This is a genomic window from Tardiphaga sp. P4_G1 (genome assembly GCF_056401215.1).
Map to the genome: position 1 here is coordinate 283706 of NZ_JBFUJU010000005.1, position 57671 is coordinate 341376.

Consider the following 57671-nt stretch of genomic DNA (forward strand, 5'->3'; position numbering starts at 1 on the left):
AAGGTCATCGGTCTCGTCTTCTCGGCGCTCGCACTCGCGACCTTCGCACGCATGGCCGCGGTCGCCGGCGGATTGCAGAAGCTGCCGGACTATGCGCCGTTGCTGCACTGGGCGCCCGTCGCATGCTGGGCTGTGGCCGGTGCTGGACTACTGGCGCTTGCTGCGGTTCGGCTGCAGCGGCGGAGCGCATCGATACCAGTCATCTGATGCTTTCCGCACGTCGGAATTCGATTTAATCGATCGATTAAATTTCGCTGGCCAAGGCATTCGGCCGCTATTACGCTTTCCTCAATAAAAACCAGAACGAGGAAACGACAATGACCCGAATGGGCATATTGGCTGCCATTGCTGTTGCTTGCCTGAACGGTTCGGCGCTCGCCGAACCCATCACCAAGCCTCTCACCATCGCCGTACTGAACGACAAGAGTTCGGTGTTCTCCGACGCCGGCGGCACCGGCAGCGTGGTCGCGGCGCAGCTTGCGATCGACGATGTCGGCGGCAAGGTGCGCGGCCAGCCGGTGAAACTGCTCGGCCCGGATCATCAGAACAAGACCGATATCGGCGTGTCGCTGGCGCGCGATCTCTACGATCAGCAGGGCGTCGATGCGATCTTCGACATCGGCAATTCGGCGATCTCGCTGGCCGTGCAGAACATGGCGCGCGAGCGCGGCAAGGTGCTGGTGCATGTCGGCTCGGCCACGGCCGACGTATTCGGCAAGCAATGCGCGCCGACCGCTGCGATGTGGCTCTATGACACCTATTCGCTGGCGCAGGGCATCGCCAAGGCCGTGGTCAAGCAGGGCGGCGACACCTGGTATTTCATCACGGCGGACTATGCGTTCGGCATCGCCATGCAGGCGGAAGTCTCGAAAGTGGTGGAAGCTGCCGGCGGCAAGGTGCTCGGCGCGGTGAAGCACCCGGTCGGCACGATGGATTTCTCGTCCTTCCTGCTGCAGGCGCAATCCTCCGGCGCCAAGGTGATCGCGCTCGCCAATGCGTCCGGCGACACCGTCACCAATATCAAGCAGGCGCGCGAATTCCAGATCGGCGAGGGCAAGCAGAAGCTCGCCGTGCTGATCTTCTATCTCACCTCGGTGAAGGCGCTAGGCTCGGAGGCCACGCAAGGCGTGCAGTATCTCGAAGGCTATTACTGGGACAATGACGACAAGAGCCGCGAATTCGGCAAGCGCTTCATGGCCAAGCACGGCAAGATGCCGACCCATGCGCAGGCTGGCGTCTATAGCGCGGTGAAGCATTATCTGCGCGCTGCGGAAGCCGCCAACGAGAACGACGGTCTGAAGGTGATGCGTCAGATGAAGGCGATGCCGGTGGATGATTTCTTCGCGCCCGGCGCCCGCGTACGCGAGGACGGCCGGCTGATGAACGACATGCTGCTGGCGGAAGTGAAGAAGCCGTCGGAGGTCAAAGGCGAGTGGGACCTGCTCACCATCAAGGGCAAGGTGAAGGCCGAAGACATCATGCGGCCGATCGCGGATGGCGGCTGCATGCTGCTGGATCCGCCGGTGAAGCAGTAACGCGCTAACCTCTCCCCGCATTTGCGGGGAGAGGTCGACGCGCCTTTCGATGCGCAGCATCGAGGGGCGCGGCGGGTGAGGGGCATCCACTGCAGTCGCTGCGAACTATTCCTCTCGGATCGCACATCTTCGACCCGACAGGTTGAGCATGTGTCCTCTTTCTTGCCTCGCCCCTCACCCGACCGTCTTCGCTACGCTACGCCGGTCGACCTCTCCCCGCGCAGAGCGGGGAGAGGTTAAGAAGGCTTCTTCGGATGAATGAACGCCCACGGACTGACTTCCGAATCGCGCGGGACGTCGATCGCGATCAGATACGGCCCGCCATCGGCCAGTGCCTTTTCCAGCGCCGGCTTGAACTCCGCCGGTGACGTCACCCTGATAGCACCGATGCCGAAGGATTCCGCGAGCTTGACGAAATCCGGATTGACCAGATCGGCGGCGACGACGCGGCCGTCGAACACCTGCAACTGGTCGCGCCGCACATTGCCATAGGCATTGTTGTTGAACACCAGCGTCACCACGCCGATCTTGAATTGCACAGCCGTCGCCAGTTCCTGCACCGCGAACATGAAGCCGCCGTCGCCGGTGATCGCCACCACCGGCCGGTCGGGATGCGCGACCTTGGCGCCGAGCGCTGTGGGAAAACCCGAGCCGAGCGTGCCCTGATAGCCCGAGGTGATGAAGGTGCGCGGCTGGTAGACCGGAAAGCCGAACCATGAGGTGAAGCCGACCTGCGACAGCTCGTCGGTGACGATGGCGTTGTCCGGCAGCACATCGCGCAGGATGTCGAGATAGGCCATCTGCGGCTGGATCGCCTTGATATCTTTCTGCGCTTTCGCCGAGGCTGCGCGGATGATCTCGCGGCGGCCTGAGGTCTTCGTGTATCCGGCCTTGCTTACGGCGGCGACCAGCGCGCGCGTTCCTTCTGTCGCATCGGCAACGATCGGCGCATCGACCGTGAGCCGTCTGAATTCGACGGGATCGATATCGATACGAATAGACTTCAGCCCCTCCGGCCGGAACGGCCAGCGGAACGTGGTCGGCAATTCCATCCGCGAGCCGATGCCGATCATCAGATCGGTCTGCGGCCACAGATTATAGGCGGCGGCCATGGTGAGGCCGAGCTCATGGGCATTGCTGACAATGCCGCGGCCGGAGCGGAACGCGACCACGGGCGCGTCGATCATCTCGGCGAGTGCGAGGATGTCGTCGCCTGCGTCCATCGCGCCCGCGCCGACGAAGATCATCGGCGATTTGCTCCCCTTGATCAGAGCGGCTGCGGCCTTGATGCGATCAGGATCGGGCTGCGGCGCGGCGAACGGTTCAAACGTCGTCGCTGCAGCGGTTTCCGCGCGCTGCGTGAACACATCCCATGGCATTTCCAGCGCCACGGGACCGCGGCGGCCGGACATCATCTCCTGAAATCCGCGCGCCACTTTTGTCGGCGCGTCCGCAGGATAGTCGATGCGCTCTGCCCACTTGACGAAGCTTCTGAGCGTCGCGAGCTGGTCGGGCATCTCATGCAGATGACCGCGGCCCTTGCCGAGATAATCCGTTGGCACCTGACCGGTGAGGCACATCACCGGCTCATTGCAGCCGAAGGCGGTCAGCATCGCCGCGCTGGCATTGAGAATGCCCGGGCCGGGCACCACGCTGAACACGCCGGGCTTGCCGGAGGCGCGGGCATAGCCGAACGCCATGTAGCCGCAGGCCTGTTCGTGGCGTGCGCCGATGACGTTCAGCTTCGCCTGATGAAAGGCGTCGAACAGGCCATAGACCTGCGCGCCCGGCAGGCCGAAGATCGTGTCGATGCCGTGCGCCTTGAGCCCGCTGACGATGGCTTCGCCACCGGTGAGAACAGTCATGCGTATTCCAATCCGTTAGTGTTCGTCGACGACGCCATTGCGCAGCGTCCCGATGCCATCCGCTTTGATCTCGATCACATCGCCAGGGACAAGATAGCGTGGCGGATCGAAGCGCGCACCGGCGCCGGTCGGCGTGCCGGTGACGATCACGTCGCCGGGCACGAGTGTCGTGAAGGTCGAGATATAGCTTAGGAGATAGCGGAAGCCGAACATCAGCCGCGAGGTGCGATCATCCTGCCGCAGCTCGCCGTTGACATGCGTGGTGAGGCGGATGTCAGCGATCTGGCTTTCGTCGGTATAGGGCACGATCCATGGCCCGAGACTGCCGGTGGAGTCGAAATTCTTGCCTTGGGTGACGTTGAACTTGGCGTGCCGCACCCAGTCGCGGATGGTGCCTTCGTTGCAGAGCGTCAGCGCAGCGATGTGGTCCAGCGCATCGCCCTCGGCGATGTGGCGCCCGGCCTTGCCGATCACCAGCACCACTTCGCCTTCATAGTCTAGCTGCCTGGATACGCGCGGCCGCACCAGTGGCGCCTCATGCCCGACGAAGGAGCGTGGCGTGCGCATGAACATCGAGGGATATTTCGGCGCGTCCTGACCGTCCTTGTATTCGGCGTTGCGGTCCGGATAGTTGACGCCGATGCAGATGATCTTTTCCGGGGCGGGGATCGGCGGCTGCCAGGTGATGCTCTCCAATGCAAAATCGGCAGGCTGGTTGGCAGCGGCATCTGCGAGCCGGTGCAAGGCCCCATGGGTGATGGCCTCGCGCAGCGTCGGATAATCCCCGCCGTAGCGCGCGGACAGATCGACGATCCCATCGTCGGCGACGGCGCCGTATTTCAGGGCTCCGTTGACGGTGAAGGTGGCGAGGCGGGAGTGGGTCATCGCGCGTGTTCCTCACACTCTATTGTCATCAATCCGCAATCGTCACATCCGCCACGAAAGCCGGCTCACGCACGGCCTGCCCGTTGAACGGCGAGCCTTGTTCAAACCACGAGCGCGGGGCAGGCGCGCCCCAAAGAGTCTGCCGGCGTGGGTCCTTCAGCGACCAGCGCAGCGGCTCGTGGTCGGTGTCCATGGTCTGGTAGTCTGACGTGTAGAGCTCGAGGCGATGGCCGTCGGGATCCCTGACATAGAGGAAGAACGCATTGGAGATGCCGTGGCGGCCGGGGCCACGTTCGAGGTTCTTCAGATAGCCCGATGACGCCATCACGTCGCAGAGATGCAGGATGTTCATCGCGGTCGGCACCCAATAGGCGAAGTGGTGCAGCCGCGGCCCCTTGCCATTGGTGATGGCGAAGTCGTGCACATTGCCCTTGCGATGCATCCAGGCAGCGGCGATGCGGCCGCCTTCGCCGTCCTCCTCGCCATATTCGGTCAGCCGGAAGCCGAGCCGCGCATAGAAGTCGACGGTGTCCTGCACCTCGGCGGCGAAGACGTTGAAGTGATCGAGCCGCTGTGGATGGCAACCCTTGTAAAGATCGAAGCGGCGCAGCAGATGCGGGCGCTTCTCCATCGTCGCATAGAGTTCGATCTGGAAGCCGAACGGATCGGTGACATGCATCGTGCGGCCCTGAAACGGGCGCTCGACGAAGGAATAGGTGACGCCGTTGGCGGCGAACCAGGAGGCGGCCTTGTCGAGATCGTTCTCGCTGGCGACGCGGAAGCCGAGCCGGTGACAGGCGGCCGTAGCCGCCTTGCGCAGCACCAGCGAGTGATGCTGGTGCTCCTCGACGGCGCGCAGATAGACGGTGTCGCTGTCGGCATCCTCGACATGCAGGCCGACCGCATTCTCATAGAAGGCGCGGCTGGCCTTGAGATCCGTGACATCCAGCACGACGTGGCTGGAGCGCAGGATGTTGAAGGGCGGATCGAACACGTGGGTCGGCACGGGCATGGGCGTTTCCTGGGCGTTTCCTGTTGTCTTTTATCTCGGCGGCCAAGCCGCCGTTGTTTCTGCCGTCATTGCGAGGAGCCCTTGCGACGAAGCAATCCAGTCTTTCTTTGTCTGGCTCTGGATTGCCGCGTCGCTTCGCTCCTCGCAATGACGGCTGATGGTCGGGTGCGCTAAACTCCCAATCTCTGTATCTTATGCGTCCCGCGCGCCAGCGAGACATGTTTTGTCTCCATATAGAACTCGAACGAATAGTCGCCGCCGTCGCGGCCGATGCCGGAGGCTTTCATGCCGCCGAATGGCGTCGGCAGGTGGCGGACATTTTCCGAATTAAGCCAGATCATGCCGGCCTCCAGCGCGTCGGCCACGCGCAGCGCGCGGCCCACGTCATTGGTCCAGACATAGCCGGTGAGGCCGTATTGCACGGCGTTGGCGATCTCAATGGCTTCGGCTTCGTTGCTGAACGGGATCACCGTGAGGAACGGGCCGAACACTTCCTCTTGTGCCACACGCATGTCCTTGTGCGCGCCGGTCACCAGCGTCGGCTGCACATAATGCCCGCCGCCAGGGCCGTCATATGGTTTGCCGCCGACGGCGATGGTCGCGCCGTCCTGTCGTGCGATGTCGAAATAGCTGCACACCTTGGCGTGATGCCGCTCATGGATCAGCGGACCGACTTCGGTCCGGGGATCGAGCGGATGCCCGACCTTCAACGCTGTCACGCGGGCGGTAAGCTTCTCGATGAATGTATCAGCAATGCTCGCCTGCACCAGCAATCGACTGGACGATGTACACCGCTCGCCATTCAGCGAATAGATCATGAACACCACGGCATCGAGCGCGCGGTCGAGGTCCGCATCGTCGAACACGATCACGGGATTCTTGCCGCCGAGTTCGAAATGCACGCGCTTCAGCGTCGGCGCGCCCTGCGCCATGATCGCGGAGCCGGTGGCGCTCTCGCCGACGAATGCGATGGCCTTGATGGCCGGGTGTTCGGTCAGCGCCTTGCCGGACTCTTCGCCGAAGCCATGCACGGTGTTCAGCACACCGTCGGGCAGGCCGGCCTGCTTGGCGAGCTTCGCCAGCAGATTCGCCGTGACCGGCGACCATTCGGCCGGCTTGTGCACCACCGTGCAGCCGGCGGCCAGCGCTGGCGCGATCTTCCAGGTGGACAGCATGAACGGTGTGTTCCACGGCGTGATCACGCCGACCGGGCCGATCGGTACGCGGGTCGAGACATTCCAGTGCTCATCGGCCGGCATGTTCAGGCCGTCGCGCGCCTCCAGGCACTTGTCGGCATAGAAGCGGAAGTTCTCGGCGCCGCGGATCGCGGCCTTGGCCATGAAGCGATGCGCCTGGCCGGTATCGATACATTCCAGCACCGCAATATCGTCGGCATTGTCCTCGATGGCATCGGCGACGCGGTGCAGCAGCTTCTTGCGCGTGGTCGGCGCCATGTCGCGCCAGTCCTTGAAAGCGCGCTGGGCGGCCTTGGCGGCACTGTCGATATCCGCTGCCGTGCCGCGCGCGACCTGTGCCAGCACGCTTCCATCGATCGGCGACGTCGTTTCGAACACCTCACCCGACGAGGACGGCACGATCTGGCCGTCGATGATATTGCCGATGCCGTCGGCCGTGAGCTTTTTCAGCAGCGGCGCGGCACGTTCCTGATTGGCAGCAAAGACGGCGGCGGGATCGGCAGGGGTCTTAGCCATTGTTGGCCTCGGCTTTCAGTAGGTCGTGAATGGGATTGCGCTTCCAGCTCGTGGCGCTGTCGTTGATCTGTATGTCGAAGGACAGCGCAAATCGGTCGCCGGCGAAAACATTGTCGAGATGGGTCGAGACCACATCGAAGATATGCGCACCAGCCGTCTGGCGAGCCTCGAGCGAGCGGCCTTCGCCGATCCGCAGCAGGATATCGAGAAAGCTGAGGCCGGCGCGGCCGTCGGCGATAGCATAATGCTCGCAGCGGATCGCGCGCACGCGGATGCCGCCGAGCGGAAAGATGCCGGTCTGCACCGCAGCATTGCGGACTACTTCGCAGAGCGCGCTGATATCCACGGCGCCGTCGAGATTGGCCGAATATTCGATGGTGAAATGCGGCATGGTGCGTGATCCCTGTTCAGCCGAAGTAGCAGCTCACGGTGCCCCATGGGCCATAGTCCGCCTGGATCGTGTCGCCTTTGCGGGTCTCGATGGGGCGAATGAACGAGCCGGCGAGAACGACCTGACCGGGTTCCAGCGCGAGCCCATGCGGCGCGATCTTGTTGGCCAGCCAGGCGACGCTGGTGGCGGGATGATTCAGCACACCAGCGGCCAGGCCGGTTTCTTCGAGCTGGCCGTTGCGATGGCACATGGCGCCGACCCAGCGCAGGTCAGTCTCCAGCGGACGCATCGGCCGGCCGCCGAGCACGATCCCGGCATTCGCCGCATTGTCGGCGATGGTGTCGAAGATCTTTCGCGTGGCTTTGGTTGCGGCATCGACGCGCTCGACGCGCGTGTCGAGGATCTCCAGCGCCGGGACCACGAAGTCGGTGGCATTGAGCACATCGAACATCGTGCAATCAGGCCCTTCGAGCCGTGTCTTCATCACGAAAGCCAGTTCGGCCTCGACGCGGGTGGCGATGAAGCGATCGGTGGGAACGATGCCGCCATCGGCGAAGAACATGTCGTCGAGCAGCACGCCGGAATCCGGCTCGTCGATATTCAGCGCGCTCTGCATCGCCTTGGAGGTGAGGCCGATCTTGTGGCCGCGCACGACGCGGCCTTCGCCGGTCTTGATTGCGATCCAGGCCTTCTGGATCGCATAGGAATCGTCGATGGTGATGCCGGGATGGTCCAGCGACAATTGCCGGATCTGCGTCCGCGTCTTCTCGGCGTGATGCAGGCGCTGCGCCGCGCTTGATATGTCTGAAGAGGTGAGTGCCATCGCGTCGTCATCCCGCGCAGAAAAGCCGCGCGGAAAAGTGATTAACATGTTAAGTTGTTGCGATCAAACCCCGGCCGTGACAATTCGATTGTGCGTTGCACACTGGGATGCGCCAGAATCATCTTATAGAGGCGATCATGACGACAGCATCAAAGCCACGGACCGCCGCCAAGTCCGCCGCGAAAATCCCGATGCGCGACTTCTCGCAGTCGCTGCCGATGTCGCTGCTGCGAACGCGGGAATCGGTGATGCGACATTTTCGCCCATCGCTGCGGGCGCATGATCTCACCGAACAGCAATGGCGCATCCTGCGCGCGCTCGCGGCGTCGGGCGAGATCGAGGTGACGGAACTCGCGCGGGTCGCCTTCCTGCTGGGGCCGAGCCTGTCGCGCATCCTGCGTGATCTCGAAGGGCGCAAGCTGATCGAGCGGCGCTTGCTGAAGGCCGATTTGCGCCGCAGCATTGTTTCGATCACGTCAAAGGGATTGAAATTGATCGAGGCCGTCGCGCCCACATCGGAGGCAATCTATGCCGAGATGACGAAGCGCTTCGGCGCGCGCAAATTGTCGGACCTGCAGGCTTTGTTGCATGAGCTGGAAGCTGCGCTGCTGGCCATGCCTGCTGCCGATGGGGCGGAGGACGATGACGCTGGTGAATAACTGACCTGCATATTTTTGCGGCAAGGCCGTCGCACGTCACGCGAGCGTTAATTCGTCGTACGAATTTCGCTGGGCTGTAGACAGGAGAAGAATTTTTCGCTCAACTCCCGCCATCAAAAGAAGGCTGGCGCTCAAGTCCGGCCTCTTAGGGAGAGAACGATGACGCTCACGAGACGTGGATTCACGGCAGGATTGGCCGCTGGTCTGACCGCCCCCTACATCATTGGCAGCGCGCGCGCCCAGGGCGGCGGAACGATCAAGATCGGCATGTGCGCGCCGATCACGGGACCGGCTGCGGAAGCGGGCAAATATGCGACCGGCGGCGCCAAGCTTGCGGTCGAGGCCATCAACAAGGCGGGCGGCATTCTCGGCAAACAGATCGAACTGATCATCGAGGACGATCAGACCACCAATCCCGGCATCGTGCTGGCCTTCTCCAAGCTTGCTGCCAATCCCGACATCGTCGGTTTCCTCGGTTCGATCCGCTCGACTCAGGTGCATGCGATGGCGCCCGACGTGCTCAAACTCGGCAAGCCTGTGATGTTCGGCGGTACCGATCCGAACCTCACCAAGCTCGGCAATCCCTGGCTGTTCCGTTTCCGTCCGAATGACAGCTATTCCGGCCGCGTCATCGCCGAATATGGCGTCAAGAATCTCGACAAGAAGAAGTGGGCCGTGCTGCATTCGACCGATGCGTTCGGCACCGCGGGCGGCAAGGCACTGACCGAAGCGCTCGGGCCGCTGGGTGCAACCGTCGCGCTCGATCAGGGCTATGCCAATCAGAGCCAGGATTTCACGCCTGTCGTATTGGCGATCAAACAGTCCGGCGCCGATATTCTCGGTTCCTATTTCACCTTCGAAAACGATCTCGGCATTTTTGCTCGCCAGCTCCGTCAACTCGGCGTCAACATTCCGTGGGTGGGCTCGCCCTCGATCGTCAATGTCACGGCATTGAAGCTCGCCGGCCCCGCGCTCTACGGCACCTATGGCGTCGCCGATTACGCGGAAGATTCCTCCGAGGCGTCGAAGGCCTTCGGCAAGGCCTATCGCGATGCCTACAAGGTTGCACCGGATAACCAGAGCTCCTGGCCATATGATGCGATCAACGTGCTGGCAACAGCGATCAAGAATGCCGGCTCGACCGATCCGCAGAAGATCCGCGAGGCGATCCTCACGGTCAAGAAATATCCGGGAGCCGAAGGCGAATACAACTTCGACAAGAACGGCGACGGTCTGCACGGCTACAACATCGTGAAGAACGAAAAGGGCAACATCGTCTTCGACAAGCACATCGAATTCGATAATTGACGGTGAGGGCCGTCTTCCGACGGCCTAAATCGTCATCCCGGGGCACGCGCGTCTTCCGCGTGAACCTCAGCCACTCCAATTGGAGTGGCGGGGAATCCCGAAATGTTCAGCGCCTGTTGCCGCGCTCACCATGTGGAGATTCCGGGTCTGCGCCGAAGCGGGCGCATCCCGGAATGACGAGTTCTTGGCAAAATCACCTCCCACCGAGCACGCCTGATGGATCTGGTACTGCAGTTACTGTTTACGGGAATCGGTATCGGAGCCGTCTATGCGCTGGTGGCGCTGGGCTTCGTGCTGATCTTCCGCGCCACCAATGTCGTCAATTTCGCGCAGGGTGAGTTCTCGATGGTCGCCGCCTATCTCATGGTGGTCTGCGCCGTCGATCTGGAACTGCCTTACTGGCTGTCCTTCATCATTGCGCTCGCCGGCATGGCGATCATCGGCGTCATCTTCAATCTCGGCGTCTATTATCCGCTGCGCCACCGCACCTATCTGCCTGTGATCATCGCTACCATCGGCGCCTCGATCCTGATGGCCAATGGCGTGCTGGCGCTGTACGGCCCGCAGCCGCAGGTGCTGCCGGGCTGGTTCGATACGCCGGGCATCCAGCTCGGTCCGGTCTATCTCGACAGCCAGTATCTGCTGATCATCGTGGTCACCATCGCGCTGGTGATCTTCAATTACTGGTTCTTCGAACACACGATGATCGGCAAGAAGCTGCAGGCCACGTCGCAGGACAAGGAGATGGCGTCGCTGCTCGGTATTTCCGTCTCGACCATGATCATGGTCACCTTCATCTATTCGGCCGTGCTCGGCGGTCTTGCCGGGCTTCTGGTTGCGCCGATCCTGTTCGTGTCGATCCAGATGGGCTCGACCATCGCGCTGAAGGCGTTTGCGGCGACCATTATCGGCGGCTTCGGCGATGTCACCGGCGCCATCATCGGCGGTCTCGCGCTCGGCATCATCGAGACGTTCGGCGCTGCCTATATCTCCGTACCCTACAAGGACGGCTTCGCCTTCCTCGTGCTGGTGCTGTTCCTGGTGTTCCGTCCGCAGGGCATCTTCGGCGAACGTGTCGCGGAGAAAGCATGAGCACCTCCAGCGACAACATCCCGGCAGTGGTCATCACACGCCCGAAACCGCTGCTGCTGCGTCACGCGCCGTATTTCATCGGCGCGGCTATCGTGGTCTTCCTCGCCGCGTCGATGCAGTTCGACGGCTACATCCTCAATATCCTGATGCAGGCCACCACTTTCGCCATCGCCGTGTTCGGCCTGTCGGTGGTGCTCGGCCTGTGCGGGCAGATCAATCTTGCGCAGGCGGCGTTCTTCGGCTTCGGCGCCTATGCGGTCGGTATCGGCACCACGGACTATCAGCTCAGCTACTGGCTCTGTCTGGTGGCGGGTTGCGTGATGGCGCTGGTCGCCGGCGCGGTGCTCGGCCTGTCGACGCTGCGGCTCGGCGGCCACTACCTCGCGATGGTGACGATCTCGTTCCAGCAGATCGTCACTTTGGTGATGATCAATGCGATCTGGCTCACCAAGGGACCGGACGGCGTGTCGAAGATCGGCCGCCCGTCGCTGTTCCTGTCGTCGCAATCCTATCTCGCTTTCTGCGTCGCGATGCTCGCTTTGGTCGGTTACATCGTCTGGCATCTGCCGGAGACGCGGCTCGGCCGCGCCATGCGCGCGGTGCGCGACAACGAACTCGCAGCCGGCGTCAACGGCATCGATGTGTTCCGCACCAAGGTCTATGCCTTCGCCATATCGGCTGTGCTCGGCGGTCTCGGTGGCGGTCTGTTCGCCGGCGGCTTCGCCTATATCTCGCCGGATCAGTTCTCCTTCGCCGAATCCATCGTGTTCCTGACCATGTCGCTGCTCGGCGGCGTGGCATCGCCGATCGGCTCGGCCATCGGCACGGGCCTGCTGATCCTCATTCCGGAATGGCTGCGCTTCCTCAAGAGCGTGCCGGGCCTCTATCTGGCGATCTACGGCTTGTCGGTGATCCTGATCATCCGCTTCATGCCCGACGGCATCTGGGGCTTCGTCACCGCGGCCTATGATCGCATGCGAAGCAGCAAGAAGGTGGCTGTGACCAGCGCGCCGCTGCAGCTCAGGCCAGCGGCGACCGGCGGTGACATGGTGCTCGAAGTCACCGGCCTGTCGAAACACTTCGGCGGTTTGAAAGCCGTCGATCAGGTCGACATATCCGTGCGCCGCGGCGGCGTGCATGCGCTGATCGGCCCCAACGGCTCCGGCAAGACCACGACGCTCAATGTGCTGTCGGGTCTCTACAATGCGACCTCGGGCAAGGTGGTGCTGGACGGCACCGACGTCACCACGATGCCGCCGCATCTGCGCGCAGCGGCGGGGCTCGGCCGCACCTTCCAGAACATCCGCCTGTTCCGCTCGATGACCGCGCTGGAAAACGTCATCATCGGCGCCGAGCGGCCGGGCAATACGCTCACCGGCAAGGGCGATGAAGCCGCGCTGACCGAGCGGGCGCTGGCGGCACTCACTTTCGTTGGCCTCGGCCCGCGCGCCATGGAGTTGATCTCCAGCTTCTCCTACGGCCATCAGCGCCTCATCGAGATCGCGCGCGCACTGGCGGCGAACCCGACGCTGCTGTTGCTCGACGAGCCCGCCGCCGGTCTGAACTCGACCGAGAAGCTCGAACTGCATGAACTGCTCAAGCGCATCGCCGCGCAGGGGCTGACCATCCTGATCATCGATCACGACATGACGCTGGTGTCGGAAGCAGCGCAGCACATCACCGTGCTGAATTTCGGACGGCGCATTGCCGATGGCGAGTCGATGGCGGTGCTCCGCCATCCCGACGTCGTCTCGGCCTATCTCGGAACAGACTGATGCCGCTGCTTGAAATCAACGATCTCAATGTCCGTTACGGCGAAATCGTCGCGCTCCGCGGTGTGTCGTTCAATGTCGAGGAAGGGCAGGTGGTGACGCTGCTCGGTGCCAACGGCGCCGGCAAGTCGACCACGCTGCGTGCGATCTCCGGTCTCGCCAAGCCGGCCTCGGGCGACATCCTGTTCGACGGCAAGTCGATCGCAGGTTTGGGCCCGGAAGCCATCGTGCGGATGGGCATCTCCCATGTGCCGGAGGGCAGGCGGGTATTTCCCGGCCTGACGGTGAAAGAGAACATCATGCTTGGCGGCTCCAATCGCAAAGCGAGCAAGGCCGAATTGTCTGGTGAAGCCGACGCGATGTTCGACCTGTTTCCCGACATACGGAAGTTCTCTGGTGCGCTCGGCTGGACGCTGTCCGGTGGTCAGTTGCAGATGGTGGCGGTCGCCCGAGGCTTGATGGCCAAGCCGCGGTTGCTACTGCTGGACGAGCCCTCGCTCGGCCTCGCGCCGGTGATCGTGCAGGCGGTGTTCCGGATCATCACGGAAATTCGCCTGTCCACCACGGTCTTGCTTGTGGAGCAAAATGCGCGCATGGGACTATCCGTCGCCGATCAGGGCTACGTGCTGGAAACCGGCCGTATCGTGCTCGGCGGCAAGCCGGAGGATCTCTGGGCCAACGAGGCCATCGCGGCCGCCTATCTCGGCGGTCATGGTAAACCTGCAGCAGGTCTTGCGGCCCATTGAGGGCTTGCACTGACGGCCTCGCTGCCCATCAACAAGGACGAATGTCCCGCCATGGTTACAGTTCAAGTCAACAAGCTCATCGATTTCGTTGCCGACGTGTTCGCCCATGCCGACTCTTCTCCGGAAGAAGCCCGGCGCATCGCGACCTATCTCACGACAGCGAACCTCACCGGCCATGACAGCCACGGCGTCATCCGCGTTCCGGTCTATATCCGCTGGCGCAATAACGGGATGATCACCCCGAACCAGACCATCGAAATCCCCGTCGATACGCCGTCGCTCGCCGTCGTCGATGGCCGCTTCGGCTATGGCCAGACGGTCGGCCCGCAGGCGGTCAAGCTCGGCATCGAGAAGTGCAAGGCGGCCGGTCTCTCCGCCATCGCCACCAAGAATTCCGGTCACATCGGCCGCATCGGCGACTGGGCCGAGATGGCGGCAGCCGAAGGCCTCGTCTCGATCCATTTCGTTACCGCGGCAGGCTCCGTGCTGGTCGCGCCCTATGGCGGCGTCGAGCGCCGTCTGTCCACCGCGCCGTATTGCGTTGGCATTCCGCGTCCCGGACAGATGCCGGTGGTGCTCGACTTCGCGACCTCGGTGGTCGCCGAAGGCAAGGTGCTGGTCGCCTCGCGCGGCGGCAAGAAGCTGCCGAAGGGCGCGCTGATTGCGCCCGATGGCACGCTGAGCGAAGACCCGGCGCTGCTCTACGGCCCGCATGAGATGCAAGGTCCGCGCGATCATTCCAAGGGCACCGGCGCCATCCGTGCCTTCGGCGATCACAAGGGCTCGGGCCTCGCATTGATCTGCGAATTGCTCGGCGGCGCGCTCACCGGCAACGGTGCCACCAAGTATGATCGGCCATTCGCCAATGGCATGTTCTCGATCTATATCGATCCGAAAGTGATCGACCCCGCGAACTTCTTCGATGGCGAAGTCGCGCGCTATGTCGACTTCTTCAAGAGCGCCAAGCCGGCCGCCGGCGTCGATGCGGTCCTGATCCCCGGCGACAACGAAGCGAAGACTCGCGCCGAGCGCACCGCCAATGGCGTGCCATTGCCGGATGAGACCTGGGCTGCCATCGTGCAGACCGCCCGCGACGTCGGCGTGAGCGAAGACGCCGTGAAGAAGGCGACGTCGTAGTCATGCGTCACGCAACACTCACCGTCGTCATGCCCGGGCAGCGCGAAGCGAGGACTTCGCTTGATGTCCCGGGCATCCACGTCTTTACTATCAATCACTGAAAAGGCGTGGATGGCTGGGACAAGCCCGGCCATGACGTCTCATGAAGAGCGGAGGAAATATCGGTGGCAAACAAGGTCAAGGAAATCTGGAAGGCGGGCAAGGTTGCCGTCAACGGCTGGCTCGCGATTCCGTCGGGCTTCTCTGCCGAAGTGATGGCGCAGTGCGGTTTCGACAGCGTCACCGTCGATATCCAGCATGGCGTGCAGGACTACATGTCGATGGTGGAGTGCTTCCAGGCAATGGGTGCGCATCCGGTGACGCCGATGGTGCGCGTGCCATGGAACGAGCCCGGCATCATCGGCAAGGTGCTGGACGGCGGCGCCTATGGCGTGATCTGTCCGATGGTCAACACCAAGGAAGAAGCCGAGAATTTCGTGCAGTATTGCAAGTATCCGCCGCGTGGTACCCGTAGCAACGGCCCGATCCGCTCGGGCATGTATGGCGGCGCCGGCGACTACCAGAAGACCGCCAATGCCGACATCATCTGCCTGCCGATGCTGGAAACCAAGACTGCGGTCGACAACATGGAAGCGATCCTCGATGTCGAAGGCATCGCCGGCGTCTATGTCGGCCCAAGCGATCTCGGCTTCTCCTATGGCCTCGTGCCGAAGCTCGACCGCGAGGAGCCGGAGATCCTCAAGATCTACGACAAGCTGATCAAGGAATGCGACAAGCGCGGCCTCAACCCGGGCATCCACTGCTCGGGCCCCGTGGGTGCTGCGAAAAACATCGGCATGGGCTTCAAGCTGGTGACACTGCTCAACGACAGCGGCATTCTCGCCACCGGCGCGAAGAGCTGGGTCAACGACACCCGCAAGGGCTCGGGCGGCAAGGCGTAAGCCACAGGCTCTCTTCCCTCTCCCCTTGTGGGAGAGGGTGGATCGCCGCGAAGCGGCGAGACGGGTGAGGGGTAGCCACAAGCTTCGAGCCCGGCCGGACCCCTCATCCGTCACGGCCTTCGGCCGTGCCACCTTCTCCCACAAGGGGAGAAGGAAGGATCACTCCACCACCGGCACCGTGTCTATCTTGATCTCGCTCTGCCGGCCGTCGATCACATCCGCAAAACGCATCAGCTCCTGCATCAGCAACTGCTGCCCTTCGAGTCCGAGCGGTGCCAACAACTCCCGCTGCACGTCGAACACCCGCGGAATCGCTTCGTTGATCACGGCTTCGCCCGCCGAGGTGAGCTGCACGCGCAGCGTCCTGCGATCGTTCGGCTCCGGCAACCGTGCTAGATAATTCTGCGCCTCAAGCTTGTTGAGCCGGCTGGTCAGGCCTGCGCCACTGAGTAGCAGTGATTGGGCGATCTGCTTCGGCGACAGGCTGTAGGGCGCGCCAGCGCGGCGCAGCGCCGTCAGCACGTCATAGGTGCCGCGCGTCAGTTCGAAGGGCGCGAGCGCCTCGTCGATGAGGGCCGTACATTGCATCTGAATCCGGCCGATCAGACCGTAGATGTGCACCGGGCTGGGGTCGATATCCGGCCGCTCCGTCTGCCACTGCGCAAAAATGGCATCGACCTGTTCGCGCATCGCCGCGCGCGCGCGCGTCGGGCGACGCGAGGGTGGTTTCGATCCGGATGTCTCGTCAGTCATGGCGTCACGGCGTCCAGTCGATCACACGTCGTTCGATAAACTCGATGCCGTGAAACAGCGCAATACTTAGCACGGTGAGCAGCGCGATGGCGGCGAAAGCGAGCGGCGTCTGCGACTGCGCGGTGGAGGTCAGGATCAGATAGCCGAGCCCGTCCTGCGCGGCGACGAATTCGCTGATCACAGCGCCGATCACGGCGAAGGTCACCGCCACCTTGCAGCCGGTGAAGAAGTGCGGCAGCGCCACGGGAACGCGCAGCCGGCGGAACACCATATGCGGCGAGGCGCCGAGCGAGCGCATCAGGTCGAGCATGGTCTTTGGCGCAGCCTCGAAACCGGCGACCATGTTGACGAGGATCGGGAAGAAGCAGACCAGCACCACGACCAGGATCTTCGGCCATTCCGAGAGGCCGAACCACAGGATGATCAGCGGCGCCACGGCGACCTTCGGCACCGACTGCAGGCCGAGCAGGATCGGATAGATGATCCGGCGCGCCAGTGGATTGAGGCTGATCAGGATCGCCAGCGGCAGCGACAGCGCGATCGCCAGCACGAAGCCGAGCACCGTTTCACGGAGCGTTACTAGCGTATTGGAGGCAAGCTCCGGCGCCCACTTCACGGCTGAATGATAGATCTCCAAAGGCGCCGGCAGGATCCAGGTCGGAATCTTCAGGGCGTCGCAGATGAGTTCCCAGCCGATCAATAGCGCCAGATAGATCAGCGGCGTGGCGGCGCGGTCGATGAAGCGCGAGAAGGACATGATCAGCCACCCGTCCGGTTGAAGATGACGTCGCGGATCTGGTTCTTGATCTCCTGGAAGCGCGGCAGCTTCACGGTGTCGGCATCGCGCGGACGCGGCAGATCGATGGTGATGTCGGCACGGATGGTGCCGGGGCGTTCCGACATGATCAACACCCGGTCACCGAGCAGGATCGCCTCCTCGATATCGTGGGTGATGAGCAGCGCGGCACGGCCCAGTTCCTGCCAGAGGCGCGAGAGTTCGAGCGACAATTCCTCGCGAGTGAGCGCGTCGAGCGCGCCAAAGGGTTCGTCGAGGAGTAGCAGGCGCGGATCGGAGATCATGGCGCGGCAGAAGGCGGCGCGCTGCTTCATGCCGCCGGACAGTGCCTGCGGGCGCTGATGGGCGAAATCCTTCAGGCCGGTGAGTTCGAGCAGCTTCAGCGCACGCTCGCGCGCGGCGGCTTTCGGCAGCGCCAGCACGTCGGCGGGAAGCAATACGTTGTCGAGCACGCTGGTCCATGGAAACAGCACGTGCTCCTGAAACACGATGCCGACTTCATGCGACGGGCCGTCGAGCGGCGTGCCATAGCGCTGCATGGTGCCGGTGTCCGGCATTTCCAGCCCTGCAACGAGGCGCAGCAGCGTGGACTTGCCGCAGCCTGATGGGCCGACCACCGAGACGAAACTGCCGGGATCGATGCGCAGATCAACCGGGCCGAGTGCATGCGTGGCTTTGCCGTCGCGCCCGGGATAGGTCTTGATGACGCCCTTGAGGTCGATCGCAGGAACCACCGCCGCGGCAGTCCGCGACGGCGCATCATTGTGTGCGGGGATCGCCGTCATCAGTCGATGAAGCCCGGCGCGAACAGGTCTTCCGGTTTCACGGGATTCTTCAGCGTGAAGTTGGCCGACATCACATCGACGGTGCTGGCGATGCTCTTCGGCTCGATATGGCCGAGCGATCCCTTCACCTCCGCGAGTTCCTTCACCAGCCTGGTCTCGCCTTCGATCACGGCAGGTGCGAGCTCCTTCTGATACTTCGCCATGATGGAGGCGGCTTCCGCCGGATTGGCGAAGGCGTCCTTCATGCCCTTGATGGTGGCGCGGACGAAGGCCTTCACCTGATCCGGGCTCTTCGCGATCATCTCCTCGGAGGCGATCAGGCCGTTGCCGTAATAATCGAGATTGGAGTCGGCGTAATTGATGCGGGTGACTTCCTTCGGCGCCACGGCTGCTGCAATCAGCGGCTCGCCGACCGAGAACTGGCAGATCGCATCCGCGCGGCCATTGGCGAGCAGCGACGGCAGCGCCGAGCCTTCGGCGACCACCCACTTCACCTTGCTGGCGTCGATGCCGGCGGCCTTGGCGAAAGCCGGGAACAGCAGGCGCACCGAGCTTGATGCGGTGTCGGCGACGGTCTTGCCTTCGAGATCCTTCGGCGAATTGATGCCGCTGCCCTTGATGGCGAAGATCGCCTGCGGCGGCTTCGCATAGACCACGGAGACCAGCTTCACCGGCACGCCGTCATTGCCGCGCGCCAGCACCAGCGAACCGGCATCGGCGAAGCCGAAGGTCGCGACGCCGGCAGCAACCTTCTTGATGGCGTCGGCCGAGCCCTGGCCGCGCACGAAGGTCACGTCGAAGCCCTCGGCCTTGTAGTAGCCCTTCTCGCGGGCGACGTAGAAATAAGCGTGGCGGCCGTTGAAGCCGAAATCGGTGATGAAATTGATCTCGGCAGCCTGCGCGGTGGAGACGCCGGCCGTAGCCAGGGTCGCGAGCAGGGCGGCGGTGAGGCGAGCGCGGAATTTCATGGTCTGACCTTCAGTGGCGGGTGAGGAGGAGGCCGGCTTTCGGTGCGCAAGCGGCGCGTTCAAATTCATTCGCAATCGAATAAATCCTAAGGGCGGCCTTGATGAAGATCAACGGCGGCGCTGCCCAAAAACTCATCGAGATAAATGAAATTCCGCGTAAAATCCGCGCATATGGCTCGTTTCTGAGGCGGCTCAGGCCGTCGCTTGACAGTCGCGATCGGCCCGTTCTATGCGAAATCATTCGCTATCGAATGATGTGCTACCCGGACGCTGTGGCGCCGCTGGAACGAGGTGAGAGATGGATCGCGGAACACGGATCGCCGTTCTCGGCGCGGGTCTCGCCGGATTGACGGTGGCGGGGCTGCTGCAGCGCGCCGGCTTCCCGGTCGCGGTCTATGAGCAGTCGCCGAGTTTTTCGCGCATCGGCGCCGGCATCATTCTCGGCGCCAACGTTTCGAAGGTGCTGCGCCGGCTCGACCTCGAAGACGCCTTCGCCGCCACCGGTATTCGCCCCGATGCGTTTCTCAGCCGCGCATGGGACACGGGCGAACAGCTCTACAGGCTCGATTTCGACGCGGCATGCGAAGCGCGTTTTGGCGGCCCTTTTGTCAACATCCACCGTGCCGATCTGCATCAGTTGCTGCAGCGACCGCTCGCGCCCGGCACCATCCGTTTCGGCCACAAGCTCACCGGCATCGAGGAGCGCGGCGACGCGCTCATTTTGAGTTTCGAGAACGGCACAAGCGCGGAAGCCGATATCGCCATCGGCGCTGATGGCATTCGCTCCATCACCCGCGAACTCATCCTTGGCGCGGAAGAGCCACGCTTCATCGGGCGTTCTGCACCGCGCGCGGTGTTTCCGGCGAGCCGCATCAAGGGTGACCCTATCGACGACTGTACCAAGTGGTGGGCGCCCGACCGGCATACGCTCGCTTACTATATGACGCCCGACCGCAACGAGGTCTATGTCATGGCGGCGCTGCCGATGGCGCGCTGGGACGGCGACGGTTCACCGGTGAAGGGCGACCGCGACGAATTCATTGCCGCCTTCGACAGTGCGCATCCCGATCTCAGGCGCGCGGCGGAAGCGGCGGAAGATGTCACCGTGTGGCCGATCTTCGACCGACCGCGCAACGACACCTGGCACAAGGGCCGCGTGGTGCTGATGGGCGATGCCTGCCATGCGGTGCGTCCATTCATGGCGGCCGGCGGCTCGGCGGCCATCGAGGACGCCGCGATCCTCAGCCGCTGCATCGCCGAGTTCGGCGATTCCGCCACGGCTTTCGCGCATTACACGATGATCCGAATCCCGCGGGTCGCCGACATCCAGCAGATCTCCATCGCCAATTCATGGATGCATGGCCCGACCGAGACCGACTGGTTCTTCGGTTATGATGCCTGCACCGTGCCACTCGACCGAGCCATTCCGGAGGCCCTATGTCCGAATTTGCAGCGATGAAGCCCGGCGACATCCGTCCTGAACCGATGCAGGCGCGCGATCTCGTCGGTTACGGCGCCACGTCACCCGATCCGCGCTGGCCGAACGGCGCGAAGATTGCGGTCAGCATCAGCCTGAATATCGAAGGTGGCGGCGAGGCTACGCTGGCGAATGGCGATGCAGTCTCCGAAGGCATGCTGAATGACATCGGCGTGCCGACGAAAGAGGGCGTTCGCGTTCCGCTGGTGGAGTCCGTGTTCGAATATGGCGGCCGTCGCGGCGCCTGGCGCATTCTCGATATTCTCGATCGCTTCAAGGCACCGGTCAGCATTCTCGGCGTCGCGCGGGCGATGGAGCAAAATCCGGAACTGGCGAGAGCCTGCGTCGCGCGCGGCCACGAGATGGTGAGTCATGGCTATCGCTGGATCGACTATTGCCATGTGGATGAAGCGACCGAGCGTGCGCATATCCGCAAGGCGATCGAGATACTCACCGAGCTGACCGGTAGCCGCCCGCTCGGCTGGATGACCGGACGTCCCGGTCCCAACACGCGGCGGCTGCTCGCGGAGGAGGGCGGCTTTCTCTATGACCGCGACTCGCTCGCGGATGAGCTGCCCTACTGGGTGAAGACCGAGCACGGCCCGTTTCTCGTCGTGCCGTACTCTTATGAATCCAACGACAATCGCTTCAACGAGAATTCAGGTTTTTCGACCGGCGAGCAGTTCTTCACTTACATGCGCGATGCGTTCGATGTTCTCTACGCGGAAGGCGTCGCCGGCGCGCCGAAACTGCTGTCCATCGGTTTGCATGACCGCTTGATCGGCCGTCCTGGCCGTGTTGGCGGGCTCATCAAGATGCTTGAACATATGAGCGCGCATGATGGCGTATGGTTCTGCCGCGGCATCGATGTCGCGCAGCATTGGCGAACGCATTTTCCACCGAAGCCGTGACGCGCCGCCAACTGCCGGGCAATATTCCGGCTGATGGCATGCAGGCCGGAGGCGGCGTTACTGCATGTGTTCTTAGAACATCTGTGCGTGTCACTCTGCTTTGCCTTCGCAGGCGAAGCCGGTCATACTCGATACACTTATCCGCAGAGATAAGATCAAATCGGGAGGATGATCGTGCGAAACAACTTGCGTCTGCTCAATCGACGCCAATTCGTCACCGCGGGCGCAGGCGCTGCTGCATTGTTGAGTGCGCCGTCACTCGTCCGCGCCAATAGCTGGCCGACCAAGCCGATCAAGATTCTCGCGGGCTCCGCGGCCGGCGGCCAGACCGATCAATTCTCGCGCGTTTACGGCGAGTATCTGTCGCGTGAACTCGGGCAGACCGTTGTGGTCGAGAACAAGGCCGGTGCCGGCGGCGCTGTCGCAGCGATGGAGCTGAAACGCTCCGATCCCGACGGCCACACGCTGATGATCTGCAACACCACCGCCTATATGCTCAATCCCGTTCTCATCAAGGACATCAAATACAGTGTCCCGCAGGACTTCGCCTGGGTCGCGGTGATGCCGGGCGGCAGCCTGCCGCTGATGGTGAGCGAGAAGGTCGGCGCAAAGACGCTGAAGGACTTCATCGACTATGCGCGCAAGGCCGAGAAGGTGAATGTCGGCACATATGCGTCCGGCTCCTTCGCGCATATGGTCATCGTCGAGCTCAACAAGCAGTATGGGCTGAAGATGGAGGCGGTGCATTATCGCGGCGAGGCGCCGATGTGGCAGGATCTCGCCGGTGGGTCGATCGATGCCGGCATCGGCAGCTATGCCGCGGCATTGCCGGTGCTGCAAACCGGGAAAGCGCGCGCCGTTGCGGTGTCGCGCCGCCGCATCAAGGATCTTCCCGACGTCGGCACATTCCTCGAACAGGGCGCAACCTCACGCGCGCACAGCTTACTGACCTTTCAGGGCTGCGTTGCTCCGGCGAAGACGCCGCCGGAGGTGGTCGCAAAACTGTCCGCGCTGTTCGTTGGCGCCGGCAAGAGCGATCGCGTTCGCGAGCTGCTCAAGAGCCAGGGTATCGACGAGGGCCCGATGACGCTGGAGGCGAGCCAGGCGCTCTACAAGGAAGAGGCGCCGGTCTGGGCCGAGCTTGCCGCAAGTCTGGGACCGCAGCCGCAGTAGTTGGGCGTCATTCCGGGGGCGTTGCCCCCACTGTCATTCCGGGGCAGGACGGACCGCGAAGCGGGCCGGACTGAGCCCGGAATCTCAGAGTGTTCAGCGCAAAGCAGGTCGGGATTCCGGGTTCGCGTGCGCGAAGGCGCGCCCGCGCCCCGGAATGACAGTGTGGGGCGCTAAGACGGCCCTAAACATTTTTTCCTATCTCCCGTTGACAACATCCCCATCAGGTTTATATTCCCCTTCGTCCTGCCCCACCGAGAGGGGCGATCGCGATCGTCACGTTCGCGGGGTGGGATGCGGTGGACGCCGGAGATGCGGCGTCACGCGGTTCATGGGGGAACGTCTGTCTTCGGGCAGGACGGATCTGCGCCAGCACTGCCACTGGCAAGGAGACGACCGACCTTGGGATGGAAAGACTCTCTGGGCAGTGTGACGGACGACCAAATCGAAACGCGTTCGGCCAAGTGCTTTGCGGCTACCCTGTCCCTCCGCCCTGGGACATTAATTTTGGTGATGGGACCGTTCGCCATGGCAGATGTGCAGGCAACCGAAAAAACACCGCAGGCGGAACGTCGGGCACTTGCTCGGCGCCTCCGAAAGTCCTGATGCACACTAACCTGCGGAAGTCCGCATTCGCATCAGGCCCAAGGGGGCAACGGGCACCCGGCGTTCCGCACGCCCTCTCGCAAGAGGGTGGGAATGCAAGCGACGACGGCGCCCCCGCGCCGCAAACAATGGGGGCGATGACGCATGTCTGATCGGCGTCATCATGGCCCAAAGCAGGGCTGACGCCGCCTGCTTCTTTCAGCTAGAGTCATTCCAAACAAGAGGTCTGCCAGACCACAAAACGCGCGCGAGGAAATCCCGATGGTTCCATCTCCCGTCATTCGTCTGCATGACAACGACGCCGTATTGATCGCGCGCACCACGCTGCTGCCCGGTATCGAGGTGACGACAGGCGTCGTGACGTCGGAACGCATCCCCGCGGGCCACAAGGTCGCGATCCGGCCCATCGCCACCGGCGAGGAAATCCGCCGCTACGGGCAGATCATCGGCTTTGCCACCCAGCCGATCGCGCCCGGCCAGCATGTCCATACGCAGAACATGGGCATGGGCGATTTCGACCGCGACTATGCTTACGGTGTCGACGTCAAGCCGACGCCGAATTTCGATCTGCCCGCCACCTTCATGGGCCTCAGGCGCAGCGATGGCCGCGTCGCCACGCGCAACTATATCGGCATCCTCACCTCGGTGAATTGCAGCGCCCATGTCGCCAGCATGGTTGCCGACGTGTTCAAGAAGAATCCCTTCACCGGGCACAATCCGCTCGCCGACTATCCCAATGTCGATGGCGTCGTCGCGCTCACCCACAAGACCGGCTGCGGCATGACGCAGGACGAACCGCTGACGCTGCTGCGACGAACTCTCGGCGGCTACGCGCGGCACGTGAACTTCTCCCACGTGGTGGTGCTCGGCCTCGGTTGCGAGATCAACCAGATCGGCGGCTTGATGCAGGAGCAGAAGCTCGCCGGGCGCTTGCGCGAGATGCAGATCCAGGAGATCGGCGGCACCCGCAAGACCACCGAGGCCGGCGTAGCCTTCGTCAATGAAGTGCTGGCCGATGCCAACAAGGTCACGCGCGAGGAAGTCTCTGCCAGCGAGTTGACGGTGGCCCTGCAATGCGGCGGCTCCGATGGCTATTCGGGCATATCCGCCAATCCGGCGCTCGGCGCGGCGAGCGATCTCTTGGTGCGCCATGGCGGCACCGTGGTGCTGTCGGAAACGCCGGAGACCTATGGCGCCGAGCATCTGCTGACGCGCCGCGCGGTGTCGCGCGAGGTCGGCGAGAAGCTGGTCGGGCTGATGCGCTGGTGGGATGCTTATTGCGAACGCGAGGGCGCCGAGATGAACGCCAATCCGAGCCCCGGCAACAAGGCCGGCGGCCTCACCACCATTCTGGAAAAATCTTTGGGCGCTATGGCCAAGGCCGGCTCGACCAATCTCGTCGATGTGCTGAACTATGCCGAGACGATCACCAAGAAGGGTTTTGTGTTCATGGATACGCCCGGCTACGACCCCGTCGCTGCGACAGGGCAGGTCGCCGGCGGCGCCAATCTCGTCTGCTTCACCACCGGCCGCGGCAGCGTGTTCGGCTGCAAGCCGGCGCCGTCCATCAAGCTCGCCACCAACACGCCGATGTTCAAGCGGATGGAAGAGGACATGGACATCAATTGCGGAACCATCCTCGATGGCGACGAGACGGTCGGGGAATGCGGCCAGCGTATTTTCGAGCTGATGCTCAAGACCGCCTCCGGCGCCCCGACCAAGAGCGAGAGCTTCGATTTCGGCGGCGCGGAGTTCGCGCCTTGGGTCTTGGGCGCGACGATGTGAGGGTGACCGCTGCTCCGTCCTCATCCTGAGGAGCGGCGCACTTGCGCCGCTTCTCGAAGGATGGCCCAGCACTTCGATTCAGGGTTCGAGACGCGCGCCAAGCGGCGCGCTCCTCACCATGAGGGCTGAGTTAGGTGAAGCGCCCCCAATCGAGGCACATCGTGCCCGTTGTTAGAGCTTGATCCCTGGCACCTCCGGTGTTCTGCTTAAAAAAGCTGCTGGAGTTGCGCCACTGTGTCGATCTTCGTCGCACTGAACCACGTCACCCATTACAAATATGATCGGCCGATCACGCTGGGGCCGCAGACCATCCGGCTGCGACCCGCGCCGCATGCGCGCACGCCGATTCTGAGCTATTCGCTGAAGGTCACGCCGACCAATCACTTCGTGAACTGGCAGCAGGATCCGCAAGGCAACTGGCTGGCGCGCTTCGTCTTCCCGGAACCGGCGAATGAACTGAAGATCGAGGTCGACTTCACCGCCGAGATGACGGTGATCAATCCGTTCGACTTCTTCGTCGAGCCCTATGCCGAAACGTTTCCCTTCGCCTATACCGACGACCTGAAGAGCGAACTCGCGCCCTATATGGCGACGACGGAGCCAGGGCCGTGCTTCACGGCCTATATGGCGGAGATCGCGAAGGAAGCGCCGAACACGGTGAACTTCCTCGTCGATCTCAATGCGCGCCTGCGCGAGAAGGTCAACTACATCATCCGCATGGAGCCCGGCGTGCAGTCTCCGGAAGAGACGCTGCTGTCCGGCGCGGGCTCATGCCGCGACTCTGCGTGGCTCCTGATCGAGACGCTGCGCCATCTCGGCCTCGCCGCGCGTTTTGTCTCCGGCTATCTCATTCAGTTGCGCCCGGACATCGATCCGATCGAAGGCCCGCCTGAAGTCGAAGCCGACTTCACCGACCTGCACGCCTGGGCCGAAGTCTATATCCCCGGCGCCGGCTGGGTCGGCTTCGACGCGACCTCAGGCATGCTGACGGGCGAGGGGCATGTCCCCGTCGCGGCGACACCGCATTTCCGGTCGGCGGCGCCGATCTCCGGCATGGCCGGCTTTGCCGAAGTCGAGTTCGCGTTCGCGATGGGCGTCAAACGTATTCGCGAGGCGCCGCGGATCACCAAGCCGTTCTCCGATGAATCCTGGGCCAGGCTCGATGCACTCGGTGAGAAGGTCGATGCCGATCTGAAGGCGCATGACGTGCGTCTCACCATGGGCGGCGAGCCGACCTTCGTGTCGGTCGACGATATGGAATCGCCGGAGTGGAATACGGCGGCCGTCGGGCCGACCAAGCGCGGCCTCGGCGACGATCTGATCCGTCGCCTGCGTACGCGTTTTGCGCCCGGTGGCCTGATGCATTACGGGCAGGGCAAATGGTATCCCGGCGAGAGCCTGCCGCGCTGGGCGTTCGGCCTGTATTGGCGCAAGGACGGCGTGCCGATCTGGAAGAATGATGCGCTGATCTCACGGATCGAAGGCCCGCGCAGCGCCGATATCGGCGGCGCCGAGCGCTTCGCCGAAGGCACGGCGCGGCGGCTTGGCCTGCCGAAGGACTATGTCATCCCGGCCTTCGAGGATCCCGTCTATTGGGAGCAGAAGGAATCGAACCTGCCGAACAATGTCGTGCCCGGCGACTCCAAATTGCCCGATCCGGAGGAACGCGCGCGCATGGCGCGGGTCTTCGAACATGGCCTCGACAGGCCGAAGGGGTTCGTGCTGCCGATCCAGCGCTGGAATGCGGAGACGGCCGCCGACAGACGCTGGCGGTCCGAGCGGTGGAAGCTGCGCCGCGGCAACCTGTTTCTGACACCCGGCGATTCACCGATGGGCCTGCGCTTGCCGTTGTCGTCGCTGCCGCACCTCACCGAAGAGGAATACCCGTTCATCGTCGAGCAGGATCCGCTGGAGCCGCGCGGCGACATGCCGGTGTTCGACGAAATCGCGTCGGCGGAAAACCAGCCTGCCGCACAATACGTCCAGGAGCAGCAGATTCGTTCCGGCGGCGTACGCACGGCGATGTCGATTGAAATTCGCGACGGCATTCTCTGTGCCTTCATGCCGCCGGTCGAGAAGTTTGAAGATTATCTCGAACTGGTGACGGCGCTGGAGGCGACGGCCGAAGAACTGCAGATGCAGGTGCATGTCGAAGGCTATCCGCCGCCGTTCGATCCGCGCGTCGAGGTCATCAAGGTGACGCCCGATCCCGGCGTGCTGGAGATCAACATCCATCCGGCCTCGAGCTGGCGCGAGGCCGTCGATACCACGACGTTTCTCTATGAGGAGGCCGCGAAGACGCGGCTCGGCGCCAACAAGTTTCTGCTCGATGGTCGTCACACCGGCACCGGTGGTGGCAATCACGTGGTGGTCGGCGGCAGCTCGCCGGCGGACTCGCCCTTCCTGCGCCGGCCGGATCTCCTGAAGAGCCTCGTGCTGTATTGGCAGCGCCATCCATCGCTGTCCTATCTGTTCTCCGGCATGTTCATCGGTCCGACCAGTCAGGCACCGCGCATCGACGAAGCACGGCATGACGGTCTCTATGAACTGGAGATCGCACTGGCGCAGGTGCCGCCGCCCGGCGAGAAGGCGCCGCTGTGGCTGGTCGATCGGCTGTTCCGGCACATCCTCGTCGATATCACCGGCAATACCCATCGCGCCGAAATCTGTATCGACAAGCTCTATTCGCCCGATGGCACGACGGGTCGCTTGGGTCTCGTCGAATTCCGTGCGCTTGAGATGCCGCCCGATCCGCGCATGTCGCTGGCGCAGCAGCTCCTGATCCGCGCGCTGATCGCGAAGATGTGGCGCGCGCCGCAGGATGGCAAATTCGTCCGCTGGGGCACGGCGCTGCATGATCGCTTCATGCTGCCGCATTTCCTCTGGGAGGATTTCCAGGACGTGCTGAGTGAACTCGGCCGGTCCGGCTACGAATTCTCGAAAGAGTGGTTCGAAGCCCAGCTCGAATTCCGCTTCCCCGTCTTCGGCCATGTCACCTATGGCGGCGTGACGCTGGAAGTCCGGCAGGCGCTGGAGCCGTGGCACGTGCTGGGCGAGGAGGGGTCTGCCGGTGGCACCGTGCGCTATGTCGATTCCTCGGTGGAGCGGTTGCAATTGAAGGCCAATGGCTTCACGCCGGGGCGGCACATCATTACCTGCAACGGCCGGGCGCTGCCGATGACCGATACCGGCCGGGCCGGCGAGGTGGTCGCCGGCGTCCGCTTCAAGGCCTGGCAGCCGGCGTCCGGCCTGCACCCGACGATTCCGGTCCATGCGCCGCTGGTGTTCGATATTTATGACAGCTGGAATCGGCGGTCGCTTGGCGGTTGCGTCTATCATGTGGCGCATCCCGGCGGCCGCAATTACGAGACAAAACCGGTCAATGCCTATGAGGCGGAGGCCCGGCGGCTGGCCCGTTTCGAGGAGATCGGCCACACGCCCGGCGAAATCGCCCCGCCAAGGGCAGAACGCACACTTGAATTCCCATTGACCCTCGACTTGCGAACGCCTCTCCTGCATTGAGAATGCAGGCAGTTTGGGCTGGAGAGTCGGAATGACGGGACAGGCCGGTCAGGGGAAAAAGCCCCGTCCGGGACATCGTAAAGTCGCGCAATGGACCCGCGACTACGAGCGGCTGCCCGGGATTCCCGACGAATTCATCGCCCAGGACGGCACGCCGCGGGAGGTCTGGACGCGGTTCTTCGAGGCCTTCGGCGCCATGGCGCCCGCGGAGATCGAACGCCGCTTCGGCTCTGCCGACCGTCATCTCCGGGAAGCCGGCGTCACCTACCGCGCGCCCGGCGAAATCGCCGACCGGATCTGGCCACTCAGCCATGTGCCGCTGTTGATCGACGAATCCGAATGGCTGCAGATCTCAGCGGCAATGACGCAGCGCGCGGAGTTGCTGGAGAAGATTCTCGGCGACCTCTATGGCGACGCCAGCCTTGTCGCGTCCGGCGCGATCCCGGCTGCGGCGATTGCCGGCAGCTCCGAATATCTGCGGGCAATGCGCGGCGTGAAGCCGCCGGGCGGCCGCTATCTCAACGTCTATGCGGCCGATCTCGGCCGCGGTCCCGATGGCCGCTGGTGGGTGCTCGGCGATCGCACACAAGCGCCGTCCGGCATGGGCTATGCGCTGGAAAACCGATTGGTGCTGTCGCGTGCCTTTACCGACCTCTACAAGTCGATGAATGTCGAGCGCGTCGCGCCGTTCTTCGAAGCCTTCCGCGACAGTCTGCGCGCGTCGGCCGATCGTGACGAACCGCGCGTCGGCCTGCTGTCGCCCGGGCCGTTCAGCGAGACCTATTTCGAACATGCGACGCTGGCGCGCTATCTCGGCTTCCTGCTGGTGGAAGGCGATGACCTCGCAGTCTCCGGTGATCGCGTGCATATCCGCACTGTGGCCGGCTTGAAGCGTCTTGATGTGCTGCTGCGCCGCGTGGATGCCAATTCGCTCGACCCGCTGGAGCTCGATGCCTCGTCGCAACTCGGTGTGCCCGGGCTGATCGACGTTGTCAGAAAGAATGGCGTCGTCGTCGCCAACATGCCTGGCTCCGGCGTGATGGAAGCGCGCGCGCTGCTCGGCTTCCTGCCAAGCTTGAGCCGGAAGCTGCTCGGCGAACCACTCAAGATGCCGCATATCGCGACCTGGTGGTGCGGCCAGAAATCGGCGCGCGAGGAAGTGCTGGCGCGGCTCGATGACTTTGCCATCGAAGGTGCCTATGGCGGAGCGGTGCCGGGCTTCCCTGGCTACTCGCCGGTGCTGCCGTCGCAGCTCTCGCCAAGCGAGCGCGAGCGTCTGAAGGCGGCGATTGCCAATCGCGGCGTCGATTATGTCGGGCAGGAGCTGGTGCAGCTCTCGACCACGCCGGTCTGGGACAATGGCCGGCTCGCGCCGCGTCCGTTCGTGCTGCGCGTCTTCGCGGCGGCGACACCGGACGGTTGGACCATCATGCCCGGTGGCTTCTGCCGGATCGCCGATCAACCCGATGCGCGCGCTGTATCGATGGGCGCCGGCGCGCGCGCCGCCGACGTCTGGGTGGTGGCCGACAAGGCCGTTGCTGCCTCGACGCTACTGCCGGCCGTCGACAATGTGCGTATCCGCCGCATCGCCGGCTGGGTGCCGAGCCGCGCCGCCGACAATCTGTTCTGGCTCGGGCGCTATCTCGAGCGCGCGGAGTCCACGCTGCGTCTGATCCGTGCACTCAGCGTGCCGCAGCGCGATCCCGGCAAGGGCGGCGCCACCGGGCAGCAATCGATCGAGCGCATCCAGCGCATGCTGATGACCTGGGGCGCGACATCGCTCACCTCGCGCTCCCAGCCGGCCAAGATCGCGGCCCAGGCATTGCAGGGTGAGGAGCAGTTTGGCTCAGCGCTATCGCTGGTGCGCTCGGCATTGCGGACCGCAACCTCGCTGCGCGAACGGCTGTCCCCCGACGCCTGGCAGGTCATCACCGAAATGGCCGAGCGGCTTGCGCATGACGTCGAAGATGACGATGACGTCGTCAGTGCGGCCGAGCTGACCTTGCAGGAACTGGCGAGCTTCGCCGGTCTCGCGCAGGAAAACATGAACCGTGCCGCCGGATGGCGTTTCCTCGAAATGGGCCGCCGTGCCGAACGCGCCATCAACACCACGCGCTTTGCGCGGCAATTCGCGTCCGACGACGCGACGAGTGACGATCTCGATATCCTGCTGACGCTGGTGGATTGCCAGATCACCTATCGTTCGCGCTATCTGGTCGGCCCGCTACTTGCGCCGGTGCGCGATCTCGTGGTGCTCGATCCCTATAATCCGCGCTCGGTGGCATTCCAGGTCTCGGCACTGAACGATCACATTGCCAGCCTCCCGACGTTGAAGGAAAACGGCCTGATGGAACGGCCGCAGCGGCTGGCGGTGGCGCTGCGCTCGTCGCTGGTCACCGGCGAGGCATCCGAGATTCATACCAAGTCACTGTTTGCGCTGGAGCAGGATCTGCTCACGCTCGCGGATTCCATCGGCCTGCATTACTTCCCGCATGGCGCCAGCGCATCGCGCCCGGAAAAGCTCACGGGGCTGGCGTGATCTACGAAATCCGCCATGTCACGACCTACAGCTATGAGAGCCCGGTGAGCTATGCGCGCTGCTCGCTGCGGCTGCAACCCAATAGCAGCGCTGGTCAGCAACTGGTCTCGCATAGCGTCGATATCAAGCCGCTGCCGGCGGCCCGCGCCATGCGGACGGATTTCTTCGGCACGCCGACGGAAAGCGTTCTGATCGAAACCCCGCACAAGATGCTGCGCATCGACAGCCGGTCGCGCGTCTATGTCGAACGTTTTGCGCCGGGGCGCGGCGACGATAGCCCTTCCTGGGAGAGCGTCCGCGAGGCGGCGTTCGATTCCAGCGACCTCAGCGGTGCCTCGCCGATCGGCTATGTCTTCGCCAGTCCGCTGGTGCCGATCATCGATGCCGTCACGGACTATGCGGCGGTGAGCTTTACTGAAGGCCGCGGGATTCTCGCCGGCGCCGTCGACCTGATGCACCGCATCCGCACCGAGTTCAAATACGATCCGAAGGCCACCGTGATTTCGACGCCGTTGCAGGAGGTGCTGGATAAGCGCCACGGTGTCTGTCAGGATTTTGCGCATATCATGATTGCGGGCATGCGCGGCCTCGGCCTGCCTGCTGCCTATGTCAGCGGCTATCTGCGTACCATTCCCCCGCCGGGCAAGGAACGCCTGCAGGGCGCCGACGCGACCCATGCCTGGGTGTCGGTCTGGTGCGGCGAGGAACTCGGCTGGATAGGCTTCGATCCGACCAACGACATTTTGGTCGAGAACGATCACATCGTGCTAGCGATCGGCCGCGACTTCTCCGACGTGTCGCCGGTCGATGGTGTGATCGTTGGGGCCCGCAAGCAGAAGCTCGCCGTTGCCGTCGATGTGCTGCTGCTGGAATGACCATCGTCCGTCGCGCGCATAACACGGCCGACATCGTCATTCTCGGTGCCGGTGCGGCCGGCCTGATGTGCGCCGGCATTGCGGGGCAACGCGGTCGCTCGGTGATGCTGCTGGAGCAGGCGAGGGCGCCGGGCGAGAAGATCCGCATCTCCGGCGGCGGGCGCTGTAATTTCACCAACCTGCATACGACGCCGGCGAATTTCCTGTCGCAGAATCCGCAATTCTGCAAATCCGCACTGAAGGGCTTCACCCAGCAGGACTTCATCGCGCTGGTCGAAAAATATCGCATCGTCTATCACGAGAAGACGCGCGGGCAATTGTTCTGCGATGGCTCGTCCCAGCAGATCATCGACATGCTGCTGGACGAAAACCGACGCAGCGACGTGCAGATGCGGCTCGGCGTCGGCATTCTCGGCGTGACGAAGAACGAGAGCGGCTTTGTGGTCGCCACCGATCAGGGCGAGTATCGCAGCCAGTCGCTGGTCGTCGCCACCGGCGGGCCGTCGATCCCGAAAATGGGTGCAAGTGCCTTCGGCTACAAGCTGGCGCAGCAGTTCGGGCTGAAGATGATCGCGCCGCGGGCAGCGCTGGTGCCGCTGACCTTCGACGTTGCGGCGCTTGCACAATTCAAGGACCTCGCTGGCGTTGCCGTCGATGCCGTGGTCAGTGTCGGAAAGACCAAATTCGACGAGGCGCTACTGTTTACCCATCGCGGTCTCAGCGGTCCGGCGGTCCTGCAGATCTCGTCCTATTGGCGCGACGGGCTCGATGTCGTCATCGACATGGCGCCGACGCGCGATATGCTCGCCGCCTTGAAGGAGGCACGCCGCGAACGTCCGCGGCAGGAACTGGCGACCGTGCTTGGCGACCTCCTGCCCAAGCGACTGGCCCAGATGATCGCCGACAAGATCACCGGCCCACCGCGGCTGGCGGATTTTTCGGACAAGCTGCTGGCCTCCGTGGCCGCGGCAGTGAAGGAATGGCGCGTGCGTCCGAACGGTACCGAGGGCTATCGCACGGCCGAGGTGACGCTTGGCGGTGTGGACACCACAGAACTGTCATCAAAAACGTTCGAAGCGACATCAGTGCCGGGGCTATATTTCATCGGCGAAGTCATCGATGTCACCGGCCATCTCGGCGGCTTCAACTTCCAGTGGGCGTGGTCGTCGGGCGTTGCCGCGGGGCGGCACGTCTAGACAGCCTCCGGCGAATATCCAACAATCCGGCCATGATCTATCGCCACGCCATCGGTGACCATACGCATGTCTTCGCGGATCTGCGCGACCTCATGGCCAAGGCAACGCCGCCGCGCTCCGGCGACAGGTTGGCCGGGATTGCAGCCGAGACCGCCGAGCAGATGATCGCGGCGCGGATGGCGCTCGCCGACGTACCGCTCAGGCAATTCCTGCAGGAAATGGTGGTGCCCTACGAGGACGACGAGGTCACGCGTCTTATCGTCGATACGCATGATGCCGCCGCATTCTCCACGATCTCGTCGCTGACCGTCGGCGGCTTTCGTGACTGGCTGCTGTCAGACGCGGCCACGCCGCAAGTCCTTCAGACCGTCGCCCGCGGCATCACGCCGGAGATGGCCGCCGCGGTCTCGAAGCTGATGCGCAATCAGGACCTGATCCTGGTGGCCAGGAAGTGCGAGGTGATCACGCGCTTTCGCAATACGATCGGGTTGCGCGGGCGCATGAGCGTGCGGTTGCAGCCGAACCACCCGTTCGACGATATCAGGGGCATCACGGCATCCATTCTCGACGGGCTGATGCTGGGCTCCGGCGATGCCTGTATCGGCATCAATCCGGCGAGCGACGATCCGGCGGTGCTGGGCGGGCTGGTGCGGCTGCTCGACGATGTCGTCACCAAGCTAGATATTCCGACCCAGAGTTGCGTGCTCACCCATGTCACGACCAGTCTTGATCTCATCAATCAGGGTGCCCCGGTCGATTTGGTGTTTCAGTCGATCGCCGGGACCGAGGCCGCCAACAAGAGCTTTGGCATCGATCTGGCGATCCTGAAGGAAGCTCATGCCGCCGGGCTTTCGCTGAAACGTGGCACGCTTGGCCAGAACGTCATGTATTTCGAGACCGGGCAGGGCTCGGCTCTGTCGGCCAACGCCCATCACGGCGTCGATCAGCAGACTTTGGAAGCGCGGGCCTATGCCGTGGCCCGGGCGTTCGACCCATTGCTGGTGAACAGCGTCGTCGGCTTCATCGGCCCCGAATATCTCTATGACGGCAAGGAGATCATCCGTGCCGGGCTGGAGGATCATTTCTGCGGCAAGCTGCTTGGCCTGCCGCTGGGCGTCGACGTCTGTTACACCAACCATGCCGAAGCCGATCAGGACGACATGGACAATCTGCTGACGCTGCTGGCCGCGGCCGGTGTGACTTTCGTGATGGGCGTCCCCGGCGCCGACGATGTGATGCTGAACTACCAGTCGACGTCATTTCACGATGCGCTCTATATCCGCGACCTGTTTGGGCTCAAACGCGCACCGGAGTTCGACGACTGGCTGCAACGGGTCGGGCTCGCCGGAGCGGACCTTCGCATCCGCGATCAGGAAGGCCTGCTGCCCGATCTGGCCGCGCGTCTGATCGCCTGACGTCAATAAACCGTCATAAGGCTTGGCGCTTTGTGCGCACTTGTGCGGAGCTGGTCACGACCTTGTCACCGCCCGCCACAATCTTGAAGAAATTCTGGCCCAGATTCGGACGCCGTGATTAGATCGCTCAAAGTATTCGGCAGGAGTGGAACGGTTTTATCTCGGCGACGTTATTGAAGGTTCAGCGCTTATGGGGACCGCTGATGCATTCACAGAGGAATTTTGATGAGAGCTGAGGGCAGGCAGACGGTCCGGCGCATCCTGTGCGTCTTTCCGCGATACACGTCTTCATTTGGTACGTTTGAATATTCATATCCTCTGACCGACGGCGTTCAGGCCTTCATGCCTCCCCAGGGCTTGCTGCTGATTGCCGCCTATATGCCCGAGAACTGGGAAGTCCGTTTCATCGACGAGAACATCCGCGCCGCCACGCCCAATGATTTCCTGTGGGCCGAAGTTGTGCTGGTGTCAGGCATGCACATCCAGCGTACGCAGATGAACGACATCTGCTACCGCGCGCATTCCTACGATCTTCCGGTGGCGATCGGAGGGCCGTCGGTCTCGTCATGCCCCGATTACTACCCGGCTTTCGACTATCTCCATATTGGCGAACTCGGTGATGCCACCGATCAACTGATCGATATCCTGGAAAAGGATACGTCGCGCCCGGACCAGCAGGTCGTGCTGAAGACCACCGACCGTCTGGACATGACCAGGTTTCCGATTCCGGCCTATGAACTGGCCGATATTCCGCGCTACTTCCTCGGCAGCATCCAGTATTCCTCGGGCTGTCCGTATCAGTGCGAGTTCTGCGATATTCCCGGCCTCTACGGGCGCAATCCGCGCCTGAAATCGCCGGAGCAGATCACCGCCGAACTCGACAAGCTGCTCGAATGCGGCATCATGGGCTCGGTCTATTTCGTCGATGACAACTTCATCGGCAACCGCAAGGCCGCACTCGATCTGCTGCCGCATCTCGTCGAGTGGCAGAAGAGGACCGGTTTTGTCTTGCGCCTGTCCTGCGAGGCGACGCTGAACATCGCCAAGCGGCCGGAAATCCTTTCGCTGATGCGCGAAGCCTGGTTCGGCACGATCTTCTGCGGCATCGAGACGCCCGATCCCGTCGCCCTCAAGGCGATGAAGAAGGATCACAACATGATGGTCCCCATCATGGAGGCGATCGAGACGCTGAACAGCTTTGGCATGGAAGTCGTGTCCGGCATCATCCTCGGCCTCGATACCGACAAGCCCGAGACCGGCCAGCATTTGCTCGAGTTCGTGGAAACGTCACAGATTCCGCTTCTGACCATCAACCTGCTGCAGGCGCTGCCGCAGACGCCGCTGTGGGACAGGTTGAAGAAGGAAGGCCGCCTGAACGAGGACGAGGGCCGCGATTCCAACGTCGACTTCCTGTTGCCGTATGAGGACGTGGTGAAAAGCTGGCGGCGCGCCATGGGCAGTGCCTATGTGCCAGAAAAACTGCTCGAGCGTTTCGAATACCAGATCCGCCACACCTATCCCAACCGGATCAAGCCGCCGATCGGCGCCATGCTGACCTGGAAGAGCATTCGTCTCGGTTTGGTCATGCTGCGCAACATCTTCTGGAAGGTCGGTGTGCTCGGCGATTACAAGCGGGCGTTCTGGAAATTTGCGCTCCGTCGGCTGGCGCGCGGCGAGATCGAGTATCTCATCAGCGGGATCATGGTGGCGCACCACCTGATCAACTTTGCCCGCGATGCGTCCGGTGGTCAGACCAACGCGTCCTATTATTCGCTGAAACTGCAGGACGCTGCCGTTCCGGCCGAATGAGCGATAGGCTGGCGTCATGACAGATCGGAATGATGTGACGCCGCCGGTGCCGCAGCGCTCCCTCGCGGAGCTGCGGGCGTTGACGCCGGCGCGTGTCGGGCTCGGCCGGGCCGGCGCTAGCCTGACCACGCGGGCCCTGCTTGATTTCACGCTCGACCATGCCCGCGCACGTGACGCGGTCCATGCGCCCTTCGAGGCTGAAGCCATTGCGGCTGCGCTGGCCGGGCTGGGGACGAGCGCGCTGGTGGTGACGAGCCAGGTCGCGGATCGGGCCGACTATCTCAAGCGTCCTGATCTCGGCCGCCGACTGTCTCGCGAGTCACGGGAGTTGCTTGAAGGGCGCGACAGCGCCGCGTGCGATCTGGTGATCGTGATTGCGGACGGCCTGTCTCCGGCTGCGGTCAATGCGCACGCGCTTGGCCTGCTGGGTGCCTTAATGCCCAAATTGGCGGGGGGCGGGATCGGCGCTGTCGTGGTTGCCGGCGGCGCCAGGGTCGCGCTCGGCGACGAGATCGGTGCATTATTGAGAGCCCGGATGACGATCATGCTGATCGGCGAACGTCCGGGTCTCTCGGCGCCGCAGAGTCTCGGTGCCTACCTGACCTTCGCACCACAGCCGGGTCTGACGGACGCTGCGCGTAACTGCGTGTCGAACATCCAGGCGGCGGGTTTGTCCTTCGAGGAGGCAGCGAGCAAGATTGCCTGGCTGGCACACGAAGGGCTGAATCGCGGTATGACCGGTGTGGCTCTGAAAGACGAAAGCGGTCTGCAACTGGTAGCACCGCTCGTTGCACCAGCATGAAACAACAGCCTCTGCGCTCCATTTTGTGACCTGAAACGCAACCTCGGCGCGCTCGCCGCCTTGCGATGTGTCATACAGACCTGCTACATCTGCCCGCGGCAAATTTACCGCATGTTTTCAAGGGCTAGCGCTGTTCGGTCTCGCCGATTCCAGCCTTACTACTGCCCGCGACGCTTGCTAGGCAGACGCCGCTGACGACAGGACTGGACAGGGTATGCACGATACGGTTCCCCCCCACGACGCGGATATGAATAAATTGCGCAAGGGGCCGATCAGCATCGCCTTCGGGCTCGAGCGCATCGGTCTGATCGCGGTGAAGGCGCCGATCCTGTCCTGCGTGATCCTGCTCGCGCTGGTGATCGGTGCGATCTTTGGCATCCAGCGCATCAAGATCGACGATTCGCTAAGCCAGCTATTTCGTTCTGACAGCAAGGAATACAAGCAATACGAGGAAGTGACGAAGCGCTTCCCGTCCACCGAATTCGACGTGCTCGTGGTGCTCGAAGGCAAGACGCTGCTTGCGCGCGACAATCTTGGAAAGATGCGCGACCTCGTCACCGACCTGCAATTGGTCGATGGCGTGCGCGGGCTGATCTCGATCTTCTCGGCGCGCCAGACGCCGGCCCCCGGCAAGTTGCCAGCAGCGCTGTTTCCCAACGATCTTCCTGAAGGCGCCGACTACGACAAGTTCATCGAGACGGTGAAGCAGAACGAGTTGATCCGCGGCAAGCTTTTGTCCGACGATGGAACTCTGGCGCTGGTGGTGCTGTCGCTCGACCCGGCCGTGGTCAGCAACAGCAAGCTCAGCACTGTAGTTGCCGATATCCGCAAGACCATGAATGAGGACCTGGCCAATAGCGGTCTGACCAAGGAATTGTCGGGCGTGCCGGTGATGCAGCTCGAAATCCGCAACGCGGTCGAGCGCGACGGCCTGATCTATAACATCGCCGGCATTCTCGCCGGCTGCGTCATTGCGATCATCTTCTTCCGCAAGATCTCGTTCATGATCATCGCGGCGTTTCCGCCGCTGCTGGCGATCCTGTTGTCGCTCGGCGCGCTCGGCTGGGCCGGCTTCAGCCTCAACATGTTCCTCAATGTGATGACGCCGCTGATCATGGTGATCAGTTTTGCGGACTCGATGCAGCTCACTTTCGCGGCGCGTGACCGGTTGATCGCAGGCGAGGACAAGTATTCAGCATTTACGAATGCAGTTCGTGTCGTGGGTCCGGCCTGCGTCCTCACCCATGGCACCGCCGGCATTTCCTTCCTGGCGTTGCAGTTCTCCGACTCGGACCTGATCCGCGCCTTCGGCGAGGCCGGTCTCACGGCCACCATCATCGCGCTGGTCGCGGTGCTGTCGCTGGTGCCGGTGTTCGGTGTGCTGCTGGTGCGCAACGAGAAGATCTTCGCTGCCAAGTTCCAGACCGCCGATGCCGGCGTGCAGGCGCTGCGCGCCTTCTGTTACTGGATCGCGGTGCGCATGGTCGGCCGTCCTGGCCTGTTCAGCCTGATCTCGCTCGTCGTCGTCGTTAGTCTCGGGATCGTTTACGCCAATCTCGAGCCGCGCTATCGGCTGGCCGATCAAGTGCCGGACAAGGAGCAGGCGGTCGCCGCCAGCGGACGGCTCGACGCCAAGCTCACCGGCGCCAATCCGATCGACGTGCTGATCGAGTTTCCGAAGGGCGCGGATCTTTATTCGCCGGACACGTTGGCGACCATCGCCGAAGTCCACGCCATGGTCGAGAAGCAGGCCGGTGTGGGTAACGTCTGGTCGCTGGAAACGCTGCGGCGTTGGCTGGCGGAGAAGGCCGGTTCGTCGGATGTCGCGACGCTGAAGGAATATGTCAGCGTAATACCCGAACATCTGGTGCGCCGCTTCATCTCGGCGGACCAGACGGCGGTGGTGGTGTCCGGCCGTGTGCCCGACAGCGATTCGAGCAAGATCCTGCCGGTGGTCGACAAGCTCGACAATGCGCTGAATGCCGTTCGCACCAAGCACCCGGGCTATGAGATTGCGGTGACCGGCCTCTCGGCGATCGCGGCGCGTAACAGCGCCGGGATGATCGAGAAGCTCAATCACGGCCTGACCATCGAATTCGGATTGGTCGCCGTCTTCATCGGCCTCGCGTTCCGCTCGTGGGTGGTGATGCTGGCCTGTATCCTGCCGGGCATCTTCCCGGTGGTGCTGGCCGGCTTCGTATTGTGGCTGCTCGGGGAGGGGCTGCAATTCGCCAGTGTGGTGGCACTGACAGTGTCCTTCGGTCTCGGCCTTAGCGCCACGATCCACTTCCTCAACCGTTTGCGTCTGGAAGACACGCCGGGCACCGATCCCGCGATCGCCGTCGAGCGTGCGACTGTGCTCGTTGGTCCCGCGCTGATCCTGACGACGGTGGTGCTGGCCTGCGGCCTCGTGGTGACGGTGTTCTCGGATCTGCCGTCGCTGCGGCTGTTCGGCTGGCTCAGCGCCTTCTCGATGGTCGCGGCACTGGTGGCCGATCTGTTCATCCTGCGCCCGACCGCGATGTGGCTGATCAATCTGCAGCAGCGCCTCACGGGCAGCTCGGTTCTGGCGAAGCAAGAGAAGTAGTCAGCTACGCCCCAGCAGGACGATCAACAAAAAAAGCCCCCGGATCGCTCCGGGGGCTTTTTTGTGAAGGTGCGCAAGCCGGCGTCAGCTCTTGACCATATTGATCGAAACGCCGCGAATTTCGCCCTTGGAGCTGATCGACACCGACTGCTTGTTGCCGCGGGTCGTCAGCGTGATGTTGGCCGCAAAGCCCGCGGCCTCGACGAAGACGTCGATCTGGCCGCCGCCGGCCTTGCCGACCAGATTGCCGTAGACGTTGCGGCTGGCTTCGCTCCAGCTGCCGGACACGTTGTTGCCCTGGCTGGTGACATTGCTGGAGAGGTCGAACTTGTAGCTGTCGCTGGCGCAGCGCAGCGTCTGAGCCAGCGCGCTGCCGCCGCCATCCACCTTGTAGGTCGCCCGGCAGCGAATGCGCTCCGAGGACCCGTCCGACATGGAGACCGTTCCGGTACCGCTCCAGGCCCCGTCGAAGCCGGCGAACGGTCCGGACTGGGCATGGCCTGCGGACACCGACAGCAGCAGGATCGCGCCAGCGCCAGCGGCCTTGAGGGCGTGCCCGAACCGCTTTGCAGAATGGAATGTCATGTAAGTTTTCCCAAAATAGCGCTGTGTAACCGAGTTATGCCGCGCCTCATCGAAGCTTAAGTGTCGCTGCACATCTTTAGGTTCAATAGAGCGATCATAATTGGACGATTGTAAAAGTAACATGTCACCGCCCACAAGCGCGAAGGTTCCCGGAGCGGAACGGGCGGAGGTGATGCGCGTCTGAACAATTGTCGTAAAACCTTATCTTGTCCTGCGAGGGGGGCATCGGCCGGCCCTACAGCTGGTGCGGCCATGTGCGCAAGTTTTCGCCGCATTTATTCGTGTCTGTGGCGGCGGGAATGTTCTGTGTCCTGATTGCATCCATCGCCGCGAATTCGCCGATGTGCCTGAAGATAAAGCCTTCCCGGCGATGCGAATGTTTCAGTTTATGCTATGCACCACACGGGCTGTGATCTCGTCACCATACTGAAGGAAGACAATGCGTAAATTTCTCCTGGTACTGTCCGTGCTTTCCGCATCTGCCTCGACCGGTGCATTGGCCCAGCAAAACCAGCCCCGCAGCGGCACCGACGCGGAGCAGAAGGCCTGTACCCGCGACGTGCAGAAGCTCTGCCGCGCCGTCATGGATCAGGGCGACCTCGTGGTTCTGTCCTGCCTGAAGGAAAACCGCCCCAAGATCAGCAAGGCCTGCAACGACGTGCTGGTCAGCCACGGCCAATAACCCCGCCCTAATGCGAGATTCCGGGCTCGTGGCGCCGTTTTGGTCTCGCCGCGAGCCCGCCAAGACGTGATCCGGCCCGGCACTGGCTGCGGCCGAAAGTGGCATATTGGCATTGGTCTCACGGGCCAATTTGCCCTATATGGGGGCTCGCGGCCGACCCCGCCTGCCGGTATTACCGGACCTTGGCGGCCCCCGAGCCACCCTGTTCAAATCCAACGTAGCCAGTTCTGGATGACCCCTGCGAGCGAACTGCGATCCGGCAAGACCGATCGTGACGAGAATTTTCCTGTCGCGTCGTGGATTATCCATCCGCGCCACCGGGCGCTGATTCTTGCCTTCTATAATTTCGTCCGGACCGCAGACGATATTGCCGATCACGCGCTGCTCGATGCGCCTGCAAAACTGGCCCTGCTCGACGAGCTGGAGGCCGACCTGCTCGGTCAGGGTGACGGCCAGGCCGAAGCCGTCGTCCTGCGCGAGGCGCTCCAGATGCGCGAGATGCCCCCGCGTCATGCGCTCGACGTCCTGACAGCTTTTCGGATGGACGTGACCAAGCTGCGCTACGCCGACTGGGATGAGCTCATTCATTATTGTTCGTTCTCGGCGATGCCGGTCGGACGTTTCATGCTCGACGTGCACGGCGAAAGCAAAGCCACCTGGCCGGCGTCGGATGCGCTGTGCGCGGCCTTGCAGATCAACAATCACCTGCAGGATTGCGGCAACGACTATCGCGATCTCGATCGGGTCTACATTCCGCAGGACACGCTGGACCGGCACGGCGCCTCGGTGGAAGATCTCAAGCAGGCGAAGGCGTCGCCGGCGCTGCTGGCCTGTATTCGCGAGCTGGTCGCCAAGACCGAGACCCTGATGCATGAGAGCGAGACACTGACGGTCCATATCGCCGACGTCCGGCTGGGCTGCGATGTGGCCGTCATCGAGACTTTTGCCTGGCAGATCCTGAAGATGCTGAAGTTGCGCGATCCGCTCAGCGAGAAGGTTCACCTCTCTAAGGCCAGCATGGCTGGCTACGCGCTGGCCGGCATTGCCGGCGGGCTGTGGCGCCGCGCCACCACCAGCGCGCCGATGCCTCGTTCGACGACGCCGGGCGCATGAACCAGATGACGAGCCAGGTGAATAATAGCGAATCTCAGAGCGAGGTTCAGGGCGTTGCTGCCGGTAGCTCGTTCTATGCCGCGATGCGCATTCTGCCGCGTGCCCAGCGCGATGCGATGTTCCAGATCTACAGCTTCTGCCGTCAGGTCGACGATATCGCGGATTCCGATGGTCCGCGCGACGTCAGGCTCGCTGACATGCAGCAGTGGCGCGCAGATATCGATGCGCTCTATGCAGGCAATCCGCCAGCGCGTGTGCGCGACTATGCCGGGCCAATCAAGCAATTCGGCATGCGCAAGGAGGATTTCATCGCCGTCATCGACGGCATGGAGATGGATATCCCTGCAGATATTCGCGCGCCCGATGACGCAACGCTCGATCTGTATTGCGATCGTGTTGCCAGTGCCGTCGGACGCCTGTCGGTGAAGGTGTTCGGCATGCCGGACGAAGATGGCATTCTGCTTGCGCATCATCTCGGCCGTGCGCTGCAGATCACCAATATCCTGCGCGATATCGACGAAGACGCCGGTATCGGTCGTCTCTATCTGCCGCGTGAGCTGCTCTATCACGCCGGCATCACGTCGAGCGATCCCGACGTGGTGCGCGCCAGCCCGGCATTGCCGAAGGTCTGTGTGCCGCTGGTGAAGCGGGCGCAGGCGCATTTCGAAAAATCCGACGAGATCATGGCGCGTAACAAGCGCCGCGTGGTGCGCGCGCCGCGGATCATGTCGAAATATTATCACGCCATCCTGGAATTGCTGGTGGCGCGCGGCTTTGCTTTGCCGCGCGCCCCCGTTCGTCTCGGCAAGGCCTCCAAGATAGCGATCCTGCTGCGATACGCGATCATCTGATGCAAAAGACCGCTCATATCATTGGTGCCGGCGTTTCCGGCCTGTCGGCCGCCGTGCGTCTCGTCAATGCCGGCTTCAAGGTCCACGTCCATGAGGCGACGCAGCAGGCCGGCGGCCGCTGCCGGTCGTATTTCGACGCGCAGACACAGCTCCAGATCGACAACGGCAACCATCTGGTTCTGTCGGGCAACAGCCATGTCGTCGCTTATGTAAAGTCGATCGGCACCGAAGCCGGGCTCGTTGGTCCGCAGCGGGCACAATTCGCATTTGCCGATGCCAAAACCGGCAAGCGCTGGCAGCTCGATCTCGGCGACGGCAAGATCCCGACTTGGCTGTTCGACAAGACGCGCCGCGTCCCGGACACATCAGTCGCCGATTATCTCGCGCTGTCGCCGCTGATCTGGTCATCGAATAGTCGCCTGGTCGGCGATGCCATTCGCTGTGAAGGCGTCCTCTACGATCGTCTGGTACAGCCACTGTTGCTGGCCGCGCTCAATGTCGATCCGCCGGAAGGGTCGGCTGGTCTGGCCGGCGCCATCGTGCGCGAAACGCTGCTGGCAGGCGGGCAGGCGTGCCGCCCGCTGATCGCGCGCGCTGGTCTTAGCGATGTTCTGGTCGAGCCTGCGATCGAATTGCTGCGTGCCAAGGGCGCCGGCGTTCATTTTGGTCATGAGCTGCGCGGTTACACCATGAGTGGTGATCGCGTCACCGAGCTGAAGTTTGGCGCTGAAGACGTCATCACGCTTAGCGCGGACGATGTCGTGGTGATGGCTGTTCCGCCATGGGCCGCGAAGTCGCTATTGCCAGGTGTGAAGACGCCGACCGAATTCCGCGCGATCGTGAATGCGCATTTCAATTATGTTCCGCCAGCAGGCCACGCGCCGCTGATTGGCGTTGTCGGCGGTGTGGTGGAATGGCTGTTTGCTTTCCACAATCGCCTGTCGATCACGATCAGCAATGGCGATCGTTTCGTGAACACACCGCGCGAACAGTTTGCGCAACAGATCTGGGACGAAATCTGCAAGATTTCGAATATCCAGGCGCCGTTACCCGCCTGGCAGATCGTGCGCGAGCGCCGTGCTACTTTTGCGGCTACGCCTGCCCAAGATGCCCTGCGTCCGGGCACGCGCACCGATTTCAAGAATCTTTTTCTCGCGGGCGATTGGACCGATACCGGTCTGCCGGCGACTATTGAGGGATCGGTGCGGTCGGGTGACCGCGCGGCCGATCTCGTTCTGGCGATGCGCTGACTGTTGCGCAGCCAGACGATCATTCACGACGAGTACGGAGATATGGCGAGCGAGATGCATTCGGTCAGTCCAGAGATCACAATTCAGAACGCGGCGCTCGAGACGAGCATCGCTTCGGCGAAGCAGGGCCTGCTGAAGTTCCGGCAGCCTGACGGCCATTGGGTATTTGAGCTCGAAGCCGACGGCACGATCCCGTCAGAATATGTGTTGTTGCGGCACTACCTCGGCGAGCCCGTCGATGCCGAGCTTGAAGGCAAGATCGCCAACTATCTGCGCCGCACCCAAGGCAAGCATGGCGGCTGGGCGCTGGTGCAGGACGGCGACTTCGACATGAGCGCCAGCGTGAAAGTGTATTTCGCGCTGAAGATGATCGGCGATTCGACCGACGCGCCGCATATGGTCCGCGCCCGCGAAGCGATCCGCTCGCGCGGCGGTGCCGCCAATGTGAACGTCTTCACGCGCTTTCTGCTGGCGATGTTCGGCATTCTCTCCTGGCGCGCCACTCCGGTGCTGCCTGTCGAGATCATGTTGCTGCCGATGTGGTTTCCGTTCCACCTCAGCAAGATGTCCTATTGGGCGCGCACCACGATCGTGCCGCTCATGGTGCTCGCAGCGCTGAAGCCGCGCGCGCAGAACAAGAAGGGCGTCGGCATCGACGAGCTGTTCCTGGAAGATCCGTCCAAGGTCGGAGGCATTAAACGCGCGCCGCATCAGAGTCGCGCGATGTTCGCCTTCTTCACCGGCATCGACATTCTGCTCCGCGCCGCCGAACCGTATTTCCCAAAGAAACTCCGCGCCCATTCGATCGCGAAAGCCGTCGAGTTTTGCGAGGAGCGCCTGAACGGCGAAGACGGTCTCGGCGCGATCTATCCGCCGATGGCCAATATGGTCATGATGTATGAAGTGCTCGGCTTCCCCGCCGACTATCCGCCCCGCGCCATCCAGCGGCGCGGTATCGACAAGCTTCTGATTGTCGGTGAGGTCGAAGCCTATTGCCAGCCTTGCGTATCGCCAGTGTGGGACACCGCGCTGACAGCGCATGCGATGCTGGAGACCGGCGGCGATGAAGCGTTCGGTCCGGCGAAAGAAGGTCTCGACTGGCTGGCGACGAAGCAGGTGCTCGACGTGAAGGGCGACTGGGCGGTGAAGCGGCCGGATCTGCGTCCGGGCGGCTGGGCGTTCCAGTACAACAACGCGTATTACCCGGATCTCGACGACACGGCCGTGGTGATGATGGCGATGGACCGCGCACGCCGTCAGACCGGCGGCAAGGAATACGACGTTGCGCTCGATCGCGGCCGGGAGTGGATCCTGGGCATGCAGAGCAGCGACGGCGGCTTCGCGGCGTTCGAGGTCGATAACCTCGAATATTACCTCAACAACATCCCGTTCTCGGACCATGGCGCGCTGCTCGATCCGCCAACCGAGGACGTCACCGCGCGCTGCGTCTCGATGCTGGCGCAGCTTGGCGACACCGTCGAAACCTCGAAGCCGCTGGCAGACGGTGTGGAATATCTGCGCCGTACCCAGCTCGCGGAGGGCTCCTGGTATGGCCGCTGGGGCCTGAACTACATCTACGGCACCTGGTCGGTGCTGTGCGCTCTCAATGCTGTTGGCATCGACCACCAGGATCCGGCGTTCCGCAAGGCGGTGGGCTGGCTGCTCTCGATCCAGAACGAGGACGGCGGCTGGGGCGAAGATGCGGTCAGCTACCGACTCGACTACAAGGGATTCGAGGCAGCGCCCAGTACGTCGTCGCAAACGGCATGGGCTTTGCTTGCCCTGATGGCGGCAGGCGAGGTCGATAATCCGGCTGTCGCCCGTGGAACGCGGTACCTGATGGACACACAGACGGAAAAAGGACTCTGGGACGAGGCCCGTTACACGGCTACCGGCTTCCCCCGCGTGTTTTATCTGCGTTATCATGGCTACTCGAAATTCTTCCCGCTCTGGGCGTTGGCGCGGTTCCGGAATTTGAAGAGCACCAACAGCAAGACGGTAGGGGTTGGGATGTGATTTTGGGCGATGGGGGCATTTCGACCGCGGGCGATACAACCGACCCGCGGCCGGTATTGATCGTCACGGGGCTGGTCCAGGAAGCGAAAATCGCTGCCGGGCCGGGAATGACCGTGATTTGCAGCTCAAGCGACCCCGTCCAGCTCCGCAGCCTGCTGGCTGACTTCGACCCCACGACCATCCGCGGCGTCATCAGCTTTGGCGTCGCCGGCGGCCTCGATCCTGATCTCAAATCAGGCGCTGTCGTTGTGGCCACGGAAGTGGTGGCCGGCAACAGCCGTTGGTCAGCGTCCGAGGTCCTTAGCGACGAACTGATCGCCGGTGCCGGCGTCGGCCGCCAGAAGGTGTTTCGCGGCGGTCTGGTTGGTGTCGAAAAGGTCGTGACGGGGCAGGCCGGCAAGGCCGCGCTGCGCTCGGAATTCGGCGCCGCTGCCGTCGATATGGAAAGCCACATCGCCGCGGAATTTGCCGCCATGGCCGGACTGCCGTTCGCCGCACTGCGCGTCGTCAGCGATCCCGCCCATCGCGCCCTGCCGGAAATCGCCACCACTGCGATCAAACCCAATGGTGATGTCGATCTGCGCAAGGTGCTGCGCGGCATCGCCCGCAATCCGCTGGTGATTCGGGCGCTGGTTTCGACCGGGCGCGACTTCAATCGCGCGCTACGCAGCCTGCGCGACTGCCGCAGCTATCTGCTGGGTCACACCAACCTCGTTTCCGCGGACGTCTGAGCGCTGCTCTGGCGGTGTTTGCCGGGCGTCTCGCGAATTCAATCTTTCAAAGAAAAAGGGCGCGATTTGCATCGCGCCCTTTTTTATATTCAGCTCGAAATCGCTCAGGCGGCGGTCGAAGCCTTCTGGGCCTTTTCCTCGGCCTTTGCGGCAGCGGCGACAGCTTCTTCCTTGCGGATGTCCGACAGGCGCTTCTGCACTTCCGACGAGAACACGTACTGCGCCGGACGCTGCTTGGTAAGGTCGATTTCCGGCGCCATCGGGCCCGACGTTTTCACGCCGCGCATCGCCACCCACATGGCCTTGAACGGGTTGCTGATGGCTTCGTCCGCGGCGGTCGGCTCGTAGCCGCAATGGGCCATACAGTCGGCGCACTTCTCGTACTTGCCGGTGCCGTAGGTGTCCCAATCGGTGGTGTCCATCAATTCCTTGAAAGTCTTGGTGTAGCCTTCACCGAGCAGGTAGCAGGGCTTCTGCCAGCCGAAGATGTTGCGTGCGGGCATGCCCCACGGCTTGCACTCGTATTCCTGGTTGCCGGCGAGGAAGTCCAGGAATAGGCCGGAATGCATGATGTTCCACTTCTTGCCCTTGCCGAGTGCAAAGACGTCGCGGAACAGCTTTTTGGTCTTGGTGCGGTTCAGGAAGTGCTCCTGATCCGGTGCGCGCTCATAGGCATAGCCCGGCGACATCGAGACGCCGACGCCGAGCTCAACGGTGTAGTCGAGGAACTTGGCAATGTCCTCGGCCGCATGGCCGTCGAAGATGGTCGCGTTGACGTTGACGGCGAAGCCCTTGGCCTTGGCGGCCTTGATCGCGGAGACGGCGCGGTCGAACACGCCTTCCTGCGACACGGCCTTGTCGTGATGATCCTTGAGACCGTCGAGATGCACCGAGAAGAACAGGTAGGGCGACGGCGTGAACAGGTCGAGCTTCTTCTCCAGCAGCAGCGCGTTGGTGCAGAGCGAGACGAACTTCTTGCGCTCGACCAGGCCGCGCACGATCTCGCCGATTTCCTTGTGGATCAGCGGCTCGCCGCCCGGGATCGCAACCATCGGCGCGCCGCACTCGTCCGCAGCATCCCAGCATTCCTGCGCCGACATGCGGCGGTTGAGGATAGCGTTCGGATAGTCGATCTTGCCACAGCCGACACAGGCCAGGTTGCAGCGGAAAAGTGGCTCCAGCATCAGCACCAGCGGATAGCGCTTCTGGCCAGTCAGCTTCTTCTTCAACAGATAGGAGCCGATCTTCATTTCTTTAAAAAACGGAATGGCCATTTCGAATTTTCTCTCTGCGCATCACATCGTGACGAAGGTGGATCGAACCGCGGTCAGTTCGGCGGGTAGCTTGAATTCGATATTCTCTTCACGTCCGGGCAACACCGACACCGCAACCGGTCCGATCCGCCGTAAGGTCTCGATCACGTCATCTACAAGCACTTCTGGCGCGGATGCGCCAGCCGTGATGCCTACGGCACGCGCATCCTTCAACCAGGCGGGGTTGAGTTCGCTGCCATCGGCAATGAGGTAACTTGCGACACCGACTTCGGTGCCGATTTCGCGCAACCGGTTCGAGTTGGAACTGTTGGTCGCCCCGACGACCAGGATGACGTCTACAAGTTTACTGAGGTCTCTTACCGCAGATTGGCGGTTTTGTGTTGCATAGCAGATATCGCGGGTATCGGGGCCCTCAATGTCACTGAAACGCTGTTCCAGGGCTAAAATGATGTCCTTGGTGTCATCCACGCTGAGGGTCGTCTGGGTGATATAGGCGACCGGTTCCTGCGGTGGCAGTGTTAGTGCCTTGACGTCCTCAACGCTCTGAACAAGGTAAACCGGGCCGGGTACCTGTCCCATGGTACCGTCGACCTCCGGATGGCCTGCGTGGCCGATCAGGATGACCTTACGGCCTTTGGACATGTACCGTTTGCCCTGGTTGTGGACCTTGGTGACAAGCGGGCAAGTTGCATCCAAAACAGGCAGGCCACGGCTGGCCGCTTCTTCCTCGACGCTCCGGGCGACGCCGTGGGCGCTGAAGACGGTCATGGCATTCGGAGGTACTTCGGAGAGTTCCTCGACGAAAATGGCGCCCTTGGCCTTCAGACTCTCGACCACGTATTTGTTATGGACGATCTCATGGCGGACATAGACCGGCGCCCCGTAGCGCTCGAGAGCACGCTCCACGATCTCGATGGCACGCACGACGCCCGCGCAGAAGCCGCGCGGCTGAGCCAGGAAGATTTCAAGGGGACGACGATCAAGCACGTGGTACAAAGTCCATATCGATTCCGGTATAATCCTTAATTCTGTACCACAATCAGGCACATATCCAGCCCAGCTGGATATTTGAGCCGTTCTGTGTGACAAAAATCACTCAGTATGCAATCACGAACCGAAAACGTGGTTTGCGACGACTGGCCGGGTTGCGGTAATATCTTGCGGTTGCGCCCAAGAACCTGAAAACTCTCACTTGTTCGTCACTTTACGGCGCGACGAGGCGTCGCTAACACGGCCGTTGCTACGGTGATCAGCACGTTTTATGCCATCCCATCACATTGCTGAAAGCAAAGCGCATCCAATGCGAAAGTAATGGTTTGCGGAACCCTCCCTCGTGAACCGCATTCTTTGCGTGCCTCGCCCAAATAGAAAGAAAAAGCGTGCTGACAAGAGTTGTCGTCTCGGTCGTGAACTTCTGCACCCGGTTTGCCCTGCCGGTGGTGCTCGTTTGTGTGCTTCTTTCGATTGGCGCGAGCTATTACACGGCGAAGAATTTCTCGATCAATACAGACATCAACAAGCTGATCTCGCCCAATCTCGATTGGCGTCAGCGCGACATTGCCTTCGACAAGGCCTTCGACCAGGAGCGTCTGATCATCGCGGTGGTTGAGGCGCCCACGCCTGAATTCGCCAATGCCGCAGCCAATGCGATAGAAGCGAAGCTGGTGACCAACAAGACGGATTTCGACTCGGTTCGCCGATTGGATGGCGGAGCGTTCTTCGAGAAGAACGGCTTGCTATTCCTGCCGACCAAGGAAGTTGCGCAACTGACGGGCCAGTTCCAGCAGGCTGCTCCCCTGATCGAAATCATGGCCGGCGACCCCAGTCTGCGCGGTCTCACCGGCGCGCTGGAGACCGGCCTTACCGGCATTCGCCGTGGGCAGCTTCAGCTCGACGCTGCGGCGCCGACCTTCAACGCCGTCTCGCAGACCGTTGAGGACGTGCTGAAAAACGGCAAGGGCACCTTCTCATGGCGCGGGCTGGTCAGCGATAAGCCTCTGACGGATGGCGACAAGCGTGGCTTCATCGAAATCAAGCCTATCCTCGACTTCAACGCGCTTGAGCCCGGCAAGACCGCGACAGATGCGATCCGGCAGGCTGCGATCGACCTGAACATCGCTGGCGAATACGGCGCACGCGTGCGGTTGACCGGCCCGGTCCCCATCGCAAACGAGGAATTCTCCACCGTGCAGGATGGAGCCATCGTCAACGGGATCGGTACGGTTTTGATCGTGCTGGTCATCCTCTGGATGGCGCTGCACTCGGCCAAGATCATCGGTGCCGTGTTCGCAACGCTATTCGTGGGCCTTGCCACAACGACCGCCGTCGGTCTCATGATGGTGGGTTCGCTGAACCTGCTGTCGATTGCATTTGCCGTGTTGTTCGTCGGCTTGGGTGTCGATTTCGGCATCCAGTTCAGCGTGCGTTACCGCTCCGAGCGTTACAAGAACGACAACCTGCCGCTCGCTTTGACGAAGGCGGCCGAATATTGCGCCGTGCCGCTGTCGCTCGCCGCTTTCGCAACGGCTGCCGGCTTTCTGTCGTTCCTGCCGACCGATTACAAAGGCGTGTCCGAACTCGGCAAGATCGCCGGCGCCGGCATGATGATCGCGTTCCTGACCAGCATCACCGTTCTGCCGGCACTGCTCGACCTGTTGAATCCCGCAGGCGAAAAGGAGCCCGTCGGTTATGCGTTCCTGGCACCTGTCGACCGTTTCCTGGAAGAGAAGCGCTTCTGGATTATCGGCATCACACTGGCGCTCACGATCGCCGGTCTGCCATTACTCTACTTCCTGAAGTTCGACTTCAATCCGATCAACCTGCGCAATCCGAACGTCGAGTCGATCGCGACCTTCCTCGATCTGCGCAAGGATCCGAACACCGGCGCCAATGCGGTCAACATCATGGCGCCAAACGAGGCCGCTGCGAAACAGGTCGAAGAACGTCTCTCCAAGGTCCCGGAAGTTGCTCGTACGATTTCGCTCGGCAGCTTCGTTCCTGAGGATCAGCCCGCCAAGCTGAAGGCGATTCAGGAAGGCGCGAAAATTCTCGAGCCGGCTTTGAATCCCGAGTCGATCGACAAGGCGCCGACCGATGCGGAAAACGTCACTTCTCTGAAGGACTCAGCGGCGAGCCTGCGCAAACTTGCGGGAACGCAGACCAGTCCCGGCGCCGTCGCCGCGAAGCGTCTGGCGGATGCGTTGGCCAAGACCGCCGATGCAAGCCAGCCTGTTCGCGATCAGGTGCAGGCGACCTTTGTGGTGCCGCTCAAGCTCGCGTTGGGGCAGTTGCGTAATCTGATGCAAGCGAGCCCGATCAGTTTGCAGACCTTGCCAGCCGAATTGGTGAATTCGTGGAAGACCAAGGATGGCCAGATCCGCGTCGAGGCGCAGCCCAACGGCGATCCGAACGATAACGACACATTGCGCAAGTTCGCCGATGCCGTGCTGAAGTCCGAGCCGCTCGCCGTCGGTGGTCCGATCTCGATCCTGAAGTCGGGCGACACCATTGTCACCGCCTTCATTCATGCGGGCATCTGGGCGCTGCTTTCGATCTCGTTGTTGCTGTGGCTGGCTTTGCGGCGCATCAGCGACGTGCTGCTGACTATCGTTCCCTTGCTGGTGGCGGGAACGGTTACGCTGGAGATCTGTGTGTTGATCGGCTTGCCGCTGAACTTCGCCAACATCATCGCGCTGCCGCTGCTGCTCGGCGTCGGCGTGGCGTTCAAGATCTACTATGTGACGGCGTGGCGGGCAGGCTACAAGAACCTGCTGCAGTCATCACTGACACGCGCGATTTTCTTTAGCGCGCTGACGACTGCCACGGCGTTCGGCAGCCTGTGGCTGTCGAACCATCCAGGCACCGCGAGCATGGGTAAATTGCTCGCGATGTCCTTTGTCGTGACGCTGGCGGCCGTGCTGCTATTCCAGCCGGCTCTCATGGGTAAGCCGCGCGAGACTAGTGAGTGACCTTGTTGATCTCGGGCAGCAGGCAGATATCGCCGATATCGGCCGGCTGTCCCGGCGCCGTTGCTGCAGCGGTTTTTTGACCGGCTGGAGCAGTGGCCTTGGGGGCGCCGGCCGCAGGAGCCGGTGCAGCCTTGGGTGCAGCAGCAGAAGCCGTCGGAGTAGCCGCTGGGGCCATCTTGCCGCCGGTGGCAGCGCCCGCCTTGGGCAGGGCACCCTTGGCGGTGAGGTTCGAGGGGCTCGACGCAATCGACGGGCCTACGCGCGTCCAGGTCTGACCGCCGCACAGGAAACCAAGGACGCATCCTTCGATTTCAAGTTCGTCAGCAGTATCACCGAGCTTGATCGTCGATTTATAGAATTTTCCGTCCTTGGCATTGTAGACCTGACCCGCCCATTTGTCGTTTGCGGCATTCTTTTTCATGTCCAGCAATGTCACGATGCCCAAAGTGGGGCGCGCCTTCTTGGTGGCATCGGGATTGTTCTTGTCGATCCCGCCGGGGGTCTTTTCCCAGGCTACGGCCCCCCACATGCTGCCACCGCATTCAGCAACACGAATATGCGCGACGCCGTCCTCGACCTTCCAATCGCCGGTCGGATCAGCTGCAAATGCGGGAGCCAGCCCTGCCGAAAACAAGCCTGCCGAAAAAAGGATTCCGCAATATGTAAGAGTGCGCGTAGTAATGCGTGGGCGCTGCAACATGTTTAGACCTATGCTTAAGTAGCGGTTCTCGGCGAAGTCAAATCGCCGCATTTACGGTTTTCAGTTGACGAAGCGACCATCAACCGACGTATGTAACTCATGGTATATCCGAATCTAGACGTTTCCGAGATGTTTGTTGAACGGGAGGCGCAGCGTAGCTCGATGCATACGCGCCATCTTAATGAACAGCTCGTTCGAGTCCTCAAGACCATCGGATATGACGTTGGCTTTCAGCGAGGCATCGGCCAGTATTTGTTCGACCGGGACGGCGCCCGTTATCTCGATCTACTGAGCGGATTTGGCGTTTTTGCGATTGGCCGGAACCATCCGGTGATGCGGAATGCGCTCAAAAGCGTGCTCGACGCCGACATGCCCAATTTGGTGCAAATGGATGTTTCCACACTCGCAGGTATCCTCTCAGAGAAGCTGCTGGAAAACGTCCCCTATATGGACAAGGTGTTTTTCGCGAACTCGGGCGCGGAAACCGTCGAGGCGGCGATCAAATTTGCTCGCAATGCGACCGGCCGCGACGGGATCGTATATTGCGATCACGCCTATCACGGACTGACCTATGGCGCGCTGTCGCTGACCGACGACACCAATTTCCGCACCGGCTTCGGCCCGCTGCTCTCGGGCTGCACCACGGTGCCATTCAACGACCTCGAAGCGCTGGAGAAGGCGCTGTCGTCCAAGCAGGTTGCCGGCTTCATCGTCGAACCGATCCAGGGCAAAGGCGTCAACCTGCCCACCGACGAATTCCTGTCGGGCGCCGCTGCGCTGTGCCGCAAATACGGCACGCTGTTCATCGCCGATGAAATCCAGACCGGCCTCGGACGCACCGGAAAATTTCTGGCGATCGAGCACTGGAATGTCGAGCCCGACATGATCCTTCTCGCAAAGGCCTTGTCGGGAGGTCATGTTCCTGTTGGTGCGCTGCTGACGCGAAAAAGCATCTTCGACAAGATCTTCAACCGGATGGATCGCTCGCTGGTCCATGGTTCGACCTTCGGCAAGAACGATCTGGCGATGGCCGCCGGCATTGCCACGCTGGAGATCATGAAGCACGAGAAGCTGGTCGAGAACGCGGCCAAGCGTGGTGCCGAATTGCGGCTCGCTCTGCAGAACATGATTCCCGAATTCGAGCTTCTGAAGGAAGTGCGCGGTAAGGGCCTGATGATCGGTGTCGAATTCGGCCCGCCGAAGTCGCTGCGCCTCAAGGCATCATGGAACATCCTGGAGTCGGCCAGCAAAGGCCTGTTCTGCCAGTTGATCACCGTACCACTGTTCAAGGAGCAGAAGATCCTGACCCAGGTCTCCGGCCACGGCAGTCACACCATCAAGCTACTGCCGCCGCTGGTGGTCACCGAGGACGACGGCAAGTGGATCGAGAACTCGTTCCGTACGGTGATCGCCGACAGCCATAAGGTTCCTGGTGCGATCTGGTCGCTCGGCAAGACGCTGGTCGACAACGCCGTGCGGAAGTCAGCCTAGGTTTCAGCTCGCTCCCGTTGCAAGTTCGACTTTGCTGCCGAAATCAGCAAGTTCATCGGCGTTCAAATCGCTGACTGCCCAGTAGGCCAGGCCGCGCTCGCTCCAGTGGCGAATGTTGAAGCCCTGAACGGTCTCGATCCTGGCCATCCGTGATTCTGCATTTGTCGTCTGTGCAACGAACAGATTGATCACATGGGTGCGCCGTCGGTAGACGATGGCACCGATCTTTCGTCCATTGACATAATCAAGCCGCCCGCCGATGAGCGTGAAACCTTGCGCGGTGAGATCGACAACCGGCGGCGCCACGTCAAGCCGACCGTTGAACCAGGGCTTCACCGTGTGCTGATCGGTGGAGAGCACATCGGTGAGGTGTCCGGCCTGCAGCGCGCGCAGATGCGCCGACACCACCTCCGAAAGAATGCGCTGCTCGTCTTCATGGCGAAGTACGACGACGACGAGGCCGGTCGCAGCTACAGCGGACAACACCGATCCCATCGCGAAGCCTTTCAGCACGGCGCGACGATTTGGCGTGTGAGCCTTGGGGAGCGCCGCCTCGATGCGCTGGCGTAGCTGTGGAGGCGCCGTAAAATGCAGATCGCTGGTGGCCATTGCGGATCGCATGTCGCGATAGGCGTTCAGTTGAGCAGCGCAGCGCTGGCAAGTGGCAATGTGCGCCTCGACCTCACGGACATGCCCGGCATCGAGCTCGTCATCGAGCAATGCGTGAAGAAGGATCTCGGCCTCATCGCAGGTCATTTGTGCGGCTCCTCTTCGGCCATCCACGCGGTGCGGAGCATCGCGCGTGCGCGGGCGAGGCGTGACATCACGGTGCCGATGGGTGCGCCGACGATGTCGGAAATCTCGCGGTAAGACAGGTTTTGCATTTCTCGCAGCACGAGGATTTCCCTGAATGGTTCGGCAAGCGCGCTTACGAGACGCTGGATCGTCGTGGCATCGCGGCGTCGGAGCAATTCCGCCTCCGGTGAAGCTTGTGCCTCATGCCAGAGCGGCGCGGCTTCCTGCGACTCTGCCTCGGCGATTTCGACGATCGCGGTTGGTGAGTTCATGCGACGGGCGAACTCCGCATGGCAGATATTGCGCAGGATGGCGAACAGCCATGGTTTGATTGCAGGGCCACGATAGCTGTCGAAATGTTTCAGCGCGCGCAGATAGCATTCCTGGACGGCGTCTTCGGCGGCGTCGGCATCGCGTAGCAGATAGCGGGCCAGCGTATAGACGTCGTCGAGGCATGGCAGCGCGACCTCGCGAAAACGGCGCGTCCTTTCGCCATCGTCGTCAGCTCTGTGCGCTGGCATCGACTTGTCCTTGCCGGCCGATGCCCGGCTGCCGGGTTTCCAGAGGCCGGGCATCGTTGTGATGCCTTGGTTTTGGCTGCTACTCAACCTTGATCATCCCCGTCATATGCGGATGCAGCGAGCAAAAATACGTGTAGTCACCCGGTGACGTGAACGTGAAGGAATAGCTGTCGTCAGTGTCGAGTGTTTTCGACCTGAATTTTCCGGCTGAGACCACGGCGTGCGGGATGTCGTCTCGGTTCTTCCAGGTGACGGTCGTGCCGACCTTGATGGTGAGCTGCGCCGGCTCGAAGGTGAAGTTGTCGATCATCACCGCGAGGTCTTCGCAGCGCGCCGCTGTCATGCAAGAGATTATGACGGCAAAAACGGCGACACGGATGCAGATGTTGCGTAAGGCGATCGATGTCATGTTGCGATGCCCTCAGCCTTGCAACGGGGTATCGATGATGGCGAGGCGTTCATCGCCGGGTTTGAAGATGATGCTGGCGATGCCCAGCAGGCCGCGTAATTTGTCGTCGGCCACCTTCATGGGGCCGGGTGAGGGCGCTGTCCCCGGTGCCGGTTGTGGAAACGCAGTAGAGCGTGCGGTGTGGAACGTGACGTTGCCTTCCACTTTCTGCATCACCTGATGGATATGGCCGTTCAGCACCGTGACCGAGCCGAAGCCCTTGAGGTAGTCCAGCGCGCGCGCACCGTCTTCGGTGCCCCATCCCCAAGTCGGATAAACGGTCCAGAGTGGAATATGCGCAAACACCACGATAGGTGTCGATTTTGATCGGCCGCGCAGATCGTCTTCCAGCCACGCGAGTTGTTCGGCGCCGAGGTTTCCAAGTCCGCCCGCTTTGAGATCGACGACGTTCACAAGCCCGATGAAGTGTACGCCGCTTGCGTCGAAGGAATACCAGCCGGAGCCCTTGGTCCCGCGTCCGTAGCGCTCGCGGTAGAGCTTGACCTCCTCGTCGATGAAATCATGTTCTCCCGGAACGTAATGCACATCGAGCCGCGCTTGCGAGATGATGCGGTCGGCATCGTCGAATTCGGACGCCTTGGAGAGGTGGCTAATATCGCCGGTATGGATCATGAACGATGGCTTGACCGGCATGGCTTTGATCCGGCCGATGGCTTCCTCGAGCGTGCCGATGGCATTGGGATTGGCGGGCTTGTCGAAGCCAATATGGCTGTCGCTAATCTGCAGGAACGTCAGGCCGGTGAGCTCAGCCGCTTGTGCCGAATCAATCAGCCCAAGGGCGTGCGGAACGCCGCCGGCGATGCTCCAGAGCATACCGGTGCCAACCCACGTCATGCATTCCAATACCTTTCGACGGCTAAGTCTCGGGTCGTCCTGGGAATGATCGTGATCGAATGCACTCATCGCCAATCTCCATCGCCCTGAATTGGGCTGTAGGGACTGGATCGGAGATGGCGGATGTTTATTCCCGCGAAATGAGGTTATCGCGAATCCGTGATGATCATCGACGCGCCTTTTTCCGCGATCATTGCGGTCGGCGTGTTGGTATTGCCTGACGTGATCGTTGGCATGACCGAGGCGTCCACGACGCGCAATCCGGCGATCCCGTAAAAGCGCAGCCGTTCGTCCACCACGGCCATCCGGTCCGAGGCCGTGCCCATTTTCGCGGTCCCGACGGGATGGAAGATGGTGGTGCCAATATCGCCGGCGGCCTTGGCCAGCGATGCCGCATCGTCGCCAACCGATGGCCCCGGCAGATATTCTTCGGGACGATAAGGCGCCAGCGCGCTTTGCTTCATCAGTCTGCGCGTCACGCGGATTGCATCGGCGGCAACCTGACGGTCGTCGTCCG

Annotated in this window: 49 protein-coding genes (2 of these 49 running past the window's edge); 30 read left to right on the forward strand and 19 right to left on the reverse strand. The window is 62.4% G+C overall.

All coding sequences use genetic code 11. The annotated features are described in order from the left end of the window. Together AC1DUY_RS14045 and AC1DUY_RS14050 are read left to right on the forward strand one after the other, a co-directional pair. Positions 1 to 207, forward strand: partial view of an MFS transporter gene (locus AC1DUY_RS14045; RefSeq protein ID WP_478114974.1) — the 3' portion only. Its footprint begins 1038 nt before the window's first position; the window shows 207 of its 1245 coding nt (coding positions 1039-1245); the start codon falls outside the window, past its left edge; its stop codon occupies positions 205 to 207. Positions 208 to 317: 110 nt separating this feature from the next. After that, the gene (locus tag AC1DUY_RS14050; RefSeq protein WP_478114976.1) at positions 318 to 1535 is read left to right on the forward strand and encodes an ABC transporter substrate-binding protein; all 1218 of its coding nucleotides are present in this window, start codon (positions 318 to 320) and stop codon (positions 1533 to 1535) included. A 236-nt stretch (positions 1536 to 1771) separates the two neighbouring features. Here AC1DUY_RS14050 and AC1DUY_RS14055 read toward each other — a convergent pair whose 3' ends face one another. The 6 genes from AC1DUY_RS14055 to hpaH all read right to left on the reverse strand — a co-directional run bounded on the left by AC1DUY_RS14055 (position 1772) and on the right by hpaH (position 8223). Next, positions 1772 to 3400 (reverse strand): thiamine pyrophosphate-dependent enzyme, encoded by a 1629-nt coding sequence (locus tag AC1DUY_RS14055; RefSeq protein WP_441277944.1) that lies wholly within the window; start codon positions 3398 to 3400, stop codon positions 1772 to 1774. A 15-nt stretch (positions 3401 to 3415) separates the two neighbouring features. Next, a complete protein-coding gene (locus tag AC1DUY_RS14060) occupies positions 3416 to 4285 on the reverse strand; it encodes a fumarylacetoacetate hydrolase family protein (RefSeq protein ID WP_478114978.1) in 870 nt (289 codons plus the stop codon). Between the two features lie 28 nt (positions 4286 to 4313). Beyond that, positions 4314 to 5297, reverse strand: coding sequence for a 3,4-dihydroxyphenylacetate 2,3-dioxygenase (gene hpaD / locus AC1DUY_RS14065; protein WP_478114980.1), 984 nt, complete (start codon positions 5295 to 5297; stop codon positions 4314 to 4316). 170 nt (positions 5298 to 5467) lie between these two features. Continuing rightward, entirely contained in the window at positions 5468 to 7009 is a 1542-nt protein-coding gene (gene hpaE, locus AC1DUY_RS14070; RefSeq protein ID WP_478114982.1) for a 5-carboxymethyl-2-hydroxymuconate semialdehyde dehydrogenase, read from the reverse strand. Continuing rightward, entirely contained in the window at positions 7002 to 7400 is a 399-nt protein-coding gene (locus AC1DUY_RS14075) for a 5-carboxymethyl-2-hydroxymuconate isomerase (RefSeq protein WP_478114984.1), read from the reverse strand. Before AC1DUY_RS14075 ends, hpaE begins: the two co-directional genes overlap by 8 nt. A 16-nt stretch (positions 7401 to 7416) precedes the next feature. Then, complete coding sequence (gene hpaH, locus AC1DUY_RS14080) at positions 7417 to 8223, reverse strand: 2-oxo-hept-4-ene-1,7-dioate hydratase (RefSeq protein WP_439066597.1); 807 nt, start codon at positions 8221 to 8223, stop codon at positions 7417 to 7419. A gap of 137 nt (positions 8224 to 8360) precedes the next feature. On the opposite strand from hpaH, the gene hpaR reads away from it, so the two are divergent. The 7 genes from hpaR to AC1DUY_RS14115 all read left to right on the forward strand — a co-directional run bounded on the left by hpaR (position 8361) and on the right by AC1DUY_RS14115 (position 15878). After that, positions 8361 to 8882: a homoprotocatechuate degradation operon regulator HpaR gene (gene hpaR / locus AC1DUY_RS14085; protein ID WP_231079978.1), complete on the forward strand. Its 522-nt coding sequence runs from the start codon at positions 8361 to 8363 to the stop codon at positions 8880 to 8882. 159 nt (positions 8883 to 9041) lie between these two features. Continuing rightward, complete coding sequence (locus tag AC1DUY_RS14090; RefSeq protein WP_089265093.1) at positions 9042 to 10190, forward strand: ABC transporter substrate-binding protein; 1149 nt, start codon at positions 9042 to 9044, stop codon at positions 10188 to 10190. Between the two features lie 216 nt (positions 10191 to 10406). Continuing rightward, on the forward strand, positions 10407 to 11282 hold the full coding sequence (locus tag AC1DUY_RS14095; RefSeq protein WP_092146577.1) for a branched-chain amino acid ABC transporter permease: 876 nt from the start codon (positions 10407 to 10409) through the stop codon (positions 11280 to 11282). Next, a complete protein-coding gene (locus AC1DUY_RS14100; protein WP_093756549.1) occupies positions 11279 to 13057 on the forward strand; it encodes a branched-chain amino acid ABC transporter ATP-binding protein/permease in 1779 nt (592 codons plus the stop codon). Before AC1DUY_RS14095 ends, AC1DUY_RS14100 begins: the two co-directional genes overlap by 4 nt. Continuing rightward, on the forward strand, positions 13057 to 13800 hold the full coding sequence (locus tag AC1DUY_RS14105) for an ABC transporter ATP-binding protein (RefSeq protein ID WP_068735820.1): 744 nt from the start codon (positions 13057 to 13059) through the stop codon (positions 13798 to 13800). Before AC1DUY_RS14100 ends, AC1DUY_RS14105 begins: the two co-directional genes overlap by 1 nt. Before the next feature lie 51 nt (positions 13801 to 13851). Beyond that, positions 13852 to 14937 (forward strand): malate/lactate/ureidoglycolate dehydrogenase, encoded by a 1086-nt coding sequence (locus AC1DUY_RS14110; protein ID WP_089265089.1) that lies wholly within the window; start codon positions 13852 to 13854, stop codon positions 14935 to 14937. Between the two features lie 164 nt (positions 14938 to 15101). After that, the gene (locus AC1DUY_RS14115; RefSeq protein WP_478114989.1) at positions 15102 to 15878 is read left to right on the forward strand and encodes an HpcH/HpaI aldolase family protein; all 777 of its coding nucleotides are present in this window, start codon (positions 15102 to 15104) and stop codon (positions 15876 to 15878) included. Positions 15879 to 16037: 159 nt separating this feature from the next. Here the strand turns inward: AC1DUY_RS14115 and AC1DUY_RS14120 are convergent, their stop codons facing one another. From AC1DUY_RS14120 to AC1DUY_RS14135, 4 genes are all read right to left on the reverse strand, one after another. After that, positions 16038 to 16568: a MarR family winged helix-turn-helix transcriptional regulator gene (locus AC1DUY_RS14120; protein ID WP_478114991.1), complete on the reverse strand. Its 531-nt coding sequence runs from the start codon at positions 16566 to 16568 to the stop codon at positions 16038 to 16040. Between the two features lie 67 nt (positions 16569 to 16635). After that, on the reverse strand, positions 16636 to 17388 hold the full coding sequence (locus AC1DUY_RS14125) for an ABC transporter permease (protein ID WP_441277935.1): 753 nt from the start codon (positions 17386 to 17388) through the stop codon (positions 16636 to 16638). A 2-nt stretch (positions 17389 to 17390) separates the two neighbouring features. After that, the gene (locus AC1DUY_RS14130) at positions 17391 to 18212 is read right to left on the reverse strand and encodes an ABC transporter ATP-binding protein (protein WP_441277934.1); all 822 of its coding nucleotides are present in this window, start codon (positions 18210 to 18212) and stop codon (positions 17391 to 17393) included. Next, positions 18212 to 19180, reverse strand: coding sequence for an ABC transporter substrate-binding protein (locus AC1DUY_RS14135; RefSeq protein ID WP_441277933.1), 969 nt, complete (start codon positions 19178 to 19180; stop codon positions 18212 to 18214). Before AC1DUY_RS14135 ends, AC1DUY_RS14130 begins: the two co-directional genes overlap by 1 nt. A gap of 101 nt (positions 19181 to 19281) precedes the next feature. Between AC1DUY_RS14135 and AC1DUY_RS14140 the strand changes: the two genes are divergently transcribed. The 13 genes from AC1DUY_RS14140 (at position 19282) to AC1DUY_RS14200 (ending at position 39874) form a co-directional block, all read left to right on the forward strand. Beyond that, positions 19282 to 19530 carry a hypothetical protein gene (locus tag AC1DUY_RS14140; protein WP_478114994.1) on the forward strand — a complete coding sequence of 83 codons (249 nt, stop codon included), beginning with the start codon at positions 19282 to 19284 and terminating at the stop codon, positions 19528 to 19530. Next, complete coding sequence (locus AC1DUY_RS14145; RefSeq protein WP_441277932.1) at positions 19479 to 20639, forward strand: FAD-dependent oxidoreductase; 1161 nt, start codon at positions 19479 to 19481, stop codon at positions 20637 to 20639. The genes AC1DUY_RS14140 and AC1DUY_RS14145 overlap by 52 nt, the downstream gene beginning before the upstream one ends. After that, positions 20618 to 21568, forward strand: a complete 951-nt coding sequence (locus AC1DUY_RS14150; protein WP_478114996.1) for a polysaccharide deacetylase family protein — start codon at positions 20618 to 20620, stop codon at positions 21566 to 21568. The genes AC1DUY_RS14145 and AC1DUY_RS14150 overlap by 22 nt, the downstream gene beginning before the upstream one ends. 174 nt (positions 21569 to 21742) lie before the next feature. Then, positions 21743 to 22741 carry a Bug family tripartite tricarboxylate transporter substrate binding protein gene (locus AC1DUY_RS14155; protein ID WP_231079988.1) on the forward strand — a complete coding sequence of 333 codons (999 nt, stop codon included), beginning with the start codon at positions 21743 to 21745 and terminating at the stop codon, positions 22739 to 22741. 864 nt (positions 22742 to 23605) lie between these two features. Next, a complete protein-coding gene (locus tag AC1DUY_RS14160) occupies positions 23606 to 25129 on the forward strand; it encodes a UxaA family hydrolase (protein ID WP_478114998.1) in 1524 nt (507 codons plus the stop codon). Between the two features lie 234 nt (positions 25130 to 25363). After that, on the forward strand, positions 25364 to 28651 hold the full coding sequence (locus tag AC1DUY_RS14165) for a transglutaminase family protein (protein ID WP_478115000.1): 3288 nt from the start codon (positions 25364 to 25366) through the stop codon (positions 28649 to 28651). A gap of 31 nt (positions 28652 to 28682) precedes the next feature. Further along, on the forward strand, positions 28683 to 31190 hold the full coding sequence (locus AC1DUY_RS14170; RefSeq protein ID WP_478115002.1) for a circularly permuted type 2 ATP-grasp protein: 2508 nt from the start codon (positions 28683 to 28685) through the stop codon (positions 31188 to 31190). Continuing rightward, positions 31187 to 32065 carry a transglutaminase family protein gene (locus AC1DUY_RS14175; RefSeq protein ID WP_439072404.1) on the forward strand — a complete coding sequence of 293 codons (879 nt, stop codon included), beginning with the start codon at positions 31187 to 31189 and terminating at the stop codon, positions 32063 to 32065. The genes AC1DUY_RS14170 and AC1DUY_RS14175 overlap by 4 nt, the downstream gene beginning before the upstream one ends. After that, positions 32062 to 33261 carry a BaiN/RdsA family NAD(P)/FAD-dependent oxidoreductase gene (locus AC1DUY_RS14180; RefSeq protein WP_439077761.1) on the forward strand — a complete coding sequence of 400 codons (1200 nt, stop codon included), beginning with the start codon at positions 32062 to 32064 and terminating at the stop codon, positions 33259 to 33261. The genes AC1DUY_RS14175 and AC1DUY_RS14180 overlap by 4 nt, the downstream gene beginning before the upstream one ends. A 32-nt stretch (positions 33262 to 33293) precedes the next feature. Then, the gene (locus tag AC1DUY_RS14185) at positions 33294 to 34676 is read left to right on the forward strand and encodes an ethanolamine ammonia-lyase subunit EutB (RefSeq protein ID WP_439077760.1); all 1383 of its coding nucleotides are present in this window, start codon (positions 33294 to 33296) and stop codon (positions 34674 to 34676) included. Between the two features lie 225 nt (positions 34677 to 34901). After that, positions 34902 to 36485: a B12-binding domain-containing radical SAM protein gene (locus AC1DUY_RS14190; RefSeq protein WP_089265078.1), complete on the forward strand. Its 1584-nt coding sequence runs from the start codon at positions 34902 to 34904 to the stop codon at positions 36483 to 36485. A 16-nt stretch (positions 36486 to 36501) separates the two neighbouring features. Next, entirely contained in the window at positions 36502 to 37287 is a 786-nt protein-coding gene (gene eutC / locus AC1DUY_RS14195) for an ethanolamine ammonia-lyase subunit EutC (protein WP_439077759.1), read from the forward strand. Positions 37288 to 37534: 247 nt separating this feature from the next. After that, positions 37535 to 39874 (forward strand): efflux RND transporter permease subunit, encoded by a 2340-nt coding sequence (locus AC1DUY_RS14200; protein ID WP_478115006.1) that lies wholly within the window; start codon positions 37535 to 37537, stop codon positions 39872 to 39874. Positions 39875 to 39958: 84 nt separating this feature from the next. Here AC1DUY_RS14200 and AC1DUY_RS14205 read toward each other — a convergent pair whose 3' ends face one another. Then, positions 39959 to 40459, reverse strand: coding sequence for a hypothetical protein (locus AC1DUY_RS14205; RefSeq protein WP_068735853.1), 501 nt, complete (start codon positions 40457 to 40459; stop codon positions 39959 to 39961). Between the two features lie 439 nt (positions 40460 to 40898). Between AC1DUY_RS14205 and AC1DUY_RS14210 the strand changes: the two genes are divergently transcribed. From AC1DUY_RS14210 to AC1DUY_RS14235, 6 genes are all read left to right on the forward strand, one after another. Beyond that, positions 40899 to 41141: a cysteine rich repeat-containing protein gene (locus AC1DUY_RS14210; RefSeq protein WP_068735855.1), complete on the forward strand. Its 243-nt coding sequence runs from the start codon at positions 40899 to 40901 to the stop codon at positions 41139 to 41141. Between the two features lie 231 nt (positions 41142 to 41372). After that, positions 41373 to 42254, forward strand: coding sequence for a squalene synthase HpnC (gene hpnC, locus AC1DUY_RS14215; protein ID WP_068735856.1), 882 nt, complete (start codon positions 41373 to 41375; stop codon positions 42252 to 42254). Beyond that, positions 42251 to 43105 carry a presqualene diphosphate synthase HpnD gene (hpnD, locus tag AC1DUY_RS14220; protein ID WP_478115009.1) on the forward strand — a complete coding sequence of 285 codons (855 nt, stop codon included), beginning with the start codon at positions 42251 to 42253 and terminating at the stop codon, positions 43103 to 43105. Before hpnC ends, hpnD begins: the two co-directional genes overlap by 4 nt. After that, positions 43105 to 44355: a hydroxysqualene dehydroxylase HpnE gene (hpnE, locus tag AC1DUY_RS14225; protein WP_478115011.1), complete on the forward strand. Its 1251-nt coding sequence runs from the start codon at positions 43105 to 43107 to the stop codon at positions 44353 to 44355. The genes hpnD and hpnE overlap by 1 nt, the downstream gene beginning before the upstream one ends. A gap of 42 nt (positions 44356 to 44397) precedes the next feature. Then, positions 44398 to 46371, forward strand: coding sequence for a squalene--hopene cyclase (gene shc / locus AC1DUY_RS14230; RefSeq protein ID WP_478115013.1), 1974 nt, complete (start codon positions 44398 to 44400; stop codon positions 46369 to 46371). Then, a complete protein-coding gene (locus AC1DUY_RS14235; protein WP_175367948.1) occupies positions 46368 to 47102 on the forward strand; it encodes a phosphorylase in 735 nt (244 codons plus the stop codon). The genes shc and AC1DUY_RS14235 overlap by 4 nt, the downstream gene beginning before the upstream one ends. Positions 47103 to 47206: 104 nt before the next feature. Here AC1DUY_RS14235 and hpnH read toward each other — a convergent pair whose 3' ends face one another. Both hpnH and ispH read right to left on the reverse strand, forming a co-directional pair. Next, positions 47207 to 48376 (reverse strand): adenosyl-hopene transferase HpnH, encoded by a 1170-nt coding sequence (gene hpnH, locus AC1DUY_RS14240; RefSeq protein ID WP_068735862.1) that lies wholly within the window; start codon positions 48374 to 48376, stop codon positions 47207 to 47209. A 21-nt stretch (positions 48377 to 48397) separates the two neighbouring features. Beyond that, complete coding sequence (ispH, locus tag AC1DUY_RS14245) at positions 48398 to 49363, reverse strand: 4-hydroxy-3-methylbut-2-enyl diphosphate reductase (RefSeq protein ID WP_175367947.1); 966 nt, start codon at positions 49361 to 49363, stop codon at positions 48398 to 48400. 392 nt (positions 49364 to 49755) lie between these two features. Here ispH and hpnN point away from each other — a divergent pair, with 392 nt between their 5' ends. Further along, positions 49756 to 52344 carry a hopanoid transporter HpnN gene (gene hpnN / locus AC1DUY_RS14250; RefSeq protein WP_478115016.1) on the forward strand — a complete coding sequence of 863 codons (2589 nt, stop codon included), beginning with the start codon at positions 49756 to 49758 and terminating at the stop codon, positions 52342 to 52344. Here the strand turns inward: hpnN and AC1DUY_RS14255 are convergent. Beyond that, positions 52334 to 53044: a DUF2147 domain-containing protein gene (locus tag AC1DUY_RS14255; RefSeq protein ID WP_478115018.1), complete on the reverse strand. Its 711-nt coding sequence runs from the start codon at positions 53042 to 53044 to the stop codon at positions 52334 to 52336. The two genes, hpnN and AC1DUY_RS14255, sit on opposite strands and share 11 nt — an antisense overlap. Before the next feature lie 99 nt (positions 53045 to 53143). Here AC1DUY_RS14255 and hpnO point away from each other — a divergent pair, with 99 nt between their 5' ends. Next, entirely contained in the window at positions 53144 to 54535 is a 1392-nt protein-coding gene (gene hpnO / locus AC1DUY_RS14260; RefSeq protein ID WP_089265067.1) for an aminobacteriohopanetriol synthase HpnO, read from the forward strand. Positions 54536 to 54538: 3 nt separating this feature from the next. Here hpnO and AC1DUY_RS14265 read toward each other — a convergent pair whose 3' ends face one another. The 5 genes from AC1DUY_RS14265 to AC1DUY_RS14285 all read right to left on the reverse strand — a co-directional run. Next, positions 54539 to 55291 carry an anti-sigma factor family protein gene (locus AC1DUY_RS14265; protein WP_478115021.1) on the reverse strand — a complete coding sequence of 251 codons (753 nt, stop codon included), beginning with the start codon at positions 55289 to 55291 and terminating at the stop codon, positions 54539 to 54541. Beyond that, on the reverse strand, positions 55288 to 55851 hold the full coding sequence (locus AC1DUY_RS14270; protein WP_478115023.1) for a sigma-70 family RNA polymerase sigma factor: 564 nt from the start codon (positions 55849 to 55851) through the stop codon (positions 55288 to 55290). Before AC1DUY_RS14270 ends, AC1DUY_RS14265 begins: the two co-directional genes overlap by 4 nt. Before the next feature lie 79 nt (positions 55852 to 55930). Further along, on the reverse strand, positions 55931 to 56260 hold the full coding sequence (locus tag AC1DUY_RS14275) for a cupredoxin domain-containing protein (protein WP_478115025.1): 330 nt from the start codon (positions 56258 to 56260) through the stop codon (positions 55931 to 55933). 12 nt (positions 56261 to 56272) lie between these two features. Then, the gene (locus tag AC1DUY_RS14280) at positions 56273 to 57223 is read right to left on the reverse strand and encodes a metallophosphoesterase family protein (protein WP_478115027.1); all 951 of its coding nucleotides are present in this window, start codon (positions 57221 to 57223) and stop codon (positions 56273 to 56275) included. Positions 57224 to 57300: 77 nt separating this feature from the next. Next, positions 57301 to 57671 carry the end of a GMC family oxidoreductase gene (locus AC1DUY_RS14285; protein ID WP_441230178.1) on the reverse strand. Its footprint extends 1249 nt past the window's final position, so only the last 371 of its 1620 coding nucleotides appear in the window; its start codon lies beyond the right edge, outside the window — the gene reads right to left on this strand; its stop codon occupies positions 57301 to 57303.

Coding starts and splice junctions, on each gene's coding strand:
- AC1DUY_RS14050 (WP_478114976.1), top strand. CDS start 318: ATGACCCGAATGGGCATATTGGCTGCCATTGCTGTTGCTTGCCTGAAC.
- AC1DUY_RS14055 (WP_441277944.1), bottom strand. CDS start 3,400: ATGACTGTTCTCACCGGTGGCGAAGCCATCGTCAGCGGGCTCAAGGCG.
- AC1DUY_RS14060 (WP_478114978.1), bottom strand. CDS start 4,285: ATGACCCACTCCCGCCTCGCCACCTTCACCGTCAACGGAGCCCTGAAA.
- hpaD (WP_478114980.1), bottom strand. CDS start 5,297: ATGCCCGTGCCGACCCACGTGTTCGATCCGCCCTTCAACATCCTGCGC.
- hpaE (WP_478114982.1), bottom strand. CDS start 7,009: ATGGCTAAGACCCCTGCCGATCCCGCCGCCGTCTTTGCTGCCAATCAG.
- AC1DUY_RS14075 (WP_478114984.1), bottom strand. CDS start 7,400: ATGCCGCATTTCACCATCGAATATTCGGCCAATCTCGACGGCGCCGTG.
- hpaH (WP_439066597.1), bottom strand. CDS start 8,223: ATGGCACTCACCTCTTCAGACATATCAAGCGCGGCGCAGCGCCTGCAT.
- hpaR (WP_231079978.1), top strand. CDS start 8,361: ATGACGACAGCATCAAAGCCACGGACCGCCGCCAAGTCCGCCGCGAAA.
- AC1DUY_RS14090 (WP_089265093.1), top strand. CDS start 9,042: ATGACGCTCACGAGACGTGGATTCACGGCAGGATTGGCCGCTGGTCTG.
- AC1DUY_RS14095 (WP_092146577.1), top strand. CDS start 10,407: ATGGATCTGGTACTGCAGTTACTGTTTACGGGAATCGGTATCGGAGCC.
- AC1DUY_RS14100 (WP_093756549.1), top strand. CDS start 11,279: ATGAGCACCTCCAGCGACAACATCCCGGCAGTGGTCATCACACGCCCG.
- AC1DUY_RS14105 (WP_068735820.1), top strand. CDS start 13,057: ATGCCGCTGCTTGAAATCAACGATCTCAATGTCCGTTACGGCGAAATC.
- AC1DUY_RS14110 (WP_089265089.1), top strand. CDS start 13,852: ATGGTTACAGTTCAAGTCAACAAGCTCATCGATTTCGTTGCCGACGTG.
- AC1DUY_RS14120 (WP_478114991.1), bottom strand. CDS start 16,568: ATGCGCGAACAGGTCGATGCCATTTTTGCGCAGTGGCAGACGGAGCGG.
- AC1DUY_RS14125 (WP_441277935.1), bottom strand. CDS start 17,388: ATGTCCTTCTCGCGCTTCATCGACCGCGCCGCCACGCCGCTGATCTAT.
- AC1DUY_RS14130 (WP_441277934.1), bottom strand. CDS start 18,212: ATGACGGCGATCCCCGCACACAATGATGCGCCGTCGCGGACTGCCGCG.
- AC1DUY_RS14135 (WP_441277933.1), bottom strand. CDS start 19,180: ATGAAATTCCGCGCTCGCCTCACCGCCGCCCTGCTCGCGACCCTGGCT.
- AC1DUY_RS14140 (WP_478114994.1), top strand. CDS start 19,282: ATGAAGATCAACGGCGGCGCTGCCCAAAAACTCATCGAGATAAATGAA.
- AC1DUY_RS14145 (WP_441277932.1), top strand. CDS start 19,479: ATGGATCGCGGAACACGGATCGCCGTTCTCGGCGCGGGTCTCGCCGGA.
- AC1DUY_RS14150 (WP_478114996.1), top strand. CDS start 20,618: ATGTCCGAATTTGCAGCGATGAAGCCCGGCGACATCCGTCCTGAACCG.
- AC1DUY_RS14160 (WP_478114998.1), top strand. CDS start 23,606: ATGGTTCCATCTCCCGTCATTCGTCTGCATGACAACGACGCCGTATTG.
- AC1DUY_RS14170 (WP_478115002.1), top strand. CDS start 28,683: ATGACGGGACAGGCCGGTCAGGGGAAAAAGCCCCGTCCGGGACATCGT.
- AC1DUY_RS14180 (WP_439077761.1), top strand. CDS start 32,062: ATGACCATCGTCCGTCGCGCGCATAACACGGCCGACATCGTCATTCTC.
- AC1DUY_RS14185 (WP_439077760.1), top strand. CDS start 33,294: ATGATCTATCGCCACGCCATCGGTGACCATACGCATGTCTTCGCGGAT.
- AC1DUY_RS14190 (WP_089265078.1), top strand. CDS start 34,902: ATGAGAGCTGAGGGCAGGCAGACGGTCCGGCGCATCCTGTGCGTCTTT.
- eutC (WP_439077759.1), top strand. CDS start 36,502: ATGACAGATCGGAATGATGTGACGCCGCCGGTGCCGCAGCGCTCCCTC.
- AC1DUY_RS14200 (WP_478115006.1), top strand. CDS start 37,535: ATGAATAAATTGCGCAAGGGGCCGATCAGCATCGCCTTCGGGCTCGAG.
- AC1DUY_RS14205 (WP_068735853.1), bottom strand. CDS start 40,459: ATGACATTCCATTCTGCAAAGCGGTTCGGGCACGCCCTCAAGGCCGCT.
- AC1DUY_RS14210 (WP_068735855.1), top strand. CDS start 40,899: ATGCGTAAATTTCTCCTGGTACTGTCCGTGCTTTCCGCATCTGCCTCG.
- hpnC (WP_068735856.1), top strand. CDS start 41,373: ATGACCCCTGCGAGCGAACTGCGATCCGGCAAGACCGATCGTGACGAG.
- hpnD (WP_478115009.1), top strand. CDS start 42,251: ATGAACCAGATGACGAGCCAGGTGAATAATAGCGAATCTCAGAGCGAG.
- hpnE (WP_478115011.1), top strand. CDS start 43,105: ATGCAAAAGACCGCTCATATCATTGGTGCCGGCGTTTCCGGCCTGTCG.
- shc (WP_478115013.1), top strand. CDS start 44,398: ATGGCGAGCGAGATGCATTCGGTCAGTCCAGAGATCACAATTCAGAAC.
- hpnH (WP_068735862.1), bottom strand. CDS start 48,376: ATGGCCATTCCGTTTTTTAAAGAAATGAAGATCGGCTCCTATCTGTTG.
- AC1DUY_RS14255 (WP_478115018.1), bottom strand. CDS start 53,044: ATGTTGCAGCGCCCACGCATTACTACGCGCACTCTTACATATTGCGGA.
- hpnO (WP_089265067.1), top strand. CDS start 53,144: ATGGTATATCCGAATCTAGACGTTTCCGAGATGTTTGTTGAACGGGAG.
- AC1DUY_RS14265 (WP_478115021.1), bottom strand. CDS start 55,291: ATGACCTGCGATGAGGCCGAGATCCTTCTTCACGCATTGCTCGATGAC.
- AC1DUY_RS14270 (WP_478115023.1), bottom strand. CDS start 55,851: ATGCCAGCGCACAGAGCTGACGACGATGGCGAAAGGACGCGCCGTTTT.
- AC1DUY_RS14275 (WP_478115025.1), bottom strand. CDS start 56,260: ATGACATCGATCGCCTTACGCAACATCTGCATCCGTGTCGCCGTTTTT.
- AC1DUY_RS14280 (WP_478115027.1), bottom strand. CDS start 57,223: ATGAGTGCATTCGATCACGATCATTCCCAGGACGACCCGAGACTTAGC.